The sequence below is a fragment of the Enterococcus sp. 12F9_DIV0723 genome (assembly GCF_002174375.1).
Classification (GTDB): Bacteria; Bacillota; Bacilli; order Lactobacillales; family Enterococcaceae; genus Enterococcus_A; species Enterococcus_A gilvus.
In genome coordinates this window covers 617577-675247 of the sequence record NZ_NIBK01000002.1, presented here as the reverse complement: position 1 = coordinate 675247, position 57671 = coordinate 617577, and the positions used below count along the sequence as shown (strand labels likewise).

56 protein-coding genes and 1 pseudogene (2 of these 57 cut by a window edge) are annotated in these 57671 nt (G+C 42.5%); 36 read left to right on the top strand and 21 right to left on the bottom strand.

Features of this window, described 5'->3' with window-relative positions; all coding sequences use genetic code 11:
• From pnuC to A5868_RS16265, 4 genes are all read left to right on the top strand, one after another.
• A protein-coding gene (gene pnuC, locus A5868_RS16280) for a nicotinamide riboside transporter PnuC (RefSeq protein ID WP_010779245.1) crosses the window boundary here: on the top strand, positions 1-563 show its 3' portion. Its footprint begins 181 nt before the window's first position; only the last 563 of its 744 coding nucleotides appear in the window; the start codon falls outside the window, past its left edge; it ends in the stop codon at positions 561-563.
• A gap of 205 nt (positions 564-768) precedes the next feature.
• Positions 769-2253 (top strand): sensor histidine kinase, encoded by a 1485-nt coding sequence (locus tag A5868_RS16275; protein ID WP_086304893.1) that lies wholly within the window; start codon positions 769-771, stop codon positions 2251-2253.
• Positions 2254-2424: 171 nt separating this feature from the next.
• Positions 2425-2988 carry a PadR family transcriptional regulator gene (locus A5868_RS16270; RefSeq protein WP_086304891.1) on the top strand — a complete coding sequence of 188 codons (564 nt, stop codon included), beginning with the start codon at positions 2425-2427 and terminating at the stop codon, positions 2986-2988.
• Between the two features lie 15 nt (positions 2989-3003).
• Entirely contained in the window at positions 3004-4539 is a 1536-nt protein-coding gene (locus tag A5868_RS16265; RefSeq protein ID WP_086304889.1) for an MFS transporter, read from the top strand.
• A 74-nt stretch (positions 4540-4613) separates the two neighbouring features.
• Here A5868_RS16265 and A5868_RS16260 read toward each other — a convergent pair whose 3' ends face one another.
• Positions 4614-5051: an Lrp/AsnC family transcriptional regulator gene (locus tag A5868_RS16260; protein ID WP_086304887.1), complete on the bottom strand. Its 438-nt coding sequence runs from the start codon at positions 5049-5051 to the stop codon at positions 4614-4616.
• 211 nt (positions 5052-5262) lie between these two features.
• Here A5868_RS16260 and kynU point away from each other — a divergent pair, with 211 nt between their 5' ends.
• Positions 5263-6534 carry a kynureninase gene (gene kynU, locus A5868_RS16255; protein ID WP_176281337.1) on the top strand — a complete coding sequence of 424 codons (1272 nt, stop codon included), beginning with the start codon at positions 5263-5265 and terminating at the stop codon, positions 6532-6534.
• A gap of 110 nt (positions 6535-6644) precedes the next feature.
• A complete protein-coding gene (locus A5868_RS16250) occupies positions 6645-7094 on the top strand; it encodes a GNAT family N-acetyltransferase (RefSeq protein ID WP_086304883.1) in 450 nt (149 codons plus the stop codon).
• A 139-nt stretch (positions 7095-7233) separates the two neighbouring features.
• On the opposite strand, the gene A5868_RS16245 is transcribed toward A5868_RS16250, so the two are convergent.
• The 5 genes and pseudogenes from A5868_RS16245 to A5868_RS16225 all read right to left on the bottom strand — a co-directional run bounded on the left by A5868_RS16245 (position 7234) and on the right by A5868_RS16225 (position 13500).
• Positions 7234-8556, bottom strand: coding sequence for a 2-hydroxycarboxylate transporter family protein (locus A5868_RS16245; RefSeq protein ID WP_086304880.1), 1323 nt, complete (start codon positions 8554-8556; stop codon positions 7234-7236).
• A gap of 144 nt (positions 8557-8700) precedes the next feature.
• A complete protein-coding gene (locus tag A5868_RS16240; protein WP_086304878.1) occupies positions 8701-10332 on the bottom strand; it encodes a malolactic enzyme in 1632 nt (543 codons plus the stop codon).
• 180 nt (positions 10333-10512) lie between these two features.
• Positions 10513-10782: pseudogene (locus A5868_RS16235) on the bottom strand (type II toxin-antitoxin system death-on-curing family toxin); the annotation flags it as partial.
• 9 nt (positions 10783-10791) lie between these two features.
• A complete protein-coding gene (locus A5868_RS16230; protein ID WP_086304876.1) occupies positions 10792-11679 on the bottom strand; it encodes a LysR family transcriptional regulator in 888 nt (295 codons plus the stop codon).
• A 63-nt stretch (positions 11680-11742) separates the two neighbouring features.
• Entirely contained in the window at positions 11743-13500 is a 1758-nt protein-coding gene (locus A5868_RS16225; RefSeq protein WP_086304874.1) for a CocE/NonD family hydrolase, read from the bottom strand.
• A gap of 230 nt (positions 13501-13730) precedes the next feature.
• On the opposite strand from A5868_RS16225, the gene A5868_RS16220 reads away from it, so the two are divergent.
• Positions 13731-14498 carry a GNAT family N-acetyltransferase gene (locus A5868_RS16220; RefSeq protein ID WP_086304872.1) on the top strand — a complete coding sequence of 256 codons (768 nt, stop codon included), beginning with the start codon at positions 13731-13733 and terminating at the stop codon, positions 14496-14498.
• A 50-nt stretch (positions 14499-14548) separates the two neighbouring features.
• On the opposite strand, the gene A5868_RS16215 is transcribed toward A5868_RS16220, so the two are convergent.
• Positions 14549-15460 carry a LysR family transcriptional regulator gene (locus A5868_RS16215; RefSeq protein ID WP_086304870.1) on the bottom strand — a complete coding sequence of 304 codons (912 nt, stop codon included), beginning with the start codon at positions 15458-15460 and terminating at the stop codon, positions 14549-14551.
• A 166-nt stretch (positions 15461-15626) separates the two neighbouring features.
• On the opposite strand from A5868_RS16215, the gene A5868_RS16210 reads away from it, so the two are divergent.
• The 3 genes from A5868_RS16210 to A5868_RS16200 are packed head-to-tail and all read left to right on the top strand — an operon-like array spanning position 15627 to position 18113.
• Positions 15627-16808, top strand: coding sequence for an acetyl-CoA C-acetyltransferase (locus A5868_RS16210; RefSeq protein ID WP_086304868.1), 1182 nt, complete (start codon positions 15627-15629; stop codon positions 16806-16808).
• Positions 16809-16812: 4 nt separating this feature from the next.
• On the top strand, positions 16813-17466 hold the full coding sequence (locus A5868_RS16205) for a CoA transferase subunit A (RefSeq protein ID WP_086304867.1): 654 nt from the start codon (positions 16813-16815) through the stop codon (positions 17464-17466).
• The gene (locus A5868_RS16200) at positions 17463-18113 is read left to right on the top strand and encodes a 3-oxoacid CoA-transferase subunit B (RefSeq protein ID WP_086304865.1); all 651 of its coding nucleotides are present in this window, start codon (positions 17463-17465) and stop codon (positions 18111-18113) included. The genes A5868_RS16205 and A5868_RS16200 overlap by 4 nt, the downstream gene beginning before the upstream one ends.
• Positions 18114-18263: 150 nt before the next feature.
• Here A5868_RS16200 and A5868_RS16195 read toward each other — a convergent pair whose 3' ends face one another.
• The 3 genes from A5868_RS16195 to A5868_RS16185 are packed head-to-tail and all read right to left on the bottom strand — an operon-like array spanning position 18264 to position 19648.
• Complete coding sequence (locus A5868_RS16195) at positions 18264-18737, bottom strand: VOC family protein (RefSeq protein WP_086304863.1); 474 nt, start codon at positions 18735-18737, stop codon at positions 18264-18266.
• A 12-nt stretch (positions 18738-18749) separates the two neighbouring features.
• Complete coding sequence (locus A5868_RS16190; RefSeq protein WP_086304861.1) at positions 18750-19244, bottom strand: VOC family protein; 495 nt, start codon at positions 19242-19244, stop codon at positions 18750-18752.
• Between the two features lie 41 nt (positions 19245-19285).
• Positions 19286-19648 (bottom strand): DUF4286 family protein, encoded by a 363-nt coding sequence (locus A5868_RS16185; protein ID WP_086304859.1) that lies wholly within the window; start codon positions 19646-19648, stop codon positions 19286-19288.
• Between the two features lie 284 nt (positions 19649-19932).
• Between A5868_RS16185 and A5868_RS16180 the strand changes: the two genes are divergently transcribed.
• The 9 genes from A5868_RS16180 to A5868_RS19425 all read left to right on the top strand — a co-directional run bounded on the left by A5868_RS16180 (position 19933) and on the right by A5868_RS19425 (position 28218).
• Positions 19933-20478, top strand: coding sequence for a nuclear transport factor 2 family protein (locus A5868_RS16180; protein WP_086304857.1), 546 nt, complete (start codon positions 19933-19935; stop codon positions 20476-20478).
• Positions 20479-20557: 79 nt separating this feature from the next.
• Positions 20558-21835, top strand: coding sequence for a thiolase family protein (locus A5868_RS16175; RefSeq protein WP_086304855.1), 1278 nt, complete (start codon positions 20558-20560; stop codon positions 21833-21835).
• A gap of 15 nt (positions 21836-21850) precedes the next feature.
• Positions 21851-22285, top strand: a complete 435-nt coding sequence (locus tag A5868_RS16170; protein WP_086304853.1) for a Zn-ribbon domain-containing OB-fold protein — start codon at positions 21851-21853, stop codon at positions 22283-22285.
• 163 nt (positions 22286-22448) lie between these two features.
• Positions 22449-24134, top strand: coding sequence for a CocE/NonD family hydrolase (locus A5868_RS16165; RefSeq protein WP_086304851.1), 1686 nt, complete (start codon positions 22449-22451; stop codon positions 24132-24134).
• Between the two features lie 191 nt (positions 24135-24325).
• On the top strand, positions 24326-25042 hold the full coding sequence (locus A5868_RS16160) for an alpha/beta family hydrolase (RefSeq protein WP_086304849.1): 717 nt from the start codon (positions 24326-24328) through the stop codon (positions 25040-25042).
• A gap of 207 nt (positions 25043-25249) precedes the next feature.
• The gene (locus A5868_RS16155; RefSeq protein ID WP_086304847.1) at positions 25250-25945 is read left to right on the top strand and encodes a DUF4767 domain-containing protein; all 696 of its coding nucleotides are present in this window, start codon (positions 25250-25252) and stop codon (positions 25943-25945) included.
• Positions 25946-26348: 403 nt separating this feature from the next.
• Complete coding sequence (locus A5868_RS16150; protein ID WP_176281336.1) at positions 26349-27128, top strand: ribonuclease H1 domain-containing protein; 780 nt, start codon at positions 26349-26351, stop codon at positions 27126-27128.
• Positions 27116-27562 carry an RNase H family protein gene (locus A5868_RS16145; protein ID WP_086304843.1) on the top strand — a complete coding sequence of 149 codons (447 nt, stop codon included), beginning with the start codon at positions 27116-27118 and terminating at the stop codon, positions 27560-27562. The genes A5868_RS16150 and A5868_RS16145 overlap by 13 nt, the downstream gene beginning before the upstream one ends.
• 320 nt (positions 27563-27882) lie before the next feature.
• Positions 27883-28218: a hypothetical protein gene (locus A5868_RS19425; protein WP_254908335.1), complete on the top strand. Its 336-nt coding sequence runs from the start codon at positions 27883-27885 to the stop codon at positions 28216-28218.
• 186 nt (positions 28219-28404) lie between these two features.
• Here A5868_RS19425 and xerS (A5868_RS16135) read toward each other — a convergent pair whose 3' ends face one another.
• Entirely contained in the window at positions 28405-29514 is a 1110-nt protein-coding gene (gene xerS, locus A5868_RS16135; RefSeq protein ID WP_086304839.1) for a tyrosine recombinase XerS, read from the bottom strand.
• A gap of 215 nt (positions 29515-29729) precedes the next feature.
• Between xerS (A5868_RS16135) and A5868_RS16130 the strand changes: the two genes are divergently transcribed.
• Positions 29730-30806 (top strand): bifunctional transcriptional activator/DNA repair enzyme AdaA, encoded by a 1077-nt coding sequence (locus A5868_RS16130; protein WP_086304837.1) that lies wholly within the window; start codon positions 29730-29732, stop codon positions 30804-30806.
• Positions 30807-30837: 31 nt separating this feature from the next.
• Here the strand turns inward: A5868_RS16130 and A5868_RS16125 are convergent, their stop codons facing one another.
• Together A5868_RS16125 and A5868_RS16120 are read right to left on the bottom strand one after the other, a co-directional pair.
• Complete coding sequence (locus tag A5868_RS16125; RefSeq protein WP_086304835.1) at positions 30838-31164, bottom strand: hypothetical protein; 327 nt, start codon at positions 31162-31164, stop codon at positions 30838-30840.
• A gap of 12 nt (positions 31165-31176) precedes the next feature.
• A complete protein-coding gene (locus A5868_RS16120; RefSeq protein ID WP_086304833.1) occupies positions 31177-31575 on the bottom strand; it encodes a helix-turn-helix domain-containing protein in 399 nt (132 codons plus the stop codon).
• Positions 31576-31825: 250 nt separating this feature from the next.
• Between A5868_RS16120 and A5868_RS16115 the strand changes: the two genes are divergently transcribed.
• The 15 genes from A5868_RS16115 to A5868_RS16055 all read left to right on the top strand — a co-directional run bounded on the left by A5868_RS16115 (position 31826) and on the right by A5868_RS16055 (position 47479).
• Positions 31826-32581: an alpha/beta fold hydrolase gene (locus A5868_RS16115; protein ID WP_086304831.1), complete on the top strand. Its 756-nt coding sequence runs from the start codon at positions 31826-31828 to the stop codon at positions 32579-32581.
• Positions 32582-32720: 139 nt separating this feature from the next.
• Positions 32721-33740: a LacI family DNA-binding transcriptional regulator gene (locus A5868_RS16110; protein WP_086304829.1), complete on the top strand. Its 1020-nt coding sequence runs from the start codon at positions 32721-32723 to the stop codon at positions 33738-33740.
• 108 nt (positions 33741-33848) lie between these two features.
• Entirely contained in the window at positions 33849-36071 is a 2223-nt protein-coding gene (locus A5868_RS16105) for an alpha-galactosidase (RefSeq protein ID WP_086304827.1), read from the top strand.
• Positions 36061-37251 carry an MFS transporter gene (locus tag A5868_RS16100; RefSeq protein WP_086304825.1) on the top strand — a complete coding sequence of 397 codons (1191 nt, stop codon included), beginning with the start codon at positions 36061-36063 and terminating at the stop codon, positions 37249-37251. Before A5868_RS16105 ends, A5868_RS16100 begins: the two co-directional genes overlap by 11 nt.
• Positions 37244-37825 (top strand): sugar O-acetyltransferase, encoded by a 582-nt coding sequence (locus A5868_RS16095; protein WP_086304823.1) that lies wholly within the window; start codon positions 37244-37246, stop codon positions 37823-37825. The genes A5868_RS16100 and A5868_RS16095 overlap by 8 nt, the downstream gene beginning before the upstream one ends.
• Positions 37826-38006: 181 nt before the next feature.
• On the top strand, positions 38007-38654 hold the full coding sequence (locus tag A5868_RS16090; RefSeq protein ID WP_086304821.1) for a response regulator transcription factor: 648 nt from the start codon (positions 38007-38009) through the stop codon (positions 38652-38654).
• Positions 38635-40011 (top strand): sensor histidine kinase, encoded by a 1377-nt coding sequence (locus A5868_RS16085; protein ID WP_254908334.1) that lies wholly within the window; start codon positions 38635-38637, stop codon positions 40009-40011. Before A5868_RS16090 ends, A5868_RS16085 begins: the two co-directional genes overlap by 20 nt.
• 100 nt (positions 40012-40111) lie before the next feature.
• The gene (locus A5868_RS19140) at positions 40112-40249 is read left to right on the top strand and encodes a hypothetical protein (protein ID WP_176281335.1); all 138 of its coding nucleotides are present in this window, start codon (positions 40112-40114) and stop codon (positions 40247-40249) included.
• Positions 40250-40254: 5 nt separating this feature from the next.
• Positions 40255-41064 carry a metallophosphoesterase gene (locus A5868_RS16080; RefSeq protein ID WP_086305404.1) on the top strand — a complete coding sequence of 270 codons (810 nt, stop codon included), beginning with the start codon at positions 40255-40257 and terminating at the stop codon, positions 41062-41064.
• Positions 41065-41140: 76 nt separating this feature from the next.
• Entirely contained in the window at positions 41141-41974 is an 834-nt protein-coding gene (locus tag A5868_RS19420) for a helix-turn-helix domain-containing protein (RefSeq protein ID WP_254908333.1), read from the top strand.
• A complete protein-coding gene (locus A5868_RS19415) occupies positions 41926-42549 on the top strand; it encodes a hypothetical protein (protein ID WP_254908332.1) in 624 nt (207 codons plus the stop codon). Before A5868_RS19420 ends, A5868_RS19415 begins: the two co-directional genes overlap by 49 nt.
• A 92-nt stretch (positions 42550-42641) precedes the next feature.
• Positions 42642-43088 carry a Spx/MgsR family RNA polymerase-binding regulatory protein gene (locus A5868_RS16070; RefSeq protein WP_086304816.1) on the top strand — a complete coding sequence of 149 codons (447 nt, stop codon included), beginning with the start codon at positions 42642-42644 and terminating at the stop codon, positions 43086-43088.
• Positions 43089-43307: 219 nt separating this feature from the next.
• Complete coding sequence (locus A5868_RS16065; RefSeq protein WP_086304814.1) at positions 43308-45143, top strand: beta-glucoside-specific PTS transporter subunit IIABC; 1836 nt, start codon at positions 43308-43310, stop codon at positions 45141-45143.
• Between the two features lie 18 nt (positions 45144-45161).
• On the top strand, positions 45162-46625 hold the full coding sequence (locus tag A5868_RS16060) for a glycoside hydrolase family 1 protein (RefSeq protein ID WP_086304812.1): 1464 nt from the start codon (positions 45162-45164) through the stop codon (positions 46623-46625).
• A gap of 17 nt (positions 46626-46642) precedes the next feature.
• A complete protein-coding gene (locus A5868_RS16055; RefSeq protein WP_010779276.1) occupies positions 46643-47479 on the top strand; it encodes a PRD domain-containing protein in 837 nt (278 codons plus the stop codon).
• Positions 47480-47577: 98 nt separating this feature from the next.
• Here A5868_RS16055 and xerS (A5868_RS16050) read toward each other — a convergent pair whose 3' ends face one another.
• The 5 genes from xerS (A5868_RS16050) to A5868_RS16030 form a co-directional block, all read right to left on the bottom strand.
• Positions 47578-48720 (bottom strand): tyrosine recombinase XerS, encoded by a 1143-nt coding sequence (xerS, locus tag A5868_RS16050; RefSeq protein ID WP_086304809.1) that lies wholly within the window; start codon positions 48718-48720, stop codon positions 47578-47580.
• A 1056-nt stretch (positions 48721-49776) separates the two neighbouring features.
• Entirely contained in the window at positions 49777-50358 is a 582-nt protein-coding gene (locus A5868_RS16045) for a hypothetical protein (protein WP_176281334.1), read from the bottom strand.
• A 237-nt stretch (positions 50359-50595) separates the two neighbouring features.
• Positions 50596-51012: a DUF3788 family protein gene (locus tag A5868_RS16040; RefSeq protein WP_086304808.1), complete on the bottom strand. Its 417-nt coding sequence runs from the start codon at positions 51010-51012 to the stop codon at positions 50596-50598.
• A 51-nt stretch (positions 51013-51063) separates the two neighbouring features.
• On the bottom strand, positions 51064-51957 hold the full coding sequence (locus tag A5868_RS16035; protein WP_086304806.1) for a helix-turn-helix transcriptional regulator: 894 nt from the start codon (positions 51955-51957) through the stop codon (positions 51064-51066).
• A gap of 103 nt (positions 51958-52060) precedes the next feature.
• Positions 52061-53434 (bottom strand): M24 family metallopeptidase, encoded by a 1374-nt coding sequence (locus A5868_RS16030; protein ID WP_086304804.1) that lies wholly within the window; start codon positions 53432-53434, stop codon positions 52061-52063.
• A 185-nt stretch (positions 53435-53619) separates the two neighbouring features.
• Between A5868_RS16030 and A5868_RS16025 the strand changes: the two genes are divergently transcribed.
• The gene (locus A5868_RS16025) at positions 53620-55170 is read left to right on the top strand and encodes a helix-turn-helix domain-containing protein (protein WP_010779283.1); all 1551 of its coding nucleotides are present in this window, start codon (positions 53620-53622) and stop codon (positions 55168-55170) included.
• 46 nt (positions 55171-55216) lie between these two features.
• On the opposite strand, the gene A5868_RS16020 is transcribed toward A5868_RS16025, so the two are convergent.
• From A5868_RS16020 to A5868_RS16010, 3 genes are all read right to left on the bottom strand, one after another.
• Positions 55217-56095, bottom strand: coding sequence for a class F sortase (locus A5868_RS16020; RefSeq protein WP_086304802.1), 879 nt, complete (start codon positions 56093-56095; stop codon positions 55217-55219).
• Between the two features lie 229 nt (positions 56096-56324).
• Positions 56325-57515, bottom strand: a complete 1191-nt coding sequence (locus A5868_RS16015; RefSeq protein WP_086304800.1) for a DUF6179 domain-containing protein — start codon at positions 57513-57515, stop codon at positions 56325-56327.
• 1 nt (position 57516) lies between these two features.
• On the bottom strand, positions 57517-57671 hold the end of the coding sequence (locus A5868_RS16010) for a DUF6323 family protein (RefSeq protein ID WP_086304799.1). Its footprint extends 271 nt past the window's final position; the window shows 155 of its 426 coding nt (coding positions 272-426); the start codon falls outside the window, past its right edge — the gene reads right to left on this strand; the stop codon is at positions 57517-57519.

Sequence of the window (57671 nt, the reverse complement as noted above, 5' to 3'; positions counted from 1 at the left end):
ACGCCGCAAAATCAGTCAACGGTGTTTTAGGAATTATTTCAGCCATTTGTTTTATTTATGTCGGATACTCCGCAAAAAATTATTTGAGCATCGGCGAACAAATCGCGTATATGATCACTTTAGATATTCCCGTTTTATTAAGTAAAGAATGGAATCATAACATGGCATCGAAAATTCGTAAATTTACTGGAAAGACATGGGTCCTCGCGATCATCAGCACGATCCTGATGTATTTCGTTTCGGGTTATTTGATCCAGCGCTTTACGGATGATCCGCGTCCTTGGATCGACGCGATCGCCTTTTCAATCAGTTTGAGCGCCGGAATCATTAGTTTCCTACGCTACAACAATCAATATTACTGGTGGCTAGCTTCAGGTCTTGCCCAGATGGTCCTTTGGTATATCTCATTCAGACATGGATCAGCCAGTTTGGCGATGTTCGTCAACAGTTCCGTCTACTTGATCAATGATGTCTTAGCCTTTACCGTTTCTCCTTGGTACAATAAAAAAGAACGGGAACGGATGCAGCAGATGGAAGAAGAATACTACCATCTGAGTCATTAATTTAAAAAATTGAACGCCTAACAATGCCTAGCTGTTGTTAGGCGTTTTTTTCTGCCAAAAACCATTCAAAATGTTTAAAGAAGTTTTGCTAGATGAATTTATTATGAACAATAAGAACATTCTTTGATTATTCTGTGATTTATGAGATTTGCCTTTGAAAATCAGTTATTGTAAAAGTATCGAGCATGAACGAAGGAGGGCGCGTATGCGGTATTTGTATCAACAGCTTTTAGCGTTTTGGCTGATTATCATTTTGACGATCGTTTTGATCGGTCTTTCTTTCACGAATATTAACCGACGCACGTTGGTGGCTCAAAATTACAATCAAATTCGAGATTATATCGATTCTGTTGAGCGCAATTTGAGTCATCCAGAAGAAAATTTACCGGATACGTTCTCGAGTCCATACAATGCACTGACTAGAGAAGAACACCTACGCTTTTATTTATATAACGCTGAGGTCATCCTTGCGAATCAAGGAATAAAGTTTGTATTGCTGGATAATAACAAATCTGTCATTTATTCTTCCACAGAGTTCAAAATTTTAGATTCCCTATTAAATAACGAAGAGTGGGAAATCATTCGAACGGGAAGAAGCCTTGAGAAAACGATCAAGTACGACCTGAGAGGCGAACCGAGTCAAACGTCCTACATTCTTTCGGGCCGATTTGACCAAGATCAATTTTACGGGGTCTTGATCGCAGCGAAATCAGCCCAAGATTTGGAAAATAGTCAGAAGCTGATTACGGACAATCTATTGAAGGGCTTTGTTATTTCATTATTGTTTGGCGGCGCTATCAGTTTTGCCCTTGCGACACGTCAGGTGAAGAAGATCAACGATTTGAAGCGGGCAGTCAACCAAATCACGAATCGAAATTTTGAGATCACGGTGGAAGAGGAAAAGGGAAAAGATGAGTTCAATGAATTGGCGCATGATTTCAATAAAATGGCGGTGGCTTTGCAGGACAATGAAAAGGAAATCATTCGCCAAGAAGAGCTGCGTAAGCAATTTATGGCAAACACGTCCCACGAAATGCGCACCCCATTGACGACGATCAAAGGTCTGCTGGAGGGATTGAAATACAATGCGATCCCTGAAACGCAAAAGGATAAAGCCATTGTGCTGATGCAAAATGAGACGGATCGGCTGATTCGCTTAGTGAAGCAAAATTTGGATTATGAAACCATACGCAGCCATCAGATTACCTTAACGATGTGTTCTTTTGATGGAACGGACGTATTAAGAAACATTCTGACGCAATTTCAAGAAACGGCCGACGCTGTGAATGACCGCTTGATCTTGCTGAATGAGCAGCCGGTCGAGGTGTACGCCGACCGTGATCGTTTCATCCAGATCATGGTCAATGTGATCCAGAACGCCATCCAATTTACGGACAAGGGTGAGATAACAGTCGACCTGCGAGAAACGGATTCAACGGTTCTTGTCTCTGTGGAAGATACGGGCATCGGGATGACCGAAGAGGAACAAAAAAATATCTGGGATCGTTATTATAAGGCTGATCCTTCAAGAAAAAATACGAAGCTCGGCGAATCTGGTTTGGGACTTTCTATTGTGAAAGAATTGATTCAGCTTCATGGCGGATCGATCGATGTTTCAAGTCAGAAGGAAGTCGGAACCCTGTTTGTGATCCGATTACCGAAAAAGACGCTGGAGAAAGACAAGCAATAGAAGTCGCTGAAAACAGCGATCAAATTTGTCAGACTGATTCCTTTGAATCGGTCTTTTTTTGTGGAAACAAGGTGAGAGAACTTTCTAGTTGACAATGTGTCTAAAAGACTTATAATAACAAAGTCGATAGATCTAAAAGACTGATGAAGGGGCATCAGGAAGGGGGATAATATGTACGATTTACTACTTTTAGGTTCACTGATCACTGGCGATAAGACCGGCTACAAGCTTCAAAAAATTGTCGGATCTGCTTTGCAGCCGATGCGAAAAGTGTCCAGCGGGGTCTTATATCCCTCACTGGAACGGCTGGAGAAAGAAGGGCTCGTCACCTCCACGATCCATGAAGAAGGTCGAAAGATGAAATTATGGCACATCACCGCGTCGGGTGTGGACCGATTCATTGAATTGATGAAGGAAAAAATCCCTTCGGACGCGAAGCGAAATGACAGGCTCCACTTTAAGCTGCGTTCGTTGGATAGCGTGTCGCTAACGGAGCAACTAGCAATATTAGAGGAATTTCAGTCATTTATTGAAAAGGATTTGGATTTTTATCAACACGCGCAAAAGGATATGACGGAGCATCAGGCGCGTTTTCCAGAAAACAAGGAACGCTTTCGTATTTTGGTCGAAGCCTATGAATTGGATATCCAATTAGCCAAAACAAAATTAACATGGATCAATAAACAGCTTGCTGATCGAAAGAATTCTGCTCAGCAGCTTGATACTTATAACTAGGGGTGCAAACAATTTATGGAAAATTCTTCAAAAAAATGGTTCTCATTAGTCGCGATGTCTTTGGGCGTCTTTATGGGACTTTTGGACGTGACAGTAGTAAATGTGGCGTTGCCAACAATGCAAAAGGCCTTCGATGCACCATTTACACAATTACAGTGGGTGCTGAATGCCTACACATTAGTATTCGCGGTCACGTTGCTGATCGTGTCAAAAATGGGAGATATGTACGGGCGAAAGAAAGTCTTTTTGGCAAGCTTGATTTTATTCGTCATTGCTTCAGTAGTGAACGGCTTTGCGCCGACTTTGCTGGTTCTAGACATCGGACGGGGAATCCAAGCCATCGGTGGAGCAGGCATGATGTCTCTGTCAATGGCGTTAGTTGCTTCAAATTTTGATGGCAAACAACGTGGGTTAGCGTTGGGGATCTTAGGGTCGGTTATTGGACTATCTTCCGCTTCTGGGCCATTAGTGGGCGGCTTATTGGTAGATGCCTTTGGTTGGGAATCGATTTTCTTTATCAATTTGCCGATCGGGATTATCGCTGTTTTAATGACGATGCGTTATGTAAATGAGACGCCGAGCTACGGAAAAGATCAGAAAATTGATTTTCTTGGGATGATTTTGTCTGCCGCAGCATTATTTAGTGCGATCTATGGCTTGATCGAAAAGGAAACACACATCAATTGGGGTTGGACAAACCCTCACGTTGGTGGCTGGATGCTTTTAGCGGTCGTGTTCTTAGCGTTATTTATCTTTGTCGAATCAAAGGTCGAAAGTCCTATGATGAACCTGAAGATGTTCAAGAATATCAACTTTGTCGGGTCGGTGATCGTTGCTTTTGCGCTAGGTTCAGGAATTTATGCGTTTAATACGTACTTAACAGTATTGATGCAGAACTACATTGGCTGGTCTGCCTTTGACACGGGGATTCGTCAATTGGCACTATCTGTCTGGTCCTTGATTTTAGGACCCGTAGTTGGGATTCTGGGAAATAAATTCTCGAAAAAATGGATGATCGTTGCGGGCTTATTGGTCAGCGGCGCCGGTTTTCTTTTCTTGATCGGTCAGCTTTCCCCTACGATGGGGTATGCACAATTGTGGCCAACGCTAGTGATGATCGGGATCGCCAACGGGATCGTGAACCCGGTATTGAACTCCGCTGGGTTAGAAGGGGTCGCGCCTCATGAGATGGGGATGGCTTCAGGCTTGTTGAACGTCTTCCGACAATTTGGTACCAGCTTTGGGGTGGTGATCCTAGGCTTAGTAGAGGCAAACCGTTACGCGGCTGTCCTTAATCAGCATGCCGCATCAATGCACTTGCCAGAAAAATTGACCACCAGCTTGATCAATGCCGGACCTTTCTCTGGTCATCAAATCGTGTTCTCAGAGTCATTAAAGAACGCACCTTTTGCCCACGAATTGCAAAAGGTAGTGGTGAATGCCTTTGATAAGGGACTGATCCAGATTTGTTATGTGGCTGGAACCATCGTGCTGATCGGTGCTGTTGGTGCAGCGATCTTTATGCGTGAAAACAAAGAAACGATTCAATAGAGCAGGCTCTTTATTAAAAAGATAGACCGACCGCCAATGTTAGATCGAAATCTAACGCTGGCGATCGGTCTTTTTTAGAGGTCATCGATGAATTTCTTGTTATTTTTTTCTTCTAAAATAATCGACGTAGAAACTTTCCCATAAGCCATCAACTTGGAAAGAATCTCCTCCACCTCGCTAACGGAACGCGCATGACCGAAAAGAATATAGTTTTCTTCTCCGGTTACGGCATAAATAGAAACAAAGGCACTGATTTCCTCGACGATAGAAACAAATTTTTGTGCTGAAATCGTCAGATCACTGATTTTAACGAACAATGGCAGGGTGTAGCCTAGTTTTTTATAGTCGATATCAACAGTAAATGCGTTTAAAATCTCTTCATCCATCAAGCGCTGAATGCGTGTTTTTACACTCGGTTCGGAAAGAGCGACTTCTTTTGAAAGATTTTTTACCGTTGTTCGGCTGTTTTTTGAAAGTAGTTTTAAAAGTTTCAAATCTGTTTGGTCAAGCATGAAAGAGTCTCCTTTATTTATACTAAAAAATTCCTTCATTTTCCTTATTTAATAAAAATAGAGCCCGAAATCTATTGGTTATCTTATATAAAAAAAGTGGGCAGAGGGATAAACTTTTAGGTAAGGACGTTATCAGACGAGCATTGAGTGTATTATAACTGAATGCATCCGTTTCTGGTAGGAAAATTTAATTAATGGAGCGTGGATGACGATGGAACGAACATTTGAAAAGGGCATCGAGTTTGCCAAAGCAATGGATTTAAAGGATGAATTACGAGACTATCGCAAGGAGTTCTTTCTCCAAGAAAACGAGATTTACATGGATGGAAATTCTTTAGGGATGGCCTCTAAACCAGCCGTTGAAAGTTTGGAGAAAATGATTGAGCGCTGGAAGGTGGAAGGGGTGCGTGCGTGGAATGACCTTTATCGCTACAGTGAGAAAATCGCGGAACTGATGGCGCCGTTGATCTGTGCCTCAGCAAAGGAGGTCACCGTGACTGGAAGTACGACAGCGAATATCCATCAGGCATTGGCAACTTTTTATCACCCAACAGCGAAGAAATATAAAATTTTGATCGATGATTTAAATTTTCCTACGGATCGGTATGCGGTGGAAAGCATCGTTCAGCTAAAGGGGTATTCAGCAGCAGAGGGCGTGAAGGTAGTGCCAAGTACAGACGGGCAATTTATTGATGAAGAGGCGATGATCGAGGCGATGACAGAGGATGTCGCAGTCATCCTGCTGCCGGCGGTCCTCTATCGGAGTGCGCAACTGCTGGATATGAAACGCCTGACTGAAGAAGCCCACAAGAGGGGTATCCTGATTGGCTTTGATCTCTGCCATGGGATCGGCGCAGTCGAGATCGACTTTTCAGTGATTCAACCGGATTTTGCTGTGTGGTGTACGTATAAATACTTGAATGGCGGCTTTGGATCAACAGCGGGTCTCTACATCAATCAAAAGCATTTTCAACAAACACCAGGCTTGGCTGGCTGGTTTGGAAATCGGAACGACACGCAATTTCAATTGAAGCAACAGTTTGAACATCAACCAGATGCGAGTGGTTGGCAGATTGGTTCCCCCGCACTCTTCTCGATGGCGACCCTGGAAGGGGCATTGCAGGTTTTTAAGGTGGTTGGAATGGCGACAATCAGAGAAGTTTCACTGGCTAAAACGGCGTACCTTATGTATTTGATCGATGAACGGTTGACCGCCTATGGCTATTCTTATACAAATAAGCAGGAAGATTCTCTTCGTGGCGGGCATATATGTGTGGTCCATCGTGAAGCCTATCGAATTGCGGCGGCATTGAGAGATCATCACGTAGTTCCTGATTTTCGTGAACCCAATGTCATTCGCTTAGCGCCGATCGCCTTGTACACTTCCTATGAAGACATCCACAAAGTCGTTGATACGTTGGAAGAAATTGTTCGAGAAAAAATCTATTTAAATTACAGCAACGAACGTTCCGCGGTCGTTTGATAAGAAAAACTACCTACTATTAAAAGAAACAGCAATCGGCGCATCGATTGCTGTTTCTTTCTCTATTTGTTACTGTAAAAGCAGGTAAAAGATAAAGGAGGGACGAAAGAATGAGCTTGACGATCAAAGAGGTAGGCGAGACCAATTGGCGAGCTGTCTGTGGTCTTACCGTCGCAAAGAATCAGAAAGGATTCATTGAAAGCAATGCGCGATCCTTATTAGAAGCGGCTTACGACGTATCCCTTCATTGGCAGCCTCTCGCTCTATACGATGGGGAACTTCTTGTGGGTTTTTCGATGATCGGCGCAAAGCAAGAGGAGGAGATGTGGCTAGATCGTTTGATGATCGACGCGCAATTTCAAGGAAAAGGCTACGGCACACGGGTTATCCCGATAATCCTTCAATTCATGAGGCAACAGTATGGAGTCCGTCGAATCTATTTGAGTATCCACGATGAAAATGAGAAAATTCTTCCCTATTACCAACGCTTTGGGTTTATCGACAGCGGAAAATACGATCCTGAAAATGGAGAACGGATCATGTTTTTAGACATAGAATAACTGGTTGTCACGTCTTCATTAGCTTCTTAACTAAAATAAAAAGAACAAAGTGCATTGATGGTAGAGTCAACGCGCTTTGTTCTTTTTTATCTAATGTTTCTATGGTTAAAAGAGAGGGAGAATAGAACTAACTAGTAGATTAAGAGAATAGCTGCATAAGGAATCCCGAAATGATCAGTACGATCGCACCGCCAAGACGGTTCCCCATTTGAGCGAAAGCAATCAATTCCATGCGGTTTGCGGCAGATAATACAGCCACGTTACCAGTACCGCCCATGGAGTTGTTACATAGTCCGGCAGTAATGGTTGATTCGATAGGGTACAAGCCGAAGAGGCGTCCGACGAATCCAGAAACAAGAGAGATCACAACCACACTTGTTAAACATAAAACAACAAATTGCCATGTTAATGCAGAAGCTAACACGTTCAAGTTCAATAACGCAATACCAATACCGGCTAAAACAGCGGCAGTTAGGTTTTTAACGATCAAATTATTGAACATGATTGCTGCGTCTTCATAATATTCAGGCAAGATGTTCGTGATTTTACAAATAACAACGATGATGATCATAAATGCGTAGGCATGGATCTTTGGAACGAAGAAGTTACAGATTTGTCCTAAGATGAAGAAGGACAAAGCAACCATCAAACCAACACCCAATTGAGCGATATCTGGTTTCACTTCGCGAGGTTTGCCATCGCCAAGGTCGCCTTTTTCCATCAATTTTCCGTTACCGTTCAATTTAGGCAACGATTGTCCAGCACGCGCGACTAACGCAGCACCAATGATTGCTAAAACGTTGGTCATAGCAGTTGCCGGAATCAAACGGGAAATGATGGCAGAAGCATCGGTTCCTAAAACATGTGCATAGATCGTTGATAATGGCACGGCACCAGCACCCACACCGCCAGCCATAGCAGGCAATGAAATGTACAAGACAGAGTTCGCAAACCCGTTACCGATCAGCATACCAACAAGTCCAACGGCAAAGAAAGAAACGATCATTGAAATAAGAGCAACAGGAATAAAACGAACAGATGCCTTCATCAATAGTTTACGGTTCATTCCTAAAATACTACCGGTGATCAAAGCAGCGATGTAAAAATCTAAGAAGCCCATGTTTGTCACGAAGTTTTCTGTTGATTTTACCACTGCGTCAGGTAAGATTCCGAACGTTGCGATTGCAGCAGAAGCGAAGATCGCAAAAACAGAGCCGCCGCCAAGATAACTTTTAACGATAGGGATTTTGTTGCCGATAAAATGGAATAAGTTCCCAAAAATAACAAGAATCGCGATTGGTCCGATCATATTTGTCGGTAATTTTCCTAACGCCATCGCCACGATCAAGACAACGACCATGATCAAGTAGATAGGCAAACTCACACCGCTGATTTTTGTTGACCAGAAGCTGGTCTTTTTTTCTTCAACTGGCGTAGCAGCTGATGTATCTTTTTGTGTCATTTTTTAAAGATCCTTTCTTTAGTAAAACGTTGGTTGAATCCATAAAAATGGGGAGTAGAGTCACATCTACTCCCTCATCTAAGAGAGTTGTTTCTATCTATATCTAAACGAATCATTTAAGAGAGAGGGGAAGCTGATTCGGGATTAGTCTTTGTATTCTGGAGCCCATTTCGCTGCTTCAACAGCGGCTTTTACGTCTGAGATTTCTTCACGGTTCAATTTTTGGTCAACAACGGATTTAACCACTGTTTCCGCGATGATTTGTGAGAATTCCGTTAATTTCGCAACTGGAGGCAAGATTGATGCACCAGGTTTTGTTACGTCAACGATTCCGCCAAGTGCGCGGCTTGCTTGAGAAATGATTTCATCATTGACACGAGTAGACGTAGAAGCGATCAAGCCTAAACCAAGACCAGGGTACATCAAGGCATTGTTTGCTTGTCCGATTTGGTACGTCACGCCGTTGTATTCCACATCAGCAGCTGGGATACCTGTTCCGATCAATGCTTTACCATCTGTCCAGTTAATTAGGTCTTCAGCAGTTGCTTCAGCTAATTTTGTTGGGTTTGATAAAGGCATAATGATTGGGCGAGGTGTGTGTGCAGCCATTTCTTTGATGACTGTTTCACTGAAGGCACCTGGTTGAGTAGATGTACCGATCATGATTGTTGGGTGGATTTCTTTAACAACGGCTTCTAAGTTTGTTAATTCTTCGCTATTTGTAAATTCACCACGTTTTCTAGCAAATGGGATTTGACCAGGTGTCAAGCCTTCTGTATCTTCAAACAACAAGCCTTGTTTGTCGACTTGGTAGAAGTGTTTGCGAGCTTCTTCTTCAGGTGTTCCTTGGCGAACCATTTCTTTTAATAGAATGTTTGCAATACCGACACCGGCTGTACCAGCACCAAATGTCAAGATCGTTTGATCTTTCAAGGCTTCACCAGAAATGTTCAATCCGCCTAAAACACCGGCAAGAACAACGATACCAGTACCTTGGATATCATCATTGAAGGTCGTGATTTTGTCTTGGTATTTTTCTAAAATATTTGCTGCATTGCCGCGTCCGAAGTCTTCCCAATGTAATAGTAATTCAGGGAAAAGATCTGTTGCTGATTCAACGAATTGGTCGATGAAGTCATAGTAGGTGTCGCCAGTCACACGTTCGTGGCGGTTCCCTAAGTAAAGCGGGTTGTTCAATAATGTTTCGTTGTTTGTACCAGCATCGATGGAAACAGGTAATACTTGCGCAGGGTTGATACCCGCTGCAGCCGTATAAACCATTAATTTACCGATGGCGATATCCACACCGTTGACACCCCAGTCGCCCATACCTAAGATTCCTTCTGCGTCAGTCACAACGATCAAACGAATATCGCGGCCGTCAGCAGCATTTTTCAAGCTGTCTTTGATGCTTTCTGGATCATCGATTGATAAGAAAGCAGCGTCTTGTGGTTCAACAAAGATTTCGTTGTATTGTTCGATGGAATCCGCAACAACTGGATCATAAACGATTGGCATGAATTCAACGATATGTTGACCCATTAATTTGTAGAACAATGTGCGGTTTGTATTGAAGATGTTCATTAAGAAAATACGTTTTTCTAAATCAGATGGTTTGCTTAGGTATTGTCCATACGCTTGAACGGCTTGTTGTTCTAATGTTTGAACAGTGCTAGGAAGCATACCAGTGATGCCGTATTTTGCGCGTTCTTCTTTAGTAAAAGCAGTCCCTTTATTTAGAAAAGGGTTGTTTAATAGGTTTAAACCTGTAATCATAAATAAATCCTCCTAAAATTTGATTGCTCACGAAGTATAAAAGGGAGGGCAAACTATAGTCAAAACATTGGGTAACGATAAAAAAAATTTATATGAGGGAGGTTAGAATAGAGGGACAGTGGGGGAATTAAAAAAGGAAAATCTTTTACAGATTTTCCTTAGCAGTTATTAAAAATAGTTTCATAGGTTGCGGGTAGTCAATTTGATGACCTCAGAAACATCGTCCTTAAGCTGATCAAAATCTCCGGAAAAAGTAGCGATATAAACGTCCAGATCAACTTCATCTTGCTACGGCAGAACAAACGAATACCCATTGATCCGTAAAAATACTAAAGCAGACATTAAAGCTGTCCGTTTGTTCGCATTGTGAAGCGGATGCTTCTTTATCAGTTGAATCATCAGAATGGCCGCTTTTTCGTAAATCGAAGGATACACCGTATATACGAAGGCCTCAAATGTTTATTCATCTGATACTAGTTCTCGAAGATACTCATTTTTATTTTCTTTATCGAATGCCGCAACAATCGTTTGATCAGTGTCATCGTTTTTTAAATCAATGATCTTAATATGGTACTTGTCTTCCAGTGAGCCATCATTCATCCCCGAATAGAGGAAAGCCAAACCTTCACCAACTGAAACCTTCGCTAGACCGGCATCGAGATCCTTCACATAAGAATTTGCTTTGACATTGAAGCCATAATGGATAAATTGGCTGACAACGTAATCAACAATGATCGGTGATTGTTGTCTTTCTAATAAAATAAACGTCTCTTGACTTAGATCCGCAAAATCAACTTGCTTCTTACGACTCAGAGGATGATGAATCGGTACCGCGATCTGTAAACGATTTTGAATAAAGGGAATTTTTTCGATCGGCTCATTATGCTGAAAATAAGTCGCTAGATTAAAGACCACGTCATATTGGCCATTAGTCAGACCATCCGTTAAGTTCATCGGGGTGTCTTGTTTCAATAAAAATTTTATATTCGGATGATCTACTTTGAAATGCTCAAGTAAGTCGTACATTTTCCTCATATTGAAATTCGGCAGATAACCGATGCGTAGAAGCTGTGTTCCTTTGTCGGAAGCCTCTTGCTGATCGAACATGTGGGACAAATGCTCGACCTGTTTTAAAACATCATTTGCTTCAGTCAAGAACTGTTCGCCGGCATTCGAAAGGACGAGACCGTGGTTAGTACGAATAAATAGTTGCATACCTAATTCGACCTCTAGTTCTTGGATTCTTCTGCTTAAAGTGGGTTGCGAAATGAATAGTTTCTGAGAAGCCTTAGTAAAACTCCCTTCAGTCGCGACTTCCACAAAGTATTCCAAATTTGATAACTTCATACGGACCTCCGATCCAATCATACTAGCTGTAGTCAGTATAAAGTCATCAGTGATTTTTCACAATTATTTTACAATAGGCAATTGCAGATATGAAGCATATTCGCCGCCAGTATGCAGGATATGAGCTTCATGATTGTCAGGTTTAGCACCAGGAGTACCGGGCATTACAGAACCGAGCTCATCTTTTGTACTTACGACGACTCTTAAGGTTTCTCCAGCTTCATAGGCTAAGCCCATGGGACTCAAGACAATATCCATTTCAACGATTTCTCCTTGAGAAAGCTTTTCTACACAATCAAAGCGATAGGCAGGAATTTCATCCGTTGAAAGCTGATCATCAAGCTGACGCATCGATGCCCGCAGACGTCCCCAAGCCCCTTTATAGCGCAACGCCGAAGCACCTTCTTGGGTAAAGTCTTGTAAGGCAGCTCCATGATTCGGCACGACAAATTCGCTTAATACATTGCCGAATTTATCCAATTTTTGTATCCAAACAAAGACATCCATATCATCGTAGCCATCCGCTTCCATGAACAGCTTTGCTTTTGGATAACCGACGAACGTTGTTGCTTGATCGAAGGTCATTTGGAAAGAGGTTCTTCCTGGTAAAGCTTCGGCTGTGTAGTTTACTGGAAAATCTGCTAATTCAGGATTCTCTTGCAACGTACGAAAGCGGCCGTTCATGTAATAGCGTTTAGTTTCACTTGCAGCAGGTGGAAAGCTTTCTGCTGAAATATCCGTTTGATTGCCGCCTTGAAAATCAAGGATTGAGTAACGAACCGTTGGTGTTTCCAGCCAATCATTTTCTTTTCCAAGTAAATAGTAGTCGAAGAAGCGGCGCAGTTCTTCAATATTTTTTTCATCATAATAGTAAGGCCATTCTTGACGGTCATGGATGCGAAGCCATTTTTCTTTTGAGCCTAGCGTACGCCAAGAACGGAAGGTGCCCATCGTGTGGAGCGTGTTTGAATAGCTGGCGATGACGAATGCTGGTACAGTGATCTTCCTTGGATCAGCCATTTTATCTTTCCAAAGCGCCGCATCTGCCAATGGATAAGCATCCATTTCCTTGGTCAAATCTTCCCGCAGCGCGCCAGTGGCACTGACATGGTTGACTTGCAGACGCTCGATGAAATTCTTATCAGGAATGCCTCCAATAAAGGCTAGATCACGATAACCGTCAGCCAACCCTTCTGTTGGATTGATACAAGTTAGGTGAGGCGGTTGTTCTGCTGCGATATACCATTGGGAGAAGGCCAAGTAAGAAGTTCCTGTCAGAGCTATTTTTCCGTTGCTCCAATTTTGTGCTGCCAACCATTCAATCAAATCGTAACCGTCTTCGGCTTCTTGTGAACCGAGCATCGTTGTATTGCCTTCGCTATGAGCGATGCCTCGCATATCTGGATTGCAGACTGCATAGCCATGAGCACACCAATAATCGGGATCTGGTGCTTCAAATTTTGTTAAACCGGAATTCCAGTGATTGCCCATGCCTAACATATTGAACAAATTTTTATAACGTGGAGCAGTTCCGGCGCTTTTTCCGTAAGGGCTCCAAGCAATCAAAACAGGAACTTTTTCTACGGTTACCGGTAAATAAATATCGGTGTAAATCGTCACGCCATCGCGCAATGTCACGGGCACATCCTTTAACATTCGAATGTCTCCTGATAGCGGCTTAAAACCTTTTGCGATCACTTCGCTTTTTTTCAAAATCACTTCTTTGGTTTCGAAGGGACTAAGCACACCATGTTCGATCCCATCATCAATGTATTCAAAAGCTGGACTAAATTTCATTTTATCTGTAATTTTTGCGGTCATATTCTTTTCCTCCACTTCTTTCTAGTTGTTGAACAGTTCGAATTATAGGAGTCCTTTTGAAGAAAGTAAAAGTCCGAATTTGGATAGTCACACTTTGTTTTTTTTAGCTATGCAAAAAATGAATAGCCAAAGTTGAGTTCACTTCAGATTTACTAATACTAGGATTTGTCTAAGCAATTTAAGGTAGAATAGAAGAAAGAAGTTTATGGAAAACAGAGGAGGAAAGCACCATGCGTCAACATAAAACTATTACACCTGAAATAAGAAAGCTGCTCTCATTTTCTCCATTGCAATACATGCTTGATACAGTGGAGGAGAACCCGCAATTAGCCAGAATCTTTACAGACGACAACGACCTCTCGGAATGGTGCCTGCTGATCTTCGGTCACTACATTTGGATAGCTGGAAATATTGAAAACAGGGAAGAGGAGATTTCTTCTGTCATCGCTGAGACGGATCAAGAGATAGTGATCGTTTTCTACGATGGCTTAGCGATTCCGAAAATGATCAAATCGAATTTTGCTTCTGTTTTTGAAAATGTTCGCAGTCTTTTTTATATTTTACCAGTGCAAAAAGAAATAACGACATATGAAGGGGTAGCGGCAATTGACCAAGAAATGATGAGTTCGGATATAAGTAATTTGGGCATGATTATCGAGGAAGTTAGCGAGACGGCTAGCTACAGCAATCTTGATTCTTTCTTGCAGGAAGGTATTGGCTATGCATTCCTAGCAGAAGATAAAGTGCAGGGATTTTGTACAAGTGAATATCAAAGCAGTAAATCAATTGCGATTGGGATCGAGCTAAGTGAGGAATATCAAAGAAGAGGCATCGCCTCAAATATGGTAAGGTTATTCTTAAATGAAGCAAGCAAACGAAAACTAGCTGTTTATTGGGATTGCTGGAAAGAAAATGTTCCCTCAATTAAAACGGCAAAAGCATCTGGTTTTACAAAAATAGCGGAATATCCCGTGTTGATTATCGATAAGCAAGGTTGACAAAAAGGTTCCCCATTGACTTTTTCAATGAGGGAACCTTTTTTATTTTATTAAGAATCAATTGTTTCATGAGGCTCTATGGTTTCCAACAGCTCAGTTACTAGCAATGGAATCATCGGATTGGTATTTCCATTCTTATAGGCCAGCACAAAATCTAGACCGTCATCCAGTTCCTCAATATCAAGTATCGCAATATCTTCAGATGACCTTTCGCCAGGTCGACTAGAAAATACGAAAGTGATTCCTTTTCCGGACCCCGTCAGCAGCATCGCCGTTTCCGCGTCATTGACATAATAGGAAACATTCGGTGAAAAACCATTTTTTATACATAGTCCCGTTGCATAATCGACAGTGGACGGCGACATTTTACGATCAAGTAAAATAAATCGTTCATCAGCTAAATCCTTTATGTACACTTTCTTCTGATTCGCCAAGCGATGATTGCGAGGAACAGCGACTTGCAGCATATTATCTTGCAGCTTAAAAACTTCAAGATCTGGCAACGACTCGACACAGATTTTCAATGTAAAAATCACATCATAATTGTCCTGCGTCAGATCATCTGTCAGTTCTGAGGAACCTCCTCGTGACAGTAGAATATCGACTTGCGGATTTTCCTTAGTGATTGATTTTAGTGCCTGCGACATTAGTGTGGTATCTAAAAACACTTGATAGCCGATCCGAAGCGAACCAGTTAGGTCATTATTCTCGTTTTTGACTAATTCACTTAAGTTATCGCATTTCTTAATAATCACTTTTGCTTCAGGCAGCAGGCGATGTCCCGCGGGAGTCAAAACGAGGGAATGGCGGCTGCGAATAAAGAGCTGAGCGCCTAATTCTTCCTCGAGATCCAAGATTTGCCGGCTCAAAGTAGGCTGAGTCACAAATAAACGCTCAGAGGCTTTGGTGAAGCTTGAATATTCCGCAACGGTTATAAAATAACGTAAACTTATCAGATTCATGAGTTGTCCTTTCTAGGCAGAGGGCTACTATTCACTTAATGCATACCAACCTTGATTTGTATACTAAGAAACAATTTTACTTATAGAATAGAGGTCATATACTTAAAGATGAGAACGCTTTTATCAATTTATTTTAACACATTAATCTATCTTGGGAGGAATAGTTATGCGAGAAATCGTCATCGTAAGTGCAGCACGAACACCGATTGGAAATTTTCAAGGAGCATTTAAGAATGTTTCTGCTGTTCAATTAGGTATTGCTGCGGCGAATGCCAGTATTGAACGGGCAAGAATCGACCGCGAGCAAATCGACGAGGTGATCATCGGCAATGTTTTGTCAGCCGGATTAGGGCAAAACGTCGCACGGCAGGTCAGTCTAGGCTGTGGGATTTCGAATACAGTTCCAGCTATGACATTAGGAATGGTTTGCGGTTCAGGACTGAGAGCAATCTCCTTAGCGGCGCAGATCATCAAAGCTGGCGATGCTGATATTATTTTGGCTGGCGGAACGGAAAATATGTCCCAATCGCCGTATCTTTTAGAGAAACATCGCTTAGGTGCCAAAATGGGAAACGACACGCTGGTGGATTCAATGATTCGTGACGGTCTTTGGGATGTATACAACGACTATCATATGGGTGTTACTGCTGAAAATGTAGCCAATCGATATAGGATCAGTCGCGAAGAGCAGGATGTTTTTGCATTGCAAAGTCAGCAGCGGGCGCAAATTGCGATTGAGCAGGAACGGTTTGTAGAAGAAATTGCTCCAGTAGCTGTTCCTCAAAGAAAAGGTAACGCAATTGTAGTAGATCACGATGAGTACCCTCGTTTTAACTCAGCGATCGAAGGATTGCTAAGACTGCAAGCAAGTTTTCAAAAAGATGGTTCGGTTACGGCCGGAAATGCTTCTGGCATCAATGATGGAGCAGCAATGATCCTCGTATGTGCAAAGGAAAAGGCAGACGAACTTGGATTGCCGATTTTAGTCAAAATAAAAGGGTACGGCTCCGCGGGAGTTGATCCATCAGTGATGGGACTTGGTGTCATCCCGGCAACCAAAAAAGCCTTAAAGATGGCGGATTTGAAGAGTTCTGACTTGGATTTGGTGGAAGCCAACGAAGCGTTCGCGGCACAGGCTTTAGCAGTGACACGTGAGTTAGAGTTGGCAGCAGATATCACGAATGTAAACGGCGGCGCAATCGCACTAGGACATCCCATCGGAGCATCTGGAGCACGCATCCTGACCACCTTGTTATATGAAATGAAACGCAGAGAATCACAGTATGGCTTGGCGACACTCTGTATTGGCGGCGGTATGGGTACAGCATTGATTGTAGAAAGGGATTGATCAAATGAAACGAATGACAGCGGAACAAGCAGCAGCGCAGATCAAGGATGGGATGACCGTCATGATCGGCGGCTTTATGTCCTGCGGAACACCCGAAATTTTGATGGATGCTTTAGTAGCAAGCGGCGTGAAAAATTTGACCGTGATCGCGAATGATACGGGAACACCAGGTACTGGTATCTGTAAATTAATTTCAGCCGGTGCTGTAAAGAAACTGATTGCCTCACACATTGGACTCACACCATTGACCGGGCAATTAATGAGCGATGGATCATTGGATGTGACGCTGGTTCCTCAAGGGACATTAGCAGAACGGATTCGTGCAGGGGGGGCTGGACTTGGTGGCGTTCTGACTCCGACAGGTTTAGGAACCGATGTGGCAGAGGGAAAAGAAGTTATACAAATAGATGGACAGGAGTACTTGCTGGAAAAACCGTTGCGGGCAGATGTGGCTTTGCTACGGGGATCTATTGTTGATGAGGATGGAAGTATTTTTTATCGCGGAACGACCCGCAACTTCAATCCACTAATGGCAACAGCTGCGGACTTAGTGATCGTGGCAGCGGAAGAAGTCGTCCCATTAGGTAGAATTCAAGCGGAGAATATAGTGACTCCGGGGATATTTGTCGATCACATTGTAGAGGGGGAGCCGGCATGAACGAACGTGAAAAGATCGTAAAAAGGGTAGCGCAAGAATTAGAAGATGGTATGGTGGTGAACCTCGGGATCGGCATGCCTACAATGGTCGCTAATTATGTTCCAGAGAATATCCGGATCATTCTACAGTCTGAAAATGGCATGCTGGGAATGGGAGGACTAGCCGATGAAAGCAACGCTGATCCTAATATTGTAAACGCCGGGAGTAAAAAAATTACGGTGAATACCGGTGCCTGCTATTTCGATAGCGCAACATCCTTTGGCATCATTCGCGGAGGGCATGTGGATCTGACTGTTTTGGGTGCTTTGCAGGTCGATGCTTCCGGCAGTCTCGCTAGTCATATCATTCCAAAGAAAATGGTTCCAGGAATGGGCGGGGCGATGGATCTCGTGACCGGATCGAAAAAAGTCATTATCGCCATGACCCATACAGCGAAAAACGGTGCTCCGAAGATCCTGGATGCGATCACCTTGCCAGCTACAGCGATCAATAAAGTGAACATGATCGTGACAGAATTGGCTGTGATCGAGGTAACACCAAAAGGCTTGCTGCTGACTGAAATTGCGGAGGGAACGACAGTTGAAGAAGTGTTGCAAAAAACAGAAGCACCGGTAGTGGTGAGTGGAGGGCTAAAAACTTTTAACTAGATAGATAGTTTTTTTGAAAAATACTTAACAAAAGTAAAGCCAATCGATCTTTTGCTTTCAAAAATGAAGGGAAAAAATCGCTTGGCTTTTTAACTAGTCTTATAGAAATGAAAAACGCTGAAGAAAGTTACTTCCTCCAGCGTTTTTTTATTATGCAGGGATGCTCTCGATCAGTTCAAGGGTAACACCAAATGGATCACGGAAGGTAACAACCTTCAGGTGGCCACCGCCGGGAGCATTCAACAGCATCGGCTCACAAACAAATTCAATATCTCCTCGGTCGACTAAACGTTGATAAATCGTATTGATACCGCTGACACCAAAGGCCATCCGAGTGATACCCATGCGTTCCAAGCTCTTTAATGGCGGTGTTTCATCCGCTTTTGGCGTAACGTATTGAATCAGGTCAATAACAGTTGCATTTTCTGTTTCTTTGCCAATCATATGCTCCGCGTGAATGATGATCTCTTCGCCAGGGCGGCCTAATACTGCGCCGTCAGATTTTTCATTTCTTAAGCTGCCAGTTGTTTCCATTCCTAATACATCTCGATAAAAGGCTAATCCTTCTTCGATATCTGCTACAGTCACACAAACATGAAATAATCGGTCGATAAATTTTTCCATAATAGTCATCCTCTACTTATTTTTTTCAGCTTTTGGCGGTTGAGACAAGGTAATAAAGATGCCGAATGGATCCTTAAAGCTGGCCCAGGTTGCAGTAATAGTCACATCAGGTTCAACGATCAGGATATCATTCGGTTCGCTGACGACCTCGACGCCATTGACTTTGCGGACCGTTTCAATTGCTTCTTTCGTGTCATCCACCATTAGAGCTAGACGGGTAAGCCCTATATGATTCATTGCTTCATATGGTTTTTCGTCTAGGGTTTTAGGATTCGTGAACTCCACAATATTGATCTCTGTAGCTTGCGCAGGATCGGCGCTAGTTGATAGAAGATGGTGTGCTCGCAAGCCGATTTTATCTTGGTCAAATCCTAAGAGTCTGCCATCCGCTTGATCGTTTTCTGTTTGGAATGTGGACTTGAAGCCCATGACGTTACAATAAAAATCTAAGGCTTTTTCTAAATCGGGAACGGCTATACAGACGTGCATTAGTTTCTTTACTTCCATAATGGTACAACTCCTTTTCTTTTGTTTGTTTTAGTAGATCATTAGTTGTTCCAAGCTTGCATTGTGTCATACCGTGATGCCCAAAAAACTTCATAACCTCCGCCTTCACCCCAAGTCGCGAGTTTGTCTTCACCAGCAACTTTACGATCAGGTGAAGTCATCCATGCCTCAAACGCTTTTACATCCTCAAACTCATAGATCGTTAAATATTTGGGACATTCATGGGTTGTGTTAGCAACATGATAGGTTTTGTTAGCGAGTCGGCTACGGAAGACTCTTTTAACAAAATCACCCTCCAACAGCATCGGTACGTGAACCTCGTCGTACCATTTATTGAACTTTTTTTCATCCACGCCTGGTTTGCACTCGGTTCCGACTATCCAGATTATTGAATCCTCTTTCAAAGTAGAATCCCTCCTTTGTTAATCCGCTTTCATTATAGGCCGGCTCAGAGGAGAAAGTGAAATACCAAAAAAGTATACGTTTCTTGTAATGTATACAAAACACACATACTAAATCGAAATCTATTGTGTTAACAGTGGTACTTATCCATTATTCAGATAGCGAATAATACATGTCAATAGCATACAATAATGCTATTGTACTTATCTATTTCTGCCCGCTAATATGAAGGTAGATATTGTGTAAGCGATATCAAATCGAGACAATTAAAAGGAGATTTGATGCTATGAACACCAATGACAAAACTGAGATCACTCAAGTAATTAATCTTTATGCCTTAGTTCTAGATTCGCAATCATGGGAGTTGATGGACCAAGTATTTACTGAAGATGCCGTTGCTGACTTTGGACCAGCAGGAGCATTATGGAAGAATTTAGATGAATTCACTTACGGATTTAAAGTCTTTCATGAGAGTTTAGATAATCATATGCATTCTATGTTCGGCTCTGTAGTAGAGGTCGATGGCGATACCGCTCATGCCTTTACTTATGGTGATTGGCTATTGGTTCGCGATGCGGCGGCTGAAATAGGCGACGGCAATTCTTGGACTGGACGCGGCTGGTATGATGATGAGCTGATTCGCACAGAAAAAGGCTGGCGCATCAAAAAACGTACTTGTCGTTTAGTTAATTGGACAGGAAATCCAGATGTGGCTCAGCCTGCACCAGGACAAACACCAACCAACGATACATTCGTTTTAAAAGAATACAAAGACGAAGGCAAGAGCAAGCTATTAAAAATGTTCTCTGAAAAAATTGTGAAAAGTGTTTAGAAGAATGACATATGGTTCGAAAATAAGACTTATTTTTTACAAAAAAATAAATACCTTAAAATAAGAAAGGAGTACTATCATGGTCAAAAGTAATTTTTCACGTCCTGTTTCTGTTATTGGTACAAGTACACTTGGTCAAAAATATTTTGATGATCCTGCCTATGAAGGATTATCTATCTACGAACTCTGGGCGTGTGCTTGTCATCAAGCAATGGAGGACGCAGGTGTTAAGCCAAAAGATATCGACAAGGTGATTTATTCTCAGTTTTCTAATTTTGTTACTGCTGGGGGCGTTTCAGGCATGGTTGGTACACTGGAAGAGTGGGTTGGCTTAGCTGGAAAACCAATCATGCACATCGAACAAGCCTGTGCCAGCGGATACATGGCATTTACTGAGGCCGTTAATGCAGTTGCCTCTGGTAAATACGATATTGTCCTGTGTGCTGGGATCGAAACACCGAAACATTTTAATCCGCGAAACAAACCGGCTTATATGTTAGAGCCAATCGAGAATTATGATGGCTGGTGGTCGCCGGGTCGAGTATTGTTTGACACAACCTATTATCGTTTTGATGGTGTCAGCGATAACCTGCTGACGGAGGAACAAGGAAAATATTATACGCAAAATTACGGTATTTCAGAAGATACATTGGATGATACGTATAATGCGATGGCGGTCAATTTACGACGGAATGCTTCTCACTGTGAACGCGCCGTTGAACGTGTGCCTTATACTGAGGTTGCGAAACAAAATGGTTATGATGATGTTTTAGAATATATGCGCTCCAATAAGAATCCAAAGATCACACAATATATTCGTAAGAGTGGAACGGTTCTGCATAATGTGGCGGCTGGAGCGATCGTAGTTTGTTCCGCAGATATTGCAGAAAAGTTCTCAGAGAAACCGATCAATGTCGTCGATTATGCCAGCTCTTCCAACACGCAACGTTTTCCATTCTGCTTCCATCAGATGAATGTTGATGTGCGAAAAGCGTTGGATAAGAACGGTTACGACCCTAGCGAATTGGATCTGTTGATTACGACTGTAATGACCTCTGGCGAACAATTAGACAGTGCGGAAGTCTTTGGTTATTTGCCTGAAGGAAAAGGTTATCAATATGAATTAGATGGCAGAACGTGTTTTGATGGCGATACACCGATCAATCCTCATGGTGGAGATTTGAGTTTCGGGCATGCCTTTGGTGTTGCAGGAATCAACATGTTAAGTGAAGCGATCCTGCAAATGCGCGGTGAAGCCGGCGATTGTCAAGTGAATAAACCCGTCAACAAATGTCTGGTTCGCGGCATGGGCGGCGGTCATACGACAGTCGGTATCGTTCTGGAAAATCAAAAATAAAAGGAGGGACTACACATGTATCAACTACGACCTATTTTAAAGACCTATTACGATGCATTGGAAGATAACAAAGTTTTAGGAATGAAATGCGAAGAATGTGGAGACATTGTATGGCCTCCACTACCAACCTGTCAAAAATGCGGCAGTTATCATTTGGATTGGATCGAAATGGGCGATGAAGCCATGATAGATGAGATTCGTTTTGAAGATATCAATGCAGCAGTAGACTACACATTTGTAAAGGCAAATGCCGGATTTGTCGATAAATCTCCCTATTGTATCTGTGTCGGACGGTTTCCGAATGGAACGCATCAATTCCACGGCGCGCTTTATGGCGTGACGCGTGAAAATGTGAAGGAACTAACTGCCAAATTACCGATCAAAGCGAAAGTTAAAATGATTCAGTTAGATGGCGGCTTTAAATCAGTTGGGTTTGAAGTAGCACAGTAAAATCATAGAAAAGACTGTCCCGCGTATAGCCTGGAACAGAAAGACGAGGGTCATGAAGTTCTTACCAACTTTATGGCCCTCTTTTTTACAGTCGATTTTTAAGAAATGGATGTCAGTTGCGAATGCCACTTCGTAAATACGAGAGAAATAAGGAGGAAAATCAATGAGCGTTATCAAAAGTCGTCCTGATTTAGAAGCTACCCATCCCAATGAGACAAAGCCTGGTTTGAATGAAATCGTGATGGGGACGATTCATTATGGTCATCAGCCGATGATCTTCGAAAAGGATGTCCCGATCAAAATGCGTGATGGGATCACACTTTATGTCAACATCTTTCGTCCAAATCGTCAGGGAAAATTTCCAGTAGTGATGAGTATGGACCCTTATATCAAAGATTCGCTGCCGCCGTGGCAAGTCTTCCATCGCTTTTGGCCAGCTGTCGGTTCGATCGAAACTTCATTGTATGCGCCAATCGAATCACCTGATCCAGGATTTTGGGTACCGAATGAGTATGTATTGATCAAAATCGCGACAAGAGGTAGTTCGAATTCTGAAGGGGCGCTTTATCCTTGGACGAAAACCGAGACCGAAGATTATTATGAAGTCATCGAATGGGCGGCGGAGCAAGAATGGTCTGATGGGAATATTGGATTGAACGGAGTTTCTTATTTGGCGATGACGCAATGGCGAGTGGCTGCTTTGAATCCGCCGCATCTGAAAGCGATCATTCCTTGGGAGGGCACTAGCGATCTTTATCGGGAATGGTATTTTCACGGAGGGATACCGGAAACAGCTTTTTCGTCCAGCTTTGAAGCTCTTAATCGCACCCGTTTTCCAGAAAATGAAATCGAACCGATGGTTGACGAGCAAAAAGCCCATCCGTTACTTGATGAGCATTGGCAGGAACGTGAAGTTGAGCTAAACAAAATCAATGTACCGATGTTTGTTTGTGCCAGCTGGTCGACCCAAGGTTTGCATTGTCGCGGTACCTTTGAAGGATTCAGACAATCCTCTAGTCAAGATAAGTGGCTACTAGTTCATGGTCGGAAAGAATGGGAGACCTATTATTTACGTGAATCCCTTGAGCAGCAAAAAGCCTTCTTCGATTATTTCTTGAAGGGAATCGAAAATGGCTGGCGCAATACACCGCCTGTTCGTTACGAAGTGCGGGAAAGGTTTTATCAAGGGCAACAGCGCAGTGCTCAAGAATGGCCGTTAGAAAACACGGAATATAAGAAATTCTATCTAAACGATGAAACTATGACATTTGTAGAAACCGCTCAAAACAATGAAGCTATGCTCACGTATAATAGCGAAGCAGACGCGCTTGAAAATGATGAAGTTCACTTTAAGTATACAGCGGATGAAACATTGGAAATAACCGGCTATTCAAAGCTGAAGATCTGGGTCAGTGCGGAAGACACCGACGACATGGATATTTTTGTAGGGCTCAAAAAATTGGATATCCTTGGCAATGAAGTGTTGCTGCCAGACTTTAATCAAATGGAATATGGGATCGTTGCACATGGTTGGCTCAGAGCTTCCCATCGCGAGCTTGATTTGGAAAAATCGACCATCTATCAACCCGTCCTGAAACACACGAATTTGGCGAAATTAGAAAAGGGAGAAGTTGTTCCTGTCGAAATCGAAATTTGGCCTTCCAGTATCAAACTGAATCGTGGTGAAAGTCTGGAGTTGGTAATCAAAGGAAGCGAGATCGTACAAGAAGAAGTCGTAGGTGTGGCACGGGGTTACGCACATACAGATACCGTAAACAAAGGGCGGCACTCACTTTATGCTGGCGGCAAGTATGATTCTCATCTATTATTGCCGATCATTCCGCAATAGCAAGAACCAGTCGAACTAGACAGCCATCAATCATATTAGCACAAATTTCCATCAAAATATGATAGAAGTTTGTGCTCTTTGCATTTGATAATCCTATCCATCCGCTGTCATCAACACGGCTTGAAGGCCTCCATATTGTAGCAAAACGCTCAAAGATGATATGATTGCAACGATAGAAAGGAGCGATAATTGTGAAAAAGTGGAAAAAAATACTTCTAGCTATTTTCATCGGGATCGTTGTCGTGATGATCGGCGGTATCGGGTACCTAAAATCACAGACCTATTCACCAGCAAACGATGCGAAACAAACGGCAGAAAAAGCAGAACAGGCAAGTGAGTGGCTTTACTTCCCTTCAAAAGACACGTCAAAACCAATGGTTATTTTTTACCCAGGTGCGCTAATCGAACCGGAAAGCTACAGTGTCTGGGCGAAGGAGTTGGCGGATGCGGGCTATCCCGTTTATATCATGAAAATGCCGCTTGATTTGGCTGTGCTTGCGCCGGATCGTGGCGAAAAGGTGCTTAAGGAACAGCCGAAACGTCCCTTCATCATGGGGGGCCATTCATTAGGCGGTGTGATGGCTAGTCGGTTTGCGAAAGATCATTCTGACAACTTAAAAGGCGTATTCTTCTTGGCGAGTTATCCTGACGAGAAAGGTCGTTTAGTGGATAGTGAAATTCCTGTGCTGTCTCTGACTGGTGAGAATGATCATGTCCTGGATAAAGAGGCCTATCAGAAAGCCAAAAAGAACTTACCTGAGTCAACAGAGTATCAAGAAATCGCTGGAGGAAACCATGCTGGATTTGGTGCTTATGGGCATCAAAAAGGAGATGGAAAGTCTACGATCAGCGATCAAAATCAGCAAGTAGCACAGCGGCTGATCCAATGGTTAGATACGATAAAATAAAAGAATCCCTTATTCTACTTAGAAATAAAGAATCGTTTCTAAGTAGAATAGGGATTTTTTAAGCCTTCATTGCGTTGCTATGAAATAACAATGATAGACAATACACGAACGTGCGAGTTTTTTCTAATTGAATAAAAAAAAGCTTTCTGATTCATTGGGTTTATTGTTATTATAATCCTATATCAATCAAGCTAGAGGAGCGATTAGATGAAAAAATCAGTTATTAGTATGGGTGTTTTAATAGGTGTATTGGCCTTATCTGGGTGTAGTAAAAGCGAGGATACGACTACTAAAAATAGCAGTACGTCGCAAACATCGATTTCTACGACCATGTCTTCCACTAAACAATCAAACATAACAACCAGCAGTACAACTAGTACAACGTCATCGACAAGTACGGGAGTTTCGACCAGTCAATCAATGGAAAGTACAAGTGAAACCATTTCTGCACCAGAAACAGCCTGGAATGCTGAAAAATCAGGTGCATTGGACTCATTTATGACTAGCTGGGGACAAGAGATGGGGCAAACCTATGGCGCGTACCAGCCGAACAATAATGTGAATTACTACGGCGTGCAATTTCCTAGTGAAGTGGTCGGAGCGAATGCTAAAATGCCGATTGCCATAAATGATATCATCGTTTCTAGTGAATGGTCCGAAACAGGCGAGTCTTCTGCGGAATACAGTATCGTCGCTGCCTATTCAGATGCGCAGACGGGATCACCCAAAGCGAGCATGAGCCGGCACGTCTACCTCTTTGGCTTTACCAATGATCAGCCGGTCGTGCTAGTCTCCATGCAAAATCAAGGGATGCCCGATGGCGCTCTGCATTTCCGTCTGACAGAGAATGCGGCTTTGACCAATGGGTTTCAAGGGATCTTCGCTGGAAATGTATCGGAGTAGCCACGTTTAACTAAATGAAAGCTGCATTCACTAAAAGCCTCTTTTTAAGAGGCTTTTTCTTATATCCATAGAATTTGGAAAGAAGAGGAATGGCACTGACCCAGCAATCTAAAACAAAATAAAAAACACCTCCTATTGAATTCAATTTGAAATGAATTTAACTAGGAGGTGTTTTTTAACGGAATCATGAATAGAGAAAGACGGACTACTTACCATCCGACGTGTGCGCTATTTATCAAGCAACTACTTAGGCTATGCCTCTCCACCAAAGTGTTTAGTAAACGGACGATCAAGGTTGTTTTTTTGGGAGAATTACTTGAAAAAATTTTTTCAACGCTTTTTCCTTCTAAGGATTTACGATAAAATAAAAGCAATCTATTCATGTGAGAAGGAGGGGAAGAACTTGCCGAAAATTAGGTATTGCGCTGTGCGTTACTTAGACAAAACGGGTGTGATAGTGGCAAATGTGGATGACTATAAGAAATCGACAAAGGGCTTTTCTGGTTCTTCAAGTAGAGTATTCAAATCTATTGAAGAAGCAAAGGAATGGCTGCTTGGATACGATTTTATTATAAAGAAGGAAACAGTCCCATTAACGAAAACACCAGCTAAAAAAACATATTATGCAATAGCCGTCGGGAGGCTTGTAGATGTCACTAAAGATAAAGAACTTTTTTTAAAAGCCACAAAAAATTACTCAGGTGCGAAATACAAAAAAGTTTTTTCTGAAGAGCAAGGATGGGAATGGCTAGCCCAAAATGGCTTTTCAAAAGAAAATAAAAAAGGAATATATGCCGTCGCAAAGGGGAGAAGAACGGGAATTTATCGTTATTTTAACACCTATCACAAACAAATTCATCGTTTCTCAGGAGGGCTTGGTACAGGGGGCTTTCAAACGATGGAGGACGCAGAAAAATGGCTTGAGCGAAACCGTAATAATCAAGGTAAAGAATATTTTGCTATTGCCTATGGAAAACGTACTGGAGTTTTTAGTTCAGTGGATACATTCAAGAAAAATTGTTTTTCCAACAATAGTATTTGGACAAATCGTGGATTTACTACAAAAAGAGAAGCCGTGAAATGGTTAGAAGCGCAAAGAAAAGTTTTGGCAGAAATAAAAGACAAAAACACTATTGAAGCGATACTTGCATATGAGAGAAAAAACTTCCAATTGTCTATATAGACGGTTCTTATAATGACCAAAAGGGAAAATATGGGTGTTCAGTAATCGTCAGTGACAGTGATGGGAGTGTTCAAACGTTTACCAAAAGTCGTAAAAAGAATACCAATAGCACGTATGCCGAAGTGGAAGCGCTATTATTAGCTCTGCAGATCATGACGCTTATCAATAATCAAAAAGAATTTATACTCGTTCATGATTTTGATCAATTGCCTCGAATCGCGGATAAAAATTATTATTTTAAAAGTGTGGATCAACTCATTCAGAACAAAATTAAATCTATTATTACAGATGAGGCGGTTACTACGCACTTTTTGTGTGTGAAATCCCACAGTGGTTTTTTTGGGAACGAGATAGCCGACCATTATGCAAAAGAATCAGTCAAAAAACTTGATGAATTAAAAAAAATGTCTAAAAACAAAAATGTTCAATTGTAACGAGTCTGTTATGAAAAAGGTCATCAAAGAATGAGAAGAGGAGGAACAGCCGTGGAAAGGGAAAGCCTTATGATAAGAAAGTGGAAGAATTCCTGTGATTTTCCAACGTTTTTTTACTACTTGCTGAAGGAAGCTCAATGATTATAGACGGGAAAGAAATCGAGTTTTTTACAAAGTACAGAAAAATACCTGAGAAATATTATGAAGTGCTGTCTAGGGAAGTACGCTTAGCTTTGAATAGCCTAAGTGTGGTCCAGGAAGTGAGAACTCAGAAATCACGTTCGACGGATTCTATTTATTTTAAAATAAAGATAAAGCACATGGATGAATTGTACACGTTATCCTTGCGTAGCCACTTTCCAAAAGAGGCAAAAGAATTTTATCTTTATTACTATACTCCGAACTTTCATACGCTCACCGAATTAACAAAGAAAATAAAAATAGACATCCTCAAAATTTATAATCGAAAAGCAGAAGACCTCGGAATTCGTGCAGTTAGTGATCCAGAGAAAGACGTTTTAAACGACAAGAATAAACCTAGAAAGAAAAAAGAAATAGGCCCAAAACTTAAAGGAACAAAATCCCAATTTTTATCGGTTCAACAACAATCCTTCGATGATTTTTTGAAGCAGTTCAACGAGTCAAAAGAGAATTAGCTGGAAATTCAACCGAGAGTTTAACATAAAACATTTAAGATGTAAGAAAACGGTCCAACATGGTTTTTTAAATCACGCTGGACCGTTTTTCATGTAAAATGACCGTTATCGTAAAATTTTTATGCGAGCGATAGTAAGCCTTCGTGTTTTCGAATGTATCGTAAATTTTTTACTTATTTCAACATCTTACGACCACAAATCATTCATCGCATCGCGTTTTTTCTTGCCTGCGATATGGGTGTAGACAGTCGTCGCCGAGGTGCCTGATTGTCCGAGCTGTTCTGCGACTTGGACCAGTGAATTTGTTTTGCTGTATAGCTGTGTGGCGACTGAGTGCCGCAGTTTATGGGGCGAAATCTTGATTTTAAAGGCTTCTGAATATTTTCCCACCATGGCTTCCACCGCACCGCTGGCGATGCGTTTGGCTTTGCCGCGGTAACGTGTTAAAAAGAGCGCCGTTTCATTTTCATCTGGATGATAGAGCTGCTCTCGTTGAGCGAGATATTCTGTCAAATAGTCGATGGCGATTGAAGAAATGACCACCATGTCCCATTTTCCGCCTTTTCGATAGACCCGTGCTTCTCCCGTGTGAAGGTCGAGATCCTGTACATTCATGTTCACTAGCTCCGATAAACGCATCCCGGTCCCAAGAAAGAGTCCAATGATGGCGAGATCACGGAGCTGATTTTTTTTGAAGGCGGTGATGGCTTGCCGTGTCTCTAATGTCTCTATGTACCGCAGGTCAACGAAATCTAGAAAATCGAGGGCTTCTTCATCTAGAAAAAGTTTTTTCTCAATGGCCGCGCCACGCTCAGCCATGGTTTTGTTATCCTTGACATTTGCGACTTTTCCCATCATATTGTGTTCAAGATAAGGTTTTCCTGTATGACGATCAATGGCTTCATTCAAATAGTTGAACAGCGAGCGCAACGCAGTGACTCCCCGTTGGACCGTCGCATTTTGGCGCAAAGGCAGGGATTGCTCGCTTTCCTCCAAGCGTTTTTTGGTGGATTCTTTCAGAATTTTGGGCGCTTTGACAAGATGGGCTTTGTAAAACTCCAAATCTTCCGGCCACAAAGCAGAAAATTCCGCCAAAGTGACTTCCGAAAGCGTGTCGGCAGATGAAAAGCCTTCTTGAATCAGCCAATTCAAAAACCGTCGGTATTCTTTGGCGTACTCGTACAAGGTGATGGAAGAGTATTGATCGCCGCTTTTTTTACGAAAATAATTTTGAACGAACCAAGGGAAAAATTGAATTTCCTCTTCCATTCGTCGATTGGCTTCTTGTTGATTCATCCGTGCCAGCTCCTTTATAACTAAAAGTATAAGATAGAGTTTTTCTGGTGTCAAACGACAGTTATTTTATGTCAGATAGTTATTTTATAAGTGATGCTCTATTAAATTAATTAGTTATTTTATAAAATCAAAAAAAAGAAATAGTTGTTCATTTTTCGAAAGTATTCATCTGCCCAGGCGCGTATACTAAAAGACATAAGAGGGGGGCGTCACTCATGATTACGTCAGATAAAAAACGAGAAGAATATTACCAAGCTTTAAAAACCAGAGACCAAAAATACGATGGCATCTTCTTTGCCGGAATAAAAACAACCGGGATTTTTTGCCACCCGACGTGCACTGCACGAAAGCCTAACTATGAAAACTGCGAGTTTTATTCATCGGCGGAAGAGGCGTTGTTGTCGGGCTATCGGCCTTGTAAAATTTGTCAGCCGCTCTCATTTCCTCAAGCGATTCCTGAGGAGGTGCAATTGTTGGTAAATGAAGTCGAACGGCATCCAGAGAAGCGTTGGAAGGAAGCAGATTTTTCAGCGATCGGATTGAATTCAGCGACCGCTCGTCGTAAATTCAAAACTATTTACAACATGACCTTCGTGCAATATGCACGGGCACGACGAATGGGACTGGCCTTCAAAGAAATCAATCACGGCAGCAGAGTGATCGATCAACAGTTTGAAGCCGGGTACGAATCGGCCAGCGGGTTCAATGACGCGTTTACTAAAATTATGGGGAATCCCGTAAAAAAGACCACCGCACGTCCGTTGAATGCTTCCTTTATTTCCACACCGATCGGTCGGATGCTTTGTTTGACCGATGACGCGTATCTCTATTTATTGGAGTTTGAAGACCGACGTGGTTTGGAAAAGGAAATCGAGGGATTGCGTGAAAAATACAATTTTCGCATCATCTATGGACAGACTGTGGTCAGTCAAGAAGTGACGCGTCAATTAACCGAGTATTTTGCTGGGGATCGCACAGAATTCTCGTTGCCCTTGTTTTACGACGGCTCGCCATTCCAACAAGAGGTATGGCGGATGCTGGAGACGATCCCCTGTGGCGAGACACTAAGTTATCAAGAAATCGCGATACGTTTAGGGGATAAAAACAAGGTGCGGGCGGTAGGACGTGCGAATGGATTAAACAAGATCGCTATCGCTATCCCTTGCCATCGTGTGATCGGCAGTAATGGAAACTTGACGGGCTATGCCGGCGGATTGGAACGGAAGCAATATTTACTGGATCTGGAGAAAAAGGAAAGACAGGTTGGGCGGGATGACCGTTCATTGAGCTAAAAAAACGAGCGGATTTGAATTCGCTCGTTTTTTACGTGAAGCGCATGAGGGCAATCACAGCGGCTAAGAAAAGGAAAAGGTCCACTGCCATTAAATAGTAAATTTTCTTTTTAAGCTGAAGAAAGCGCGCCGACTCGGTGTCCGTCATGTTACTGACAGTCTTTCGTCGATTGAAAAGATACAGCAGCAGCCCTTCACCGTGCTGCCCTCCGGCCGCAACGAGAGACCAAAATTTGGGATTTTTGATCCCTCGGCTTTTAGCATCCAATAGGACCAATGAAAAAACATAGTAAAACAACGAGAAAGCGGCAATTACGAACAGCACGCCTAAAATGATAAGTATCCCGATAGCATTCATAAAGAACTCCTCCTAAATTTTTTTGACGATCAGATAGAAAAGACTGAGGGTATTGATACCGATCAGTGCGAAAATAGATAGAACAAAGCCGTCACTCATGGAGGGTGTAAAGAGTAGGACCACCATCAATAAGCCATTGATACAAAGCATCGCAATAAAAATTTTTAAAAAGTGATTCACGACCGTACTTTCCTGTAAATGCTTCACCATTTCTTGATCTCCTTTCAGCAGCTCATCCAAGGACAAGTTATAAACATCAGACAAGCGAATGATTCGTTCAATATCTGGATAGCTCCGTCCGTTCTCCCAATTGGACATGGTTTGCCGGGTGATTCCTAAAACGGAAGCAACATAATCCTGCGTCAGGTCCAATTCCTTTCGACGTACTTTTAAGCGTTGACCAATCTCCATCGTAAGCCCTCGATTCGTTTTCTTTTTTCTAGCATAAAACAAATGCTGTCGAATCACTAGAAAAAGCGGGTAAAAATGCTTTTACATTGACCAATAAGGCGTTGTTTCGCTGAAAAAACATAGTTCGGGGTAAATGTCCAATCCATTTATTTTATATTATCTAAAGTTATTATCCAGAGGAGCCACTGCTATCTCACGGGATACTTGTTATACTTAGAACAAATGTATGACGTTTTAAGGAGGGATCGCAGTGAGTTTCTTTAGCTATAATGGAAAGAAAATCTTTTATGAAACACAAGGAGATGGAAAGCCGCTTGTTTTTTTGCATGGAAATACTTCGTCCTCAAAGTTGTTCAAACCTATGCTGCCTCTTTATAAGGATTTTCAAGTGATCTTGATTGATTTTTTAGGTTATGGGCGTTCGGATCGTTTGAAAAAATTTCCAGTAGAGCTCTGGAAAGAGGAGGCGCGTCAAACCATTGCATTGCTGGAACATTTAGGTATCGAGGAAGCGAACCTTGTTGGGACGAGTGGAGGTGCCTGGGTAGCGATCAATGCAGCATTTCTCAGACCAGATCTGATCGCGACAGTCACAGCGGATAGTTTTGACGGCCGCACCTTCCATGATGGCTTTGATGCAGCGTTGCTGGCTGAACGCTCCTCTACGATGGCTGATCCAGAGGCCTCCGAATTTTATCATTGGTGTATTGGAGACGATTGGAAAGAAGTCGTCGAAAGAGACACCGATTGTTTGTGGCGAATGATTATTTCCAGAAGAGAGCTGTTCTTCGACTCGCTGCAAATATTACAGGCCCCGCTGCTTCTAACAGCAACCAAGAAGGATGGAACGATTCGTCCAAATATTGAAAGAGAATACCAAGCAATCGTTGGTGAAGTGGTGAAGGGGGAATTTAAGATTTTTGAAAATCCTGGGCACCCGGCGATCGGAACGAGTGCAGAGGAAGTAGCCGAAACCATTCACCAATTTATTACTCAGTATAGTTAACGAAAAGTTCCTTGAGCTGGTCACCGTTCTCGCCAGTTCCGGGGGCTTTTTTATTTTTTTGCTTAAATGGATCGTTAAAAGCGGTTGACGAATCTTAGAATTCCAGTTATTGTTTAGTAAACAATCGAGGTGAACATACATGGTAGGAATTCGTGATGTGGCGAGACGAGCCGGAGTGAGTCCGGGAGCCGTTTCGAGAGTATTGAATAATGATCCAACATTGTCGGTTACCGATTCGACAAAGGAACGTATTTATCAAGCAATCAAAGAACTGAATTACGATATAGACAAGCGTAAATACATCAAGCGTCGGCTGCCTTCGATCGGTGTGATCACGACCACCAGTCGGCAAAAGGAATTGGATGATCCGTATTTCAATGGTCTGCGGATCGGCTTAGAGCAAGAAGCTCGTCGTCTCCATTTAGGATTGAATCGTGTCTATAATTTGGAGGACAATCCGAAGACGTGGCAAGACTTTGACAAGCTGGGGGCGATCATTATTGTCGGGACGGTCTCAGAAAGCGCGGTGAAACGGTTAAGTAAACAAAATAAAAATATCGTCGTGCTGGATAACCCGGATATCAATCTTGAAGTGGACATGGTTTATGCGGACTTCGAACGAATGACAAAACGTGTGTTGCAGCTTTTCTATGAAAAGGGCCATCGACGGATCGGGTACATTGGCGGTGTGACGATTGAGATCAATGAAGCAGGTGAAAAAATTTACACTGAAAATGAAAAACGTTTCCGAGCCTATCAAGAATTTATGTCGGCTAATGGATTGAAAAAGCAAGCAAAACTCGGCTTGTGGGAACCGCTTGAGGGAAAACGATTGATGGATGAGTGGCTGGCTTCCGAGGAAGAACTTCCGACCGCGCTTTTAGTCGGCAGCGATCCGCTATCAGTCGGTGTTTACCGTTCCTTACAGTCCGCGAACATTACAGTGGGCAAGGAGATCGATGTCGCCAGCTTTGACGATATTGAAATTGCTGAATTTCTTACGCCCAGCTTAACGACCGTTCACATCAGCGCCCAAGAAATCGCGAAAGCCGCGGTACGTTTGGCAAAAGAACGAATTGAAGATGAACGGCAGGAACCGGTCATAATGACCTTTCCTTCAAAATTAGTGGTACGTGAAAGTTTTGTGCCCAAAAAATAAGCATCAAGAGGACTTAAAAAAAAGTTCTCTTTTTTTTGAAATAATTCTTGACAAAATTGTTTAGTAAACATTATAAGGTAAACAACAAGTTAAGAGGAGGAAACACAAATGAATCAAAAGGCAGTCATGTTTGACCAAGAAAACCAGGTATTTCATCTACGGAACAATGAAATATCTTACATTATTCAACTTGAAGAGGACGGAATTCTGAATCACCTCTATTTTGGCAAGGCAATTACCCGTTATAATGGGTATAAAAGATATTTGCGAAGAGACCGCGGATTTTCTGGAAATGTTCCGGGCAATGCTGAAAGGGCTTACTCAAAAGACACGTTGCCACAGGAATATTCTAGCCATGGATCGATGGATTATCGTGTACCGGCGTCATTGATTCGACGAGAAAATGGATCGAATCTGCACGATTTTCGTTATTTTGATTTTCGTATTGAAGCAGGAAAACCTGAGCTTAGCGGTCTGCCTCAGTCTTATGTGGAGAGTGACGACGAAGCAACGACCTTGATCGTCGTTCTTAAGGACCGAGATCAAGAAATCTATCTAGAACTAGTCTACACGATCTATCATGACCGCCCAGTCGTGACTCGATCGACACGCGTTCTAAATAAAACGGCGGAAACGATCGTAGTAGAAAAAATAGCGTCAATGCAGATGGACCTCACGAATAACGGGATCTACGACGAAGTGATCTCGTTGCCAGGGGCGCATTTACGAGAACGTCAAATCCAACGGGAAAGCATTCATACTGGGATTCAGCGTTTTGAAAGCCGACGGGGAGCTTCAAGTCATCAGATGAACAGCTTTATCGCACTCGTCAACCATGACACCAATGAGTTCAGCGGCCCAGCGATCGGGCTGCATCTCGTTTACTCCGGCAATCATGCCTTTGAGCTGGAAAAGGATCAAATCGATCAGGTCCGTGTGCTGACGGGGATCAATGAGTACAATTTTTCATGGTCGCTGTCTTCCAATGACGTTTTTCAGACGCCCGAGGTTCTTTTGACCTATTCTGATCGAGGATTGAACGGCATGAGCGGCAGTCTGCATCATCTGCTGCGGGAACGAGTCGCTCGAGGGGGACATCAACTGAAAGAGCGCCCGATCTTGGTAAACAATTGGGAAGCGACGTATTTTGATTTTGACAGCAAAAAAATCGAAGAAATCGTGGATGAAGCCGCCGATTTAGGTATTGAAATGTTTGTCTTAGACGACGGGTGGTTTGGTCATCGGGATTCAGACAATTCTTCTTTAGGGGATTGGTTCGAGTATGAAGGGAAATTGAAGGACGGATTAAAGGGCATCTCGGACTATGTTCATGATAAAGGGCTGCAATTCGGGGTTTGGTTTGAGCCGGAAATGATCTCGATAGATTCGAAGCTTTATGAAGCCCATTCAGATTACTTGATGCAGGAGCCGAATCGTACGCCTTCATCTTCTCGGGATCAGCATTTATTGGATATGGGACGCAAGGACGTACGGCAAGCGATTGAAAAACAACTCTGCGCCATTTTGGATGAAGTGCCGATCGATTATATCAAATGGGACATGAATCGTAGTTTGTCCGATGTTTATTCGATCCAGCTCTCTCCAGAGAATCAAGGAGAAGCGGCGCATCGCCATATTCTCGGAGTGTATGAATTGATGGAAAACTTGATCGCCCGTTATCCGAATGTTCTATGGGAAGGGTGTTCCGGCGGCGGAGGACGTTTTGATGCAGGGTTCCTTTATTACATGCCGCAATCTTGGCCAACGGACAACACCGATGCAGTGGAACGACTGAAAATCCAATACGGGACAAGTTTAGCTTACCCGATATCTTCCATGACGGCCCATGTCTCCGCGGTTCCGAATCATCAAACGGGACGGATCACCTCACTGAAAACCAGAGGAGATGTTGCCATGAGCGGCGTCTTCGGCTACGAATTGGATTTGACAGAGCTGTCTGTTGAAGAAAAGACGATCGTAAAGGCGCAGGTCGCCCAGTATCAAGCCATTCGACCACTAATTCAATTTGGCGAATTTTATCGTCTGAATAGTCCTTTCGAAGGAAATGTCACCGCTTGGATGTTTGTTTCGGAGGATAAAGGCGAGGCGTTTGTCATGATGGCACGGACATTGGCTTCGGCGCAACCTGTATTTCACGAAGTCTTTTTGACAGGCTTGGAGGAAACGAGCTGCTATCAAGACCAAGAAACAAATCAACGGTATTTTGGCGATGAACTGATGACACTCGGTGTTCAAGTCCCTGATTTTTATGGCGATTTCCAAACGGCAACCCTGCATTTGAAGAAAGTAGGAGAAGAAAATGATCAATAAAAACAGTCTCATGACCCGCCTGTCTATTTTATCCATCTCGCTTCTTTTGACGAGTGCGCTATCGATCAATGGTGCCCTGCCTCAGATGCGAGCCGCACTGGGAATGACGACGACTCAAGTGGAACTGGTCGCAACGTTGCCCGCGCTAGCCGTTGTCCTTTTTGTTGTCCTTTCCAGCTTTATTGCTGAGAAAATCGGTACTAAGCGAACCGTTCAATTGGGCTTGCTTCTGGTTGGCTTCGGCGGCGGCTTGGCTCCGCTATTCTTAAACAGCTATGTCCCGATCTTGATCAGCCGTTTTATTTTAGGTGCCGGGTTCGGACTCTTTAACTCCTTGGCGGTCTCAATCATCAATTTACTATTTCAAGAAGAACCAGAGGAGCGCGCCTCTCTGTTGGGCTATCGCGGCGCTGCTGAAAATATTGGGAATGCTGGCTTGACGCTTCTTGCGGGGGCGTTGCTGACCTTCGGCTGGAGAGTTTCCTTCAGTGTCTATCTCATTGCCTTTCCGATTTTGGTGTTATTTACTCTTTTTGTTCCAGAAATCAAAGAAGCCAAAAAAGCGAAAACGGGCGCAAAGGGAGAACTTAAAGCTTCTGTTTATTTATTAGCCCTCTTCGCCTTGTTTTTAGTCATGACGTTTGTGGCGATCGGGGTACGTTTTCCAACGATGGTGACGGATATCAAAGGGGCAGAGTACAATGCGTCGGCGTTCTTAGCGGTAATGCCGATCATTGGAATCGTGACGGGGTCGTTATTCGGCTTCGCGAATCGGCTGCTGGGGGAGAAATGCTTGTATCTCGGCTTGGCAATGCTGGCGTTAGCGACGTTCTTGATCGCGATCTCTGAAAATAATTTTTTCTTGCTGCTGATTGGTTATTTTATCAGCGGGATTCCAGGGAGTTTGATTTTCCCCTTCATTTATAATTCATTGAATCTCTATGCTTCACCAGCAAAAATGACGGCTGCCACTTCAATTATTTTAATTGGCTGCAATCTTGGGAACTTTATCGCACCTTTTGGCTTGAGCACGCTGCAATTGGTTTCCGGTACGACGAATCTTTTTGCACCATTCAAATTATTGAGTATCTTACTAATCGTTATTTTAATAGGCATTTTCTTAAAGAAAAGAAGACCTGTCCAGTCTAAAATCTTAAATGGGGGGAAGAATCTTGACTGATACGATGCTTCAGACGCTAATGGACTCAGGTGAAACCTATTTCGAGTCCTTCGAATTAAAAGAAGAGCAAGCCTTTTATCGTGACTTGCTTTTCCGATTTAACCAAACGCTGCCTAGTAAACAGGAAGAAAAAGCGGTGATTTTGGAGGCGCTGTTAGGAAGCTTTGGTCAAGGTTCGTACATTGAGCAACCCTTTCACGCGAATTGGGGAAAAAATACGCACTTTGGAAAACAGGTGTACGCGAATTTTGGGTTGTCTTTAGTGGATGACACGACGATCGAGATCCACGACAATGTCATGATTGGCCCAAATGTCACACTGTGTGCGGGGACACATCCCTTGTCGCCGTCACTGCGCGTTCAAAAAGCACAATACAATTTACCTGTCGTGATCGAGAAAAATGTTTGGATCGGTGCCGGCACCATCGTTTTACCTGGGGTAACGATCGGTGAAAATTCTGTAATAGGCGCCGGCAGTGTCGTGACCAAATCTATCCCCGAAAATGTATTGGCCCTTGGCACTCCCTGTAGAGTAATCAGGTCCCTCACAGAGGAGGAGGCAGTTCAAAGGTAATAGAAGCTAGCAACTCAATTTTTCTACTGGTTTTCGTTTAAAGAGATTTCTCTGAGGAGAGATCTTTTTATTTTTTTCTAAATATTGTTTAGGGATGCGATAAGACTGTCGGAGGCTATTGTCAAATTTATCGAGATGGTATTCAATGATTTAGGTGGAAAGAGAGAGAGGATTTTATGGGATGAAGATTTTATTAGGTGAAGACGAAGACAAAATGCGGGAGCTGCTGACCAAGTTTTTTGAAAAGGAAGGCTACGACGTCGTGGAGGCAAAGGACGGTGAGGAAGCCTTAGAGAAATTCTATGAAGAAACCTTTGATTTAGCGGTTCTTGATTGGATGATGCCCAAAATGAATGGGTTGGAGGTGGCGCAGACAATGAAGCGAACACGTGCGGTCAAAATTTTGCTGCTGACGGCTAAAAATCTGCCGGAGGACGAGGTACAGGCGTTATCTTCTGGTGTCGATGACTACCTTGCGAAGCCCTTTCACGCAAAGGTTTTATTGGTTCGTGTCGCCAAATTATTAGGGATCGTCAAGCAAGATATCACACAACCCCTCGTGTTTATCGCAAATGAAAAACGAGTCAAGTGTTCTGGAAAAGACCTTTCTCTTACGAAAAAGGAGTACGAGTTGTTCTATTATCTTTACCAAAATAAAGGCGCTGCCCTTAGTCGTGAACAGATTCTGCTGTCTGTCTGGGGAATGGATCATGAGACGGATGAAAGGACCGTAGACAGTTTTATCCGTATCCTGCGAGACAAGCTGGGAAAAGAGTGGATTCAGACTGTCTATGGGATCGGGTATCGTTTTGAAGAAGCGAAAAAATAGTCTGACGCGGTCCTTCGTCCTTCGAGTGAGTGTGATTTTTTTCATGATCGTTGTTCTCTTGGCCGTCTTTTATCGATGGGGATTCCCGACCTATTATTATTGGAAAATGGAGCAGCCGGTAAAAGAAACGCAAAAGAGCATCCAGCAAGGAAAGAACCCCTCCGCCTCTTCTGATGTGGTGGTCATTGATCTAGCGGCTAAAGAATTCGCCCACGAGGAAGAGGCGACGAATGATTTGGCCTTTCGTTTAGACAAAGAGGGGATTTCTCTAAATCGTTTTTGGGTCGATCGGACAACGATCCAATCTGTACAGGCGGGCGGTTCTGTCCAGCGACTGTATGCACAAACCAAACAGAAAAGCGATTTCTACACGCTGTTCTTTCAAAAAAAGGATCGTGTTTATTTAATTGGAACAAGTATCCCCGCTTTTAGCTCGGCGATTCGTACACTACTGCCGATCCTGATAGCAGCGACCGTGCTTTTTTTAGGGCTAGTATTCGGTTCGGTGGTTCTCTTGGTGCGGAATCAGATCATTTGGCCGATCCGACGATTGGAACAGACGACACGGAAAATTTCATTGCTTGATTTTGCGGAAGAGGAAGTCACGTCGGAAGAGAATGAATTAGGCAGCTTGAGTCACGCCATTGCCCGTATGAAACAATCCCTTCAGCAGCATGAGCTGGAAATGGCGGCACGTAACGAGCGATTGAAGAATTTTTCAGGCAATCTCGCACATGAATTGAAGACGCCGTTAGCTGTCATGCGCCTGCTAGTGGATGGAGAAGAGATGGAAATAGGAAATCCCACCTTCCTTCAGGATATGGATCAGCAACTATCGGACATGAGTGGGCTGGTAACGAATCTCTTGGCGTATAGTCGCCAAATGAACGAAGCACCGGTTTTCGAACCGCTGGTAATTGAAGATGTTATAAAAAGAGAAGCGCAACAACATCGCTTGCTTGATCCTCAGTTTTCGATAGAAGAACGGCTCGAGCCTTGCACGGTGTCTTCCAATGAGCCGCTCCTTCAAATCGTTTTGAACAACCTGCTGACAAATGGGATCAAATACAGCCTTGACCGTCACCTGATTATGCGGGGAAAACGAAGCGGCTTTCATTACCAGCTGCTCGTTGAAAACAAAGCAATGCCAATGACTCCTGAGCAATTTTCTCACTTGCTCGAACCGTTTGTGGTGGGGGAAGCTTCTCGAAATCATCACCTGTCGGGAACCGGGCTCGGCTTGTCGATCGTCCAAGAAACGGTCCATGCATTAGGCGGCACCTTGCAGTTGGAGCAAGACAACGAATGGTTTCGTGTCCTTCTGCGTTTTCCCATCGAAATGAGCGAGACAAAATAACTAAAGCATCAACGAAAACATCCTTTTTTCGAAAAGGGTGTTTTTTTGCACAAGTTTTGCATAATTTTTTTTTATCCTTCTACTCATAGGAGGGATGAGCATGACAAATAAAACAAAACGAACGCTTATCATCGGCTGTTTATCCATTGCGTTGATCGTAGCTGGAGGGCTTTTACTTTTATTGATTTTGCAAGATTACCAATCGGTCCGTCCGATGGTCAAAAAAGGGAAGGTGTGAAACAAATGATCAAGAGAATCATCCTTGGTGTCGTACTGATTGTGCTCGCATTGCCGATTTATGCCTTCGCTATCGAGCCTAATATCGTGATCGTTCATCAGCTGGATTTAGGGGATCGCACCAAGCCTAAGGCGCTCAAGGTGGTACAGCTCTCAGATATTCAAGTATCCGAAAGTTATGAAACGAAGCGCTTAGACAAGGTGATCCGTAAAGTAAACCGCGAGAAACCAGATATCATCGTCTTTACCGGAGACTTATTTGATAATTACGCGAAGTATGCCCATGAAAAGGAAATCATTCAGAAATTAAAAGAAATGACCGCGACGGTTGGAAAATATGCCGTTTGGGGCAATCATGATTATGGCGGCGGTGCAGGACACATCTATGAACGTGTGATGAATCGTGGAGGGTTTGAAGTGTTAACGAATGCCGGCGAAACACTGCCGCTGCCCAATGGCAAAAAGCTGTTTATCGGCGGGTTGGATGATTCTTTGCTGGGGAATCCCTCCGTAGAGGCGACATTGTCCTATCGTGATCGCTACGATTACTCCGTATTGTTGACCCACGAGCCTGACGTAGCCGACAAATTTGTCGGAACGAATACCCAGCTTGTTTTAGCAGGCCACAGCCACGGGGGACAGGTTCGTTTGCCGTTTTACCAAGTCAAAAATGTTTTAGCGGAAAAATATGTTCGAGGGCTATACGAGCTTAGCGATCACACCCAATTGTATGTCAATACAGGATTGGGAACGACTGCGATCCATGCACGATTTGGCGTGCCGCCGGAAATTTCCGTTTTTGATTTGCATTTTTAACTAGGCTAGGCGTCATCTTGGTTGAAATTTCTTCTGTTACGTTAGAATAGAATCAAACGTAAAGGAGCGGACACAAATGAACAGTCAAGAACTTATCACCAAGTATCTTTTAGATAAAAAGAGCCGAATCAAATTAGCGATCCTGCAATTTCTTTCGGATAATCCCTTTTATATTACCCGTGATTATTTAACTGAAGAGTTTCAGCTTTCCACGCTGAATTTTACCTTGTATATGAAAGAGCTGGAAGCAGATATTCTTTCGTTACAGTTAAGTGAGCAGTCCACGAATTACCTGATATTAGTATCTCTGCTGAAAAAAGATACCAATTCTATTTTAAGCATCAGTGAGAAAACCAATTTCAGTGTTTCCTACATCTATTCTCGAATGAAAAACATCAATGCGTTTCTTTTTCATTACGGGATCGCCATCACCTTTTCAAAGCCAGGTAAAAAAACGATCAAAGGAAACGAGCTTCAGCTGCATTATTGTCTGGTCGACATTTATTGGAATATTCATTCCAATGTAACGATCCACTCATCCGACGAGTCTTATCAGCACGCCGTTCATACGCTGAATCTGTATGTTAAAAAAGACGTACTGCAACATCTAGAAAATGGCATGATGGACAAGCTGTACTTGTTGATCCATCTGTGTTTGAAAAATTTCCCGATTACGAGTTTAGCGAAATTCCACGGGCAGCTGCAACAGATCCCGAATGTGGAATTGTTTACGCACCCGACCTTTGACCTGTTGAAGCCTAATCTTCCATTGAGCGATGAAGCAAGAATGGCGATCAATATCCTGTCACGCCTGCTGGTGTCAAAACCGAAACAAGCGACGTCAACGCCGAGCAATACGCTGTGCTGCAGCAAGAAAAAACACTTTATTTTCGCTACGCAGAGGAAATGATCGCTACCTTTTCAAAAGCATTCGAATTGACCATTCCAGAAAATGAGCGCATTTTGTATACTTTAAATTTTATTCGGAACCAAGTTTATTATGACGTGCTGAGTAAAAACAATCCCAACACAACGATGGCAAGTTTCCTTATTTATACTGAAAAGAAACACCAAGAGGTAAAAGAGGCGATCGAAGCCTTTTATCAAGAATTCAAGTCTTTGAAGAAAACGGACTATCCCTTCATGGAGAAGCAAAGTGAACAGGGGCTGCTGGAGGACTTGATCCATATTTACGATCGCTATAAAAAGAAAGAGAAGCTCGTGATCGGTGTCAATTTTACAAGGGATTATTATATCAACGACGACCTTTGCTCCCAGATCGAGCAGCACTTTGGGACGAAGAATGTCTTGTTGAAGAAGAAAGCCATGAATCAGTGCGACATCGTTATCAGTGACTGTCCGCTAACCCATTTGCCGGAAACAACGAGAATTGTCTATTTAATTGATGGAAATATCACCTCGAAAAAGATGAAAGAGCTGTTCAAACAGTTATCCGATCACATTTTTGACCTGCGTCAGGAATAAGCCGCTTTCTACAATTTAGTTATTTTTTCAATAAAAATAGAAGAATCCATCCTCCGCTTTCTCTTTTATCATAGAAAAAAGGAGGAATCACGATGGTGACTATTTTAATTGGCAATTCTTGTACATCCTGTCGGAAAACGAGGGCTTGGTTTCAGGCGTACGGCATCCCTTACGTTGAGAGAAATATTGACCACGAGCCTTTGACGCAACAGGAATTGAGGCAATTGATCACGCTGTGCCCAAACGGTGTCGATCCAATCCTCTCAAAAAAATCCAAAGCATACAAATCACTGAACATCGATTTTGAAGACGTATCCTTCAATCAACTACTGGTGCTTCTCAGTCAATACCCTAAACTGGTGAAACGCCCAATTATTTTCGATGAACGCAAACTTCTAATTGGTTTTAATGAAGAGGAGATTCGGACACTCCTGCCAAAGAAAATCAAACAGACAAGCCGGCAGTCGCTGTACAAAGGCAACGTTGCGATGCTGTACGAAGATGTGCTCACACTGCAAAATGAAAATAGGATCTATTAAAAGTTCGATTTTTCTAGAAATAAATAAAATAGATGTTTACGTTTTCATTTTTGTGTGCTAAGATACTTTTAAATCGAACAGGCATGTGACTGGTAATGCAGGCAGGACCTTAATAAGGCTTCATTTTGTTTAAAGCAAAGTGAAGGGTTATTTTGGTCCTGCCTTTTTGTTGTTTGAGTGGCCATCAAAGAACGAAATAAAATGAAATGAGGAGAAAAGATGAACTATCGGGAAACAGCAAAACAAATTATTAACAATATAGGCGGCAAAGAAAATATTTCTCACATTGAACATTGTTCCACGCGCTTGCGCTTTACGTTAAAGGACGATAATAAAGTCAATAAGGACGCCCTAGAATCAATAGAAGGTGTCATTGGTGTTCGTCTAAATGTTCAATGTCAAGTGATCATTGGAAACGATGTTGTCGAGGTCTATGATGAAGTCATCCAATTAGTTGGGGATACTTTTTCAACCAGTGGAGATGTTCCTAAAAAGAACCGTAAAATTGGCGCGGTTCTGCTTGATTTTGTTATTTCTGTATTTCAGCCATTAGTTCCAGCCATCGCTGGTGGCGGAATTTTAAAATCGTTACTGATGTTGGCATCATTGACAGGTTTACTCAGCGACCAAAGTCAGACATATCAGATATTGAATCTGATTGGTGGTGCTCCATTGTATTTCTTACCTATTCTGGTAGCGATAACCACGGCAAACAAATTAAAGGTGAATCAACTAGTTGCAGTCTCTATCGTTGGGGCGATGATTTTGCCTGAAATGACGACGATGTTAATGGAGGGTGCTAAACTTTTCTCTTTTACTATTGAGAATATTGCCTATGCCTCCCAAGTGTTCCCTGCAATTTTAACCGTTCTATTTTATTCATTGATGGAAAGATTCTTTACGAAATATTCTTTTAAAGCGATACGGATTTTCTTCGTACCGATGATGAGCATGTTGATAACAGTCCCGGTTGGGCTGCTGATTTTAGGGCCACTGGGGTACAATGTTGGAATGGTGTTCTCAAGCGTGATTATCTCTCTGTACTCAACAATTGGTTGGGTGGCAACTGCTATCTTAGCAGCTATTTTGCCATTGATGGTTGTTACGGGTATGCATAAGGCGATGATCCCCTATGCGGTATCTTCCATGGGAGAGCTAGGTGCAGAGCTATTATATCTTCCCGCTTCATTAGCACATAACATCGCTGAATCTGGTGCTTGTTTTGCAGTTAGTTTGAAAACCAAAGACAAGAAACTACGCTCGACAGCTATCTCAGCAGGAATTTCGGCTTTGTTTGGGATTACAGAACCAGCGCTTTATGGGGTGACTATTCTTCATAAAAAAGTGTTGATGGCAGTAATGGGGTCTAGTTTTATAGGCGGCGCCATAGCGGGACTTTTTGCAATCAAAGCATTTGCTTTGGTTGGACCGGGAATCGCCAGCATCACTATGTTTGCTGATCCAGATAATAAAATGAATTTAGTTTGGGCGTTTGTAGTATTCGGTGCATCTTTCGTAGTAGCTTTTCTAGCAGCACTTTTCTTGTATAAAGACACTGAGGCAATAGGAAAAAGCGAAACAAAATCGACAACGGCTCAGAATGAATGGCTATCAAGTCCAGTAAAAGGCCAGGTTATTCCACTTTCAGAGGTTCAAGATGATGTCTTTTCTAGCGGAATGGTAGGAAAAGGTCTTGCAATTATTCCCGAAGAAGGCATACTTTATGCGCCAGAAAACGGAGAGATCACGACGGTTTTTGAAACAAAACATGCCCTTGGAATGCAATTGTCAAACGGTGCAGAGGTTCTGTTCCACATTGGCTTGGATACCGTACAAATGAAAGGGACAGGCTTTGAAGCGTGCGTTTCCGCTGGAGACCATGTGACTCAGGGAACGCCTTTAGTAAAATTTGATATCCATGCTATTCAGGATGCTGGATTTGACCCGATCGTTGTTTGTGTTGTTACCAACGGCGAACGATTTGACGTACAGCCGGTCAACGAGTCGCAGCATGTAACTAACGAATCCAATGTATTATCAATAAATACGATTTAGAGAAGGAGTTTTTTTAAAATGACAGAGCAAACATTTCCTAAAGATTTTTTATGGGGTGGCGCAATCGCAGCAAATCAGGTAGAAGGGGCTTGGAATTTAGATGGAAAAGGCTTATCTGTAGCTGATGTCGCAACATTTAAACCTCATGTAGACAATAAAGATTTTTCTGCCCATATGACAGTGACTACAGAGGCAGTGAAAGAAGCCGCGGCGGATGAGACAGACACGTGGTATCCTAAACGCCGTGGAATCGATTTTTATCATCATTTCAAAGAAGACTTAGCTTTATTTGCTGAGATGGGATTTAAAACTTTGCGATTATCAATCGCCTGGACGAGACTTTTTCCGACAGGAGAAGAAGAGGAGCCGAATGCAGCAGGTATAGCCTTTTATAAAAATGTTTTCAAAGAAATGAAGCGTCTAAATATTGAACCAATCGTCACTTTGTCTCATTATGAGATGCCCCTGGCATTAAGTTTGAAATACAATGGATGGGTAGATAGATCCGTAATCAATGATTTTGTACGTTTTGCGAATGTCTGCTACGATAACTTTGGAGAGTATGTTCGCTATTGGCTGACCTTTAATGAGATAGACTCGATCCATCGACACCCATTTACGACTGCCGGGATCATTCCTGACAAATCAGGAACGCATCTTGAAAATGATATTTATCAGGCGTTGCATCATCAATTTGTTGCAAGTGCACTTGTAACAAAGGCAGCGCATGAAAAAATTCCCGAAAGCCAAGTTGGTTGTATGTTGACCAAGCTAATGACCTATCCGCTGACGTGTGAGCCAACAGATGTTGAATTGACTCTGAAAAAGAATTTGGAAAATAATTTCTATGCAGATGTTCAAGTTAAAGGGATGTATCCAAAAATGATTCTAAAAGATTTAGAGAATCGTGGAATTAAATTGAAAATAACCGCAGAAGAACGAGAGATTTTAAAAGATAATACGGTTGATTTTGTTACCTTCAGTTACTACATGTCCATGGCAGAGTCAGGCGATCCAAAAGCCGAACGAACACCAGGAAACACGGTGTTGGGGGTGAAAAATCCTTATTTGCCTTCTACTGAATGGGGATGGCAAATTGATCCAAAAGGCTTGAAGATTTCATTGATTGAGTTGTATGATCGTTACCAACTCCCTCTAATGATCGTAGAAAACGGTATGGGAGCTGTCGATACCGTTGAAGAAGATGGCTCTATTCACGATCCATACCGTATCGACTATTTCAAAGCACATTTTAAACAAATGAAAGAAGCAATCGATGAAGGCGTGGAATTGATTGGTTACACAAGTTGGGGCCCGATTGATCTTGTCAGTGCAGGGACTTCCCAGATGACGAAGCGATACGGATTCATTCATGTCGATGCCGATGATGAAGGAAACGGAACATTTGACCGCAGCAAGAAAGACTCTTTCTACTGGTATCAAAAAGTGATTGAAACAAATGGTGCGTCATTGGACGAATAGTGCGAGGAGGAAAACATGTGATTTTAATCAAAAAAGTCTTAAACTCAAGCGTAGTTCTCGCAGACGACGACGGGAAAGAGATCATTGCCTTTGGTAAGGGAATTGGCTATGGTAAAAAGGTCGGCGAACAAATTTCAGACGATCAAGTCGACAAAATGTTTTTAGCCGCGGAAGATAGAAAAATGTCTCAAATCATTGAGCTAGTCGGAGAAATTCCTTTTGAGTTTTTTGAGATTTCACGTGATATTATCCTCAATGCAGAACGCGAATTGGGAAAAACACTGAACAGTAATATCTATCTTACGTTAACAGACCACTTGCATTTTGCGATTGAGCGCTCAAGAGAAGGACTAGTTGTGGCGAATCGTTTGTACTGGGAAATTAAAAATTACTACCCAAAAGAATTTGAGATTGGTAAGCAGGCGCTAGCGTTACTAGAAAAGAAATACGCGATTCAGCTTCCAAAAGAAGAGGCTAGTAATATTGCGTTTCATTTGATCAATGCACAATCCGATGGTTCTGAAGCTAATGGGTTCAAATACGCTAAAATGATCAGCGGGATCGTGAATATGGTACGCTACTCGATTCAAAAGGAAATTGATACCTCTTCGATTCATTATTCTCGTTTTATTACACATGTACGTTATTTTGTGGAACGTTTATATGAAGAAGGACTGTTAGAGGAAGGGGAAGATCAACTATACGAACAAATGTGGATTTTATATCCTGCGGCGATGGAGATTGCTGGAAAGGTCAAAAACTATATCGAAACTATCAACCATACCGCGATTCCTAAAGATGAGATTATTTACTTAGGGGTTCATATCAATCGATTAATGAAACACACAACCTAAGAATATAAACAGGTTTATTTTCCGCTCTATAAAAAAACAACGTCCAATCTGCATTATGAGATTGGACGTTGTTTTTTAATTCAAATTTCTATCAGAGTCTACGTCCAAAGATCATTGATCACCGACCGCTTTTCTTTTTTGACGATGTGGGTGTAGATTTCTGTCGCGGAGGTGCCGCTTTGTCCGAGAATCTCGCTGACGGTTTTCAAATTTTTGGTTTTTCTGAAGGCCATCGTGCCGACGCTGTGGCGCAGCTTATGGGGAGTGGTGCGTTTTCCAAATGCGGTGGAGTATTTGTCGATCATTTTTTCGATAGAACCACCCTCCATTCGTTTAGCCACATTTTTGTGCTTGGTCAGAAACAGGGCGGCCACCGAATCGTCAGCATTGTATAGTGCCTTCCGCTGATCGATGTATTCTTGAATATAATCGATAAAAATGGGTGAGATCATCGCGTGGTCAAGCGTATCGCCTTTTCGCTGTACTTGAATGTACAGACCGTCATAATTAAGATCATGGACATTGGTGTTTACCAATTCGGATAACCGAATGCCCGAACCAAGAAAGAGGGCTAAGATCGCCGTGTCTCGAACACGATTTTTTTCATAGGCGGTCTTGGCTTGACGAGAGGTCAACGTAGTGCCGTAGCCGCTATAAACATAATCTACAAAATCAATCGCATCCGAATCTAAATACAGCATTTTTTCGATTTTATCCTTCCGCACGGCATCTGATGCGTCGACGCCGCCATTTTCGATATTCACCATGATATTTCTACGCAACATCGGCCGTATCACGTAATCCCCAAGCTGCTCGTCAAATTCTTCAATTTCTTCATTTGCGAGATATTTAAAAAGGGAACGAAGTGCGGTGATGCTACGCTGAACAGTAACTTTTAGGCGATGTGTGTTTCGTTCAGTCAAGGGGGCTTGTGCCAAATCTTTTTCGGCTCTGCCTTCGAAGGTTCGCTTAGGGGACTGATTCAAAAAGGACTTATATAAAACGATATTGTCTTTGTTTAGTCTTTCAAAATCTTCCAACCGAATCGTTGAGATATCAGCAACTTGAATAATCGTTTCAGAAGAGAGCCAAGTCAAAAACCGGCGATATTCCTTGGCATATTCGTACAACGTATTGGTAGAACGGGGGATGGCTTCTAAGTATAATAAATATTTTTGAATAAAGTCGGGGAGTTTTTCAAATTCTTTTTCATAACGCTCTTTTAGTAATTCGCGACTCATGTCATACAGTCCTTTCAGTTAGAGTAGGAGAGAAGTGGTGATCTCTCTATCTTTATGATAATAGGTATATACCAATTCGTCAAGAATAAAATAACAATTATATAAAAGGGTAGAGGTGTCTTTTTTTTATAAGGATTACTGAAAAATGGTTCTTTTTGTAATGCTTAACAGGTGTTTTAACAAGGTATAAATAACTAGAAATATAAATGTGCAGAGGAGGTAAATATAAAAAAAGAAAATTCTTGTTCGTGCTAGATAAATGTTTGATGAATCTGAAACTAAATTAAAGGAACAAATTTGAATCCATCTGTTAACAAAAAACTTTGAGATCACTGATTTTACAGCACTTTTCAAACCATCAGCGGATTATATCAAGCATAATTGTTCCGAAATCCGTAGAACAAACGCGTCAGTGAGAACTTACGGGATCCATGTGACGAATAGATTTAGCTATAAAAATCAGACTTTTTACCTTACAAATGAGTTCTAAAAATCATGCTTTCGGGAAAATACATATTGTTACGAAACCTTGATTGCTTAATAAACGCCTTCCTCAACAAATAGATTGCTAAAGATCCTTCATTGACGACTTACTTCGCATGTTTTGATAAAAGTGATCCATGACGCTTGAAGTGTTCCATTAATATGGCTCCATTGTATATGCGTGCTAAAACATCCTTTATGGACCGTTCGTTGCACAATGATCCGTATTAAATGAATCGTTTTTGACTTGATGATATTCTTTTTGATTTACTGCCGACCATTGGTTCTGTACAATGACGACTTAACGATCGTAAAGTTTTATCACGATTTTCTTTTCAATCGTAAATAATTTCGTGGTTTTTCTTTTCATTTGTAAAGTTTTGTTTCTATAGACGTATGATTTGCTGCGACTCGTGTAGATACTTAACTAACAGCTCTGACGTTTTTCCTCTTCTATGGTTTGAGAAAAACTAACATTATTCTCAAACCATAAAATATCTTTATTCCTCTCTTACGTCCTGAATCATTAAATAAAAAAACTTTCCGACCACGAACATCGAAAAGTTTTTTATTTTAATACGTCAATTTCTGAACTCTTTGAGCTTTAGTGAGTTGTTCACTTTCTGCATCAATCGTGTAGTTAGCGCCATATTCCAAATCAAGCGCATCAAACGAGCCAATCTGGATTGCAGGAATCTCATTCTCTCTTAGAACGATCGATAAATGGCACAAGATGGACCCGCTCTCGAAAAGAAAGCCGATGTTCTCTGCCTTGTTCGCATAGATGAACCGCAGCAGTTCGATGCTGGTCTTTTTACAGGCAAAAATAAGATTCTCGCCGTCGTTTGGTTTGTTTTCTTCATTGAAGGCATTATGAAAATGAAGATCGAAAGACTCCTCGTCAGTTAAATCCACGTAAAGTAGCTTACCCGTTCGTTTTCCATGAGATAAAATGCCTTGAGAAATATCTTTAGAGGTTAATTCTGGCAAATCCTCAGAGTTTTTAACAAGATCAATCAAATAAGGTTTGGGGGTATCGTTGATTTCCAATAGTCCGAATTCGATCAAAGCCTCCTGCTCCTGTAAAAATGTGTCAAACTCTTTTAGAATACGCAGAATCTCCTCTTCGGTTAAACAATTCTTTTGATTAGACATCGGTTCAACCCTTCCAATAGATATTCCAAATGTCCGTTATGCAGGATTTGAAACCTTCCGTGGATAATTCCAAGTTTATCTGTCATTTTTTTCTCCAATACAAAAATATATATGTTTAATTAATGATACCATGCCGTTCATAAAAAATACGCCGTTTTTTAATGCTGCCCGCGGGGTAAAAAAACAAAAAATCATCGTGCAGCATCCGCAAGAACCTTAGATGCCATACGATGATGATTAGTTGATCGATTGTTTAAAATTCACCAAGTCAACAGCCGTCTGTAAACTGGCTTCATCTTGGATAGGAACCAAAACGGCAGTTAGTTTTCCCGATTGGTCAATGGTGGCGCCGTGAGTCTCCAGTCTTTGGAATAGCGTATCCGCCACAAGCTGCGGCCAAATGCGCGCTCCGAAAAAGACGCTCACCTTGACTCCCGTCTCCCAGACAGAGATCCAGCCAAGATTTTTCTTCTTGAGAAGGATTTTGCTCAACCAATTATGACCGTCCTTATAGTAGTGCCATTCCTCCTGATAAGAAAAGTCATGGAGCGCTTCAAGAAGCTGCTGGTAAAGCGCCAGATGCTCGGCTGACAAGTGATTCGCTAAATGTTCGATCGATGGAAATTCCTCAGGGTCCTTTAAAATAGGTTTCATACAAATGCCTCCTTTTTCTCTAGTCTACCAAGTAAAACCTGAAAACCCATGTCAAGTTTTGTATATATTTCGCAAGTGTTCAATTCGCAGCTTGATTTTTTCACGATAAGCTGCAGGCTTCAAGATTTCTACACGATCCCCAAATGAGAATAAATAGTCCAGAGTAGTCTCATCTTCCGGCAAAAGAACCGTCACTTGCAGGCGCCCGTCTTCTAGGTATGTGACCGCCTTAAATTCCTCCAATACACGATAAGCCGCACTTGCATCAAACAGTAAGGTCAACTCGATTCGCTTTTGCGGCGAAGTGTTTAGCGTTTTAATCACTTTTTTGGGAATTTGTCTGGTAAAAGTTTCGTCTTGAAGCCTCACGTCACGCATACGAGCCACCTTGAACAGGCGCGCCTCGTCTCTCAGACGGCAAAAGGCATAGAGGTACCACGCTTTCTCACGAAAAACAAGCTTCAGAGGCTCCAGCGCTCGATCAGAAAATTCTCCCTTCGCATTTAGATAATGGAAGTGAACGACTTTTTTGGCGATGATGGCATGCTGCAGCGTTTCAAAAAGACCGTTGCGCAGCCCCGTCCAGTCAGAGAAATCAATCTCCAACCAGGGGGTCTCCTTCTTTTCAAATAGGCTATTCATTTTTGACAGCAACGCACGTGATCGTCCACCGTTCGTAAGATTTAGATTTTGTACTGCAAGGAGGATCTCCTGCTGCTCGTCTTCGGAAAAGAGAGCTTTTTCCAGCACATACGTTTCACGGATGAACAAACCGCCGCCTTTTCCTCTAACCGCATAGACAGGAATCCCAGCGGCACTCAACGCATCGATATCCCGATAGATGGTCCGTGGGGTGACCTCAAATTGTTCCGCCAGCTCCGGGGCGGTGGCGGACCCTTTTTCCATTAAAATAAAAAGTATCTGCAACAATCGACTTTCGATCATGACGCGCCCTCCCCTCACTATTCAGGATAGCATGCGGCTCTTTAGAGCGAAAGAAAAAATAGAAAAACACTCAAAGAACGGATCTTTGAGTGTCAGAGAGAAATTATCGTGCAGTTAAAGCGTCTTCCTTGTTCAAAAAGAAAGGCCGGTAATAGGCAGTGGCATTGCTCATTGGCAATACTTCTTCGCTTAGCTTGATGCCGATTTCTTCTATTATATAGTGTCTGCGTGCCTGCATACGGGCCCACATTTCAGGATAGGCCTCCTGAATCAACACGCGGAGGCGTTCATCTGCCAGCAGGATACCGCCCTCACAGCTTGCCCCCGAATAGCCGGGAACAGAAGGAATGATATCGAATTGGAACAACATACCGCTTCGGATCGTTTCCTGAGACGCAGGATAGATCGGTGAAGCCAACCATTCTTCATCCGCACAAAGATGACCTGGATTCAGGTGCCAGCCGTAGGTTTCTTTTGGCAGCACTTCTTCGATCTTGTCATACAAAACGGCGCCATTCATGTCCACCGTAATTGCTTCGAGCCACGTTTTGACTGCGTTGTAGTAAGGTTTTGCGACGCGATCCAGATAATCTCTTTCATTTTCCGGCAATTCTTCCGTGTCATGGACAGCGTAACCGCCACGGCTCTGCAGACCGCCTTTATAGCCGACAGTCATGGAAATCCGATCACCAAGCTGAATTTTCTTATTCGTTGGATAAAGGTTCGCTTTTTCAAATCGAGCCCCCGTTGCCATGATCGTTACCACGCTGGGTGTTTGCCCGTAATCATTCAACAATCCGCCAAGCTCCAGCTCACTTTTGCCGATCTCTAGCTGCTCCATGGTTTTTAGCACGCCGTTGCCAGCAAGCATAGCGCCGAATTCGTAATGAGCGACCTCATTTGCATTGTTACTGGTGCGCAGACCGTTTTCGCCAATTAGAATAGATGAGGCATTTGTAAACGTCGCCTTTGGTGCAGCATGTTTCAGGCCATCAACTAAAAAGTACGGCAAATCAAAAAGTGCAGTATTCTCTTCGGAAGAGCTGGTAAACTTCTTCCAGCCAATCAATCCAATTGTGCGAGCCTCTTGCAGCTGTGTTTGTTGCAAAATTTCTGACACAGTCAATGTGGTCTCCATGGGTTGATTTGGCAGAGAAAAATGCGGCATATGAACTGCCTCCGCCGCAATTCGAGCAAGAGGCGCTTTATTTAGATTTTCGTTGCCAAGTACCAGATAAGCGTCTCCGTTTTGATGGACCACGAGCAAGGCTTCCTCAAAACGCGGAACGAAGCCTGTAAAGTATTCAAAATTGCCGCCATGCTCTAAGTCAGCATAGATCGCGACTGCATCGTAATTATTTTCCTGCATTTTTGTCAGCAGCTGCGTTTTGCGCGATGCCATTGTTTCATCGGTCAATTGAACCGGTACGACATTCGTATCTAAATTTGGTGGTGTTACTTTCGCTAATTTAATCACAGTAAATGAACTCCTTTATTTTTTTCTATCATAACATAGCTTTTCATGAGAAAATACGTTGTATAGTTTTCTTTTATAGAATCAACTCACTCTTTTAAAGAATAGATTAATTAAATAGCTCGCTTTTTTTGAAGAAAATCGGTAAAATTATAATGAGAAAAACTATTTGTTTGAAAGGAGTCAATATGAAGCAGCTACTTAACTCCTCTACGTATCGACGAATCCAATTCGTTGAATTTTTAGATCAGCTTCCTTCTTGGTGCGACATCAAAGAAGCAGCAAGAACCGTTGATTGTTCCGTGAAAACGCTATTAACAGACATTGATTTTATCAATGAATTCTGGGGAGACTACATTTACATTGACTATTCAAAATTTCAGGGGGTTCGCCTGAACAACATTACCTCAAATAAGCTAGGGAATGTCTATGGTCAGATCTATCACGAATCATTAGAATTTCAGTTTGTTGAAAAAATGCTTTATGAATCCAATCAGGATGCCGAGTATTGGATCAACGAGCTGTTTATGAGCGAGGCGTCCTTTTATCGTATGGTGAATGCGCTAGAGGATTTTTTGAAGCGTCGAGGACTGACGCTTGAACGCTCCCCTTTTCGGATCACTGGTCCGGACGAACGCTGGGTCCGTTTTTTTTACCAGCAATATTTTACCGAGGCGTATGGTGTCAATCAGTGGCCCTTCACCTTGGATCATGAAGAAACGACGTGCTTCATTATGCGCACCTCGACTGATTTTGATGTGTCGCTAGACGATCGTGAGATACAAGAAGCGGCGTACCTATTCATGGTGACGTTGAATCGGATGCATCAAGGCTTCTATTTGCCGGAGAATGTCTATGTTGAAGAGGACGACACGATTGATAAGGTATTGGATTTCAGCCGTCCCTTTGCGGAACACCTCTTGGCCGATACGGATTTTAGTTTGCCTAAAAAATGGTACAAAGAAGTGAGCCGAACGGTTTTCCATGAATTTTATAATTGGGACAATCCGGAACAGATCGTCCGCATCAATGGGAAGATCGATACGTTTCTAAAAAACTTGTCCCATGCGATCGAATTCCCATTAGATCGTGACGATCGTCGGAAAATCATTCAGGCGATGATGTCTTGGTACGTGGAATACAATTTCTATCCCTACCGACCGAATATGCTGTTTGATAAGCACCAAAAATTTGCGCGGGAAATTCAATTGGTGTATCCTATTTTTTCTGCGTTGGTCAAAATCCATTTAAGGGATATCGAGAAAAAATCTCCGGAGCTTTGGACAGATATTCGTCTAAACAATGTCTTTTTCTTGCTGATGAAGGAGTGGACCCATCTTCCTATCCATCTAGAAAATATGCGCCAAAAAGTTTCCATCATGATCGTGAGTGATTTGGGACGGCGGCATGCAGAGATGCTCCAGGATTTCTTGATCGCCAATTACCATGAGCGGATCTCAGTGGATACCTTCAAAGAACCGGTGATCTCAACCGGTCCTGAGGATTTCGAAGCCTTCGCCAAGTACGACATAGTTTTGAGCAATAATCCTATCAAAGGCTACGAAAATAGTAACGTCTTGATCGTCAACAATTTCTTCTCCGCTTCGGACCGTGACAACCTGTGGAATTTCATCATTGCTGTCCAAAAAAACGAAGCCCGCAGACACCTCAAGGAGCTTGGCAACATCAAAATGAAGACGGCCAAAGAAATTTATTTTTCTCAACAGATCCTCAATTAATCAAGAAAACGACCATTCAACTGAATCAAGTTGAATGGTCGCTTTTTTATTTATTCGCAAACACGATCAGGTTGTAGTCATCGTTGATACACGTTTGCAGTGTGATACGTTCGCCACCGCCTGAGCCAGTGATTTGATCCCAATAATCAGTGCCATCTGCGGCCATGCCATAGTCATCAACGGTTACGATATGTGAGATCGTGTATGTTGTGACGTTGTTGGCACTGTCGGAGACTTCAATTGATTGGCCGTTTCCAAGTGAAAACAGCACATTGAAGATACCAGGATTGTGTCCGATAAAATGTGTATTCGCGCCATCATTCCCCGATTGCACTGAGGCACCGCCCCAAGTGGCTACTTGGTTGTGATTGGCATCAATGATTGCCTGTCCATTGCCTTGTCCCGCATTTGAATAGGAAATGAACTGTCCATTGATTTTCATTTGGTTGGCTTGAATAGAGACAGGTGCAGGCTGTGCAGCATTCGTTGATTCTGCAGGGGTTTCTGACACTTGCTCAGGAACAGCTTCATTCACTGGCGGGGCCGGACGTGTGTTGACTTCAGGAGCTTCTGTTGGTTCGGGTGCCGGCTCTGGTGCATTTTCAGGAGCCGTTTGCGCTTCTTCACTCACTACCGGAACCTCTTCTGTTTCAGCTGGCTGTTCTGCTTCTTCTGATTGAACTGGTACCGCACTGCTATCAGTGATAGCGGGTTCAGCCGCAGCTTCACTGGTAGAACCAGTGGATTCGTTTTCTAATTTGGTTGACGAAGAGGCGGCTTCCGTTGATTTCTTGCTCGACGATTGCACTGCAACTTTTGGTTCAGTTCCATTAGAGGCAGATTCCTGTGACTCCCCTAATACAGAAATCGCGCCAGTCGTTATGAGTAAGGCTGCGATGATAGTAAATTTCAAGTAGGTATTCATTTTCCGTTTCCTCCTATATATAGGCTGTTCTTCTTGCCTTAAAAGTAACGGAAAATAAGCCCTTTCACTGAATCCCGGCTCGTAAAATAACTATTGATATTATATGATGGTTGAAAAAAACGGACAACAGCCCGTTTTCTAGCAATATTTTCATAACTTTCCTTGTTAAAGATAATTCTGGTCGAGCAAAATATTAGGGAAAACATTAATAATTTTGGCGAAACTGTTTTTAACTAAAGTCATAAGAAAATAATTCATATTCTTCTATATCAGAAAAGCGTGCATACCGTTCATCGATTGTCAGCGATTTTAATAAATCTTTTAAAAGTACGTCTAAAGGTCGGTTTGTTGTTAAATCAACGATTTTTAAAGGACTATTCAAATTATTACGATGTACAACAAACAAAATAGAGACTTTTAAAAGATCGTCATCAAGTTCTTTAAAAAGTCTTTTGTGAAAATCAGTTATTTCAAAACTGATGTTGATGTATTCCTCTAAATCTTCTGGTGAAGAAATTGCCGCATTTATTTGCGCTATTTTTTCTTCCTGATCCGCATTAGAACAGGCTTCTATAAGCTGATTAAACCGGTCTGCAGGCATCATAGGAGGCAATTCTAATCGCTTCTTCGTAGAAGTGGTCACTAAAAAGAATGAACCCGCGCTCTCCGTGCCTTCTAAATGACGTGCGTAATCCCGAAAGCGAGAAAAGGCTCTCTGATAATACGTATTTTTTTGAAAAAGAAAATCAAGTGCTGGAAAGCTTGATTGTGTTTTTAATTGATGGAGCGCATAGTGCGCTTCGATCGTATTCAGCAGAAGGGTTTCATTGTCTCTTTTTTCTGCTAATACTTTTCCAACAAATTGTTTAAACACACAGTCAAAAAGATTATTGATGTCCCTTCGATAATCAAACCCTAGCTTTTCTTGATACACGTTTAGTAACTCAACAATTTGTGTCTCAGGAATATACGTGATGAAGAAAACCTCAGCAGCCAAATTTTGCAGATAGCGTTCGTAAAAATCCAAGCCCACAAAATCTAACGGAACAGCTTCCGTCAATTGATAGTCTAAAAATGCGTGATCAACTTCTGTGGCAGCATACTCCATATCGTAATTTGCAAAGAAGTGATCGATCTCAGCGAGACTTTCCTCCAGTGACTCTATTCCAAAAGTTTGGACATTCTTCAAAAGGACTTTGTAAAGGCGCTGCAGTGCATCGAATCGTTTCGCCAGTTGCTTTTTCCCTTGGTCAAAGCGAACAGGCACTGTCCCCTCTCCACCATTTTCCAAGACATATTCGATGGATCGTTGAATCTCTTCCGCTTGCTCGATAGTCATAACAGTGGTTCCGCTAAGTCGCTCTTGAACTTTTTTCAAAAAGAATGGATAGAAGGTTGGATCGCTCAAGTAATTTTTCATTTTATTCCTCCAATGCTGGGAAATCTTCAAAGGAGCCAATCAACCTGTCTAAATCTCCTTGATATTCTCGGTAACGGGCTTCGATCGCTTCACGAATTTCCTCGTCAGTGACAGAGCCAGAATGATAAGCGCGCAAATAATAAAAAATCGATTGAC

What these genes read in the sequence shown, in the direction of transcription:
- A5868_RS16110 (WP_086304829.1), top strand. Translation starts at nt 32,721, where the DNA reads ATGGTAGGAATTCGTGATGTGGCGAGACGAGCCGGAGTGAGTCCGGGA.
- A5868_RS16020 (WP_086304802.1), bottom strand. Translation starts at nt 56,095, where the DNA reads ATGAATACCTACTTGAAATTTACTATCATCGCAGCCTTACTCATAACG.
- A5868_RS16165 (WP_086304851.1), top strand. Translation starts at nt 22,449, where the DNA reads ATGAGCGTTATCAAAAGTCGTCCTGATTTAGAAGCTACCCATCCCAAT.
- A5868_RS16060 (WP_086304812.1), top strand. Translation starts at nt 45,162, where the DNA reads ATGACAGAGCAAACATTTCCTAAAGATTTTTTATGGGGTGGCGCAATC.
- A5868_RS16180 (WP_086304857.1), top strand. Translation starts at nt 19,933, where the DNA reads ATGAACACCAATGACAAAACTGAGATCACTCAAGTAATTAATCTTTAT.
- A5868_RS16170 (WP_086304853.1), top strand. Translation starts at nt 21,851, where the DNA reads ATGTATCAACTACGACCTATTTTAAAGACCTATTACGATGCATTGGAA.
- A5868_RS16175 (WP_086304855.1), top strand. Translation starts at nt 20,558, where the DNA reads ATGGTCAAAAGTAATTTTTCACGTCCTGTTTCTGTTATTGGTACAAGT.
- A5868_RS16130 (WP_086304837.1), top strand. Translation starts at nt 29,730, where the DNA reads ATGATTACGTCAGATAAAAAACGAGAAGAATATTACCAAGCTTTAAAA.
- A5868_RS16125 (WP_086304835.1), bottom strand. Translation starts at nt 31,164, where the DNA reads ATGAATGCTATCGGGATACTTATCATTTTAGGCGTGCTGTTCGTAATT.
- A5868_RS16230 (WP_086304876.1), bottom strand. Translation starts at nt 11,679, where the DNA reads ATGAAGTTATCAAATTTGGAATACTTTGTGGAAGTCGCGACTGAAGGG.
- A5868_RS16190 (WP_086304861.1), bottom strand. Translation starts at nt 19,244, where the DNA reads ATGGAAGTAAAGAAACTAATGCACGTCTGTATAGCCGTTCCCGATTTA.
- A5868_RS16220 (WP_086304872.1), top strand. Translation starts at nt 13,731, where the DNA reads ATGCGTCAACATAAAACTATTACACCTGAAATAAGAAAGCTGCTCTCA.
- A5868_RS16210 (WP_086304868.1), top strand. Translation starts at nt 15,627, where the DNA reads ATGCGAGAAATCGTCATCGTAAGTGCAGCACGAACACCGATTGGAAAT.
- A5868_RS16090 (WP_086304821.1), top strand. Translation starts at nt 38,007, where the DNA reads ATGAAGATTTTATTAGGTGAAGACGAAGACAAAATGCGGGAGCTGCTG.
- A5868_RS16035 (WP_086304806.1), bottom strand. Translation starts at nt 51,957, where the DNA reads ATGATCGAAAGTCGATTGTTGCAGATACTTTTTATTTTAATGGAAAAA.
- A5868_RS16040 (WP_086304808.1), bottom strand. Translation starts at nt 51,012, where the DNA reads ATGAAACCTATTTTAAAGGACCCTGAGGAATTTCCATCGATCGAACAT.
- A5868_RS16080 (WP_086305404.1), top strand. Translation starts at nt 40,255, where the DNA reads ATGATCAAGAGAATCATCCTTGGTGTCGTACTGATTGTGCTCGCATTG.
- A5868_RS16105 (WP_086304827.1), top strand. Translation starts at nt 33,849, where the DNA reads ATGAATCAAAAGGCAGTCATGTTTGACCAAGAAAACCAGGTATTTCAT.
- A5868_RS16245 (WP_086304880.1), bottom strand. Translation starts at nt 8,556, where the DNA reads ATGACACAAAAAGATACATCAGCTGCTACGCCAGTTGAAGAAAAAAAG.
- xerS (WP_086304839.1), bottom strand. Translation starts at nt 29,514, where the DNA reads ATGAATCAACAAGAAGCCAATCGACGAATGGAAGAGGAAATTCAATTT.
- A5868_RS16250 (WP_086304883.1), top strand. Translation starts at nt 6,645, where the DNA reads ATGAGCTTGACGATCAAAGAGGTAGGCGAGACCAATTGGCGAGCTGTC.
- A5868_RS16225 (WP_086304874.1), bottom strand. Translation starts at nt 13,500, where the DNA reads ATGACCGCAAAAATTACAGATAAAATGAAATTTAGTCCAGCTTTTGAA.
- A5868_RS16265 (WP_086304889.1), top strand. Translation starts at nt 3,004, where the DNA reads ATGGAAAATTCTTCAAAAAAATGGTTCTCATTAGTCGCGATGTCTTTG.
- A5868_RS16200 (WP_086304865.1), top strand. Translation starts at nt 17,463, where the DNA reads ATGAACGAACGTGAAAAGATCGTAAAAAGGGTAGCGCAAGAATTAGAA.
- A5868_RS16270 (WP_086304891.1), top strand. Translation starts at nt 2,425, where the DNA reads ATGTACGATTTACTACTTTTAGGTTCACTGATCACTGGCGATAAGACC.
- A5868_RS16275 (WP_086304893.1), top strand. Translation starts at nt 769, where the DNA reads ATGCGGTATTTGTATCAACAGCTTTTAGCGTTTTGGCTGATTATCATT.
- kynU (WP_176281337.1), top strand. Translation starts at nt 5,263, where the DNA reads ATGGAACGAACATTTGAAAAGGGCATCGAGTTTGCCAAAGCAATGGAT.
- A5868_RS16045 (WP_176281334.1), bottom strand. Translation starts at nt 50,358, where the DNA reads ATGTCTAATCAAAAGAATTGTTTAACCGAAGAGGAGATTCTGCGTATT.
- xerS (WP_086304809.1), bottom strand. Translation starts at nt 48,720, where the DNA reads ATGAGTCGCGAATTACTAAAAGAGCGTTATGAAAAAGAATTTGAAAAA.
- A5868_RS16155 (WP_086304847.1), top strand. Translation starts at nt 25,250, where the DNA reads ATGAAAAAATCAGTTATTAGTATGGGTGTTTTAATAGGTGTATTGGCC.
- A5868_RS16195 (WP_086304863.1), bottom strand. Translation starts at nt 18,737, where the DNA reads ATGGAAAAATTTATCGACCGATTATTTCATGTTTGTGTGACTGTAGCA.
- A5868_RS16215 (WP_086304870.1), bottom strand. Translation starts at nt 15,460, where the DNA reads ATGAATCTGATAAGTTTACGTTATTTTATAACCGTTGCGGAATATTCA.
- A5868_RS16025 (WP_010779283.1), top strand. Translation starts at nt 53,620, where the DNA reads ATGAAGCAGCTACTTAACTCCTCTACGTATCGACGAATCCAATTCGTT.
- A5868_RS16070 (WP_086304816.1), top strand. Translation starts at nt 42,642, where the DNA reads ATGGTGACTATTTTAATTGGCAATTCTTGTACATCCTGTCGGAAAACG.
- A5868_RS16240 (WP_086304878.1), bottom strand. Translation starts at nt 10,332, where the DNA reads ATGATTACAGGTTTAAACCTATTAAACAACCCTTTTCTAAATAAAGGG.
- A5868_RS19425 (WP_254908335.1), top strand. Translation starts at nt 27,883, where the DNA reads ATGGATGAATTGTACACGTTATCCTTGCGTAGCCACTTTCCAAAAGAG.
- A5868_RS16100 (WP_086304825.1), top strand. Translation starts at nt 36,061, where the DNA reads ATGATCAATAAAAACAGTCTCATGACCCGCCTGTCTATTTTATCCATC.
- A5868_RS16015 (WP_086304800.1), bottom strand. Translation starts at nt 57,515, where the DNA reads ATGAAAAATTACTTGAGCGATCCAACCTTCTATCCATTCTTTTTGAAA.
- A5868_RS16065 (WP_086304814.1), top strand. Translation starts at nt 43,308, where the DNA reads ATGAACTATCGGGAAACAGCAAAACAAATTATTAACAATATAGGCGGC.
- A5868_RS16120 (WP_086304833.1), bottom strand. Translation starts at nt 31,575, where the DNA reads ATGGAGATTGGTCAACGCTTAAAAGTACGTCGAAAGGAATTGGACCTG.
- A5868_RS19420 (WP_254908333.1), top strand. Translation starts at nt 41,141, where the DNA reads ATGAACAGTCAAGAACTTATCACCAAGTATCTTTTAGATAAAAAGAGC.
- A5868_RS16260 (WP_086304887.1), bottom strand. Translation starts at nt 5,051, where the DNA reads ATGCTTGACCAAACAGATTTGAAACTTTTAAAACTACTTTCAAAAAAC.
- A5868_RS19140 (WP_176281335.1), top strand. Translation starts at nt 40,112, where the DNA reads ATGACAAATAAAACAAAACGAACGCTTATCATCGGCTGTTTATCCATT.
- A5868_RS16205 (WP_086304867.1), top strand. Translation starts at nt 16,813, where the DNA reads ATGAAACGAATGACAGCGGAACAAGCAGCAGCGCAGATCAAGGATGGG.